General features: G+C 44.8%; 61 protein-coding genes and 1 pseudogene (1 of these 62 running past the window's edge). 24 read left to right on the forward strand and 38 right to left on the reverse strand.

The genetic code is table 11. The annotated features are described in order from the left end of the window. From JC606_RS23310 to JC606_RS02945, 21 genes and pseudogenes are all read right to left on the reverse strand, one after another. A pseudogene (locus tag JC606_RS23310) lies at positions 1-241 on the reverse strand (hypothetical protein); the annotation flags it as partial. Between the two features lie 13 nt (positions 242-254). Continuing rightward, positions 255-791 (reverse strand): baseplate complex protein, encoded by a 537-nt coding sequence (locus JC606_RS02850; RefSeq protein WP_198777887.1) that lies wholly within the window; start codon positions 789-791, stop codon positions 255-257. Between the two features lie 11 nt (positions 792-802). After that, entirely contained in the window at positions 803-3,445 is a 2,643-nt protein-coding gene (locus JC606_RS23315; protein WP_233090056.1) for a phage tail-collar fiber domain-containing protein, read from the reverse strand. Between the two features lie 13 nt (positions 3,446-3,458). Next, positions 3,459-4,061, reverse strand: coding sequence for a phage tail protein (locus JC606_RS02860; RefSeq protein ID WP_198777889.1), 603 nt, complete (start codon positions 4,059-4,061; stop codon positions 3,459-3,461). Further along, the gene (locus tag JC606_RS02865; protein ID WP_198777891.1) at positions 4,048-5,235 is read right to left on the reverse strand and encodes a baseplate J/gp47 family protein; all 1,188 of its coding nucleotides are present in this window, start codon (positions 5,233-5,235) and stop codon (positions 4,048-4,050) included. Before JC606_RS02865 ends, JC606_RS02860 begins: the two co-directional genes overlap by 14 nt. Then, a complete protein-coding gene (locus tag JC606_RS02870; RefSeq protein ID WP_060641563.1) occupies positions 5,228-5,575 on the reverse strand; it encodes a DUF2590 family protein in 348 nt (115 codons plus the stop codon). The genes JC606_RS02865 and JC606_RS02870 overlap by 8 nt, the downstream gene beginning before the upstream one ends. Next, positions 5,575-7,557 carry a phage tail tape measure protein gene (locus tag JC606_RS02875; RefSeq protein WP_198777892.1) on the reverse strand — a complete coding sequence of 661 codons (1,983 nt, stop codon included), beginning with the start codon at positions 7,555-7,557 and terminating at the stop codon, positions 5,575-5,577. Before JC606_RS02875 ends, JC606_RS02870 begins: the two co-directional genes overlap by 1 nt. Positions 7,558-7,582: 25 nt before the next feature. Then, entirely contained in the window at positions 7,583-7,726 is a 144-nt protein-coding gene (locus tag JC606_RS02880; protein ID WP_016791730.1) for a DUF6890 family protein, read from the reverse strand. Positions 7,727-7,767: 41 nt separating this feature from the next. Further along, positions 7,768-8,031: a putative phage tail assembly chaperone gene (locus tag JC606_RS02885; protein WP_016791731.1), complete on the reverse strand. Its 264-nt coding sequence runs from the start codon at positions 8,029-8,031 to the stop codon at positions 7,768-7,770. Then, the gene (locus JC606_RS02890; RefSeq protein ID WP_016791732.1) at positions 8,028-8,306 is read right to left on the reverse strand and encodes a hypothetical protein; all 279 of its coding nucleotides are present in this window, start codon (positions 8,304-8,306) and stop codon (positions 8,028-8,030) included. Before JC606_RS02890 ends, JC606_RS02885 begins: the two co-directional genes overlap by 4 nt. Then, positions 8,307-8,828 carry a hypothetical protein gene (locus JC606_RS02895; protein WP_060641565.1) on the reverse strand — a complete coding sequence of 174 codons (522 nt, stop codon included), beginning with the start codon at positions 8,826-8,828 and terminating at the stop codon, positions 8,307-8,309. 5 nt (positions 8,829-8,833) lie between these two features. Beyond that, positions 8,834-9,256, reverse strand: coding sequence for a DUF5675 family protein (locus JC606_RS02900; protein ID WP_198777894.1), 423 nt, complete (start codon positions 9,254-9,256; stop codon positions 8,834-8,836). After that, a complete protein-coding gene (locus tag JC606_RS02905) occupies positions 9,253-9,471 on the reverse strand; it encodes a TraR/DksA C4-type zinc finger protein (RefSeq protein ID WP_016791735.1) in 219 nt (72 codons plus the stop codon). Before JC606_RS02905 ends, JC606_RS02900 begins: the two co-directional genes overlap by 4 nt. A 12-nt stretch (positions 9,472-9,483) precedes the next feature. Then, complete coding sequence (locus JC606_RS02910; RefSeq protein ID WP_198777896.1) at positions 9,484-9,939, reverse strand: phage protein; 456 nt, start codon at positions 9,937-9,939, stop codon at positions 9,484-9,486. Positions 9,940-9,942: 3 nt separating this feature from the next. Beyond that, positions 9,943-11,064 carry a DUF2586 domain-containing protein gene (locus JC606_RS02915; protein ID WP_198777898.1) on the reverse strand — a complete coding sequence of 374 codons (1,122 nt, stop codon included), beginning with the start codon at positions 11,062-11,064 and terminating at the stop codon, positions 9,943-9,945. Positions 11,065-11,079: 15 nt separating this feature from the next. After that, complete coding sequence (locus tag JC606_RS02920) at positions 11,080-11,736, reverse strand: virion morphogenesis protein (RefSeq protein WP_102351177.1); 657 nt, start codon at positions 11,734-11,736, stop codon at positions 11,080-11,082. Beyond that, positions 11,720-12,214 carry a phage tail protein gene (locus tag JC606_RS02925; RefSeq protein ID WP_032551937.1) on the reverse strand — a complete coding sequence of 165 codons (495 nt, stop codon included), beginning with the start codon at positions 12,212-12,214 and terminating at the stop codon, positions 11,720-11,722. Before JC606_RS02925 ends, JC606_RS02920 begins: the two co-directional genes overlap by 17 nt. Further along, complete coding sequence (locus JC606_RS02930; RefSeq protein ID WP_198777900.1) at positions 12,211-12,630, reverse strand: head completion/stabilization protein; 420 nt, start codon at positions 12,628-12,630, stop codon at positions 12,211-12,213. Before JC606_RS02930 ends, JC606_RS02925 begins: the two co-directional genes overlap by 4 nt. Before the next feature lie 123 nt (positions 12,631-12,753). Then, on the reverse strand, positions 12,754-13,470 hold the full coding sequence (gpM, locus tag JC606_RS02935; RefSeq protein WP_198777902.1) for a phage terminase small subunit: 717 nt from the start codon (positions 13,468-13,470) through the stop codon (positions 12,754-12,756). A gap of 10 nt (positions 13,471-13,480) precedes the next feature. Beyond that, entirely contained in the window at positions 13,481-14,491 is a 1,011-nt protein-coding gene (locus tag JC606_RS02940; protein ID WP_198777904.1) for a phage major capsid protein, P2 family, read from the reverse strand. Further along, a complete protein-coding gene (locus tag JC606_RS02945) occupies positions 14,492-15,355 on the reverse strand; it encodes a GPO family capsid scaffolding protein (RefSeq protein ID WP_198777906.1) in 864 nt (287 codons plus the stop codon). It lies immediately after the preceding gene. A gap of 166 nt (positions 15,356-15,521) precedes the next feature. On the opposite strand from JC606_RS02945, the gene JC606_RS02950 reads away from it, so the two are divergent. The 3 genes from JC606_RS02950 (at position 15,522) to JC606_RS23580 (ending at position 18,843) form a co-directional block, all read left to right on the forward strand. Continuing rightward, on the forward strand, positions 15,522-17,300 hold the full coding sequence (locus JC606_RS02950; protein ID WP_198777908.1) for a terminase large subunit domain-containing protein: 1,779 nt from the start codon (positions 15,522-15,524) through the stop codon (positions 17,298-17,300). Next, complete coding sequence (locus JC606_RS02955; protein ID WP_198777910.1) at positions 17,297-18,325, forward strand: phage portal protein; 1,029 nt, start codon at positions 17,297-17,299, stop codon at positions 18,323-18,325. The genes JC606_RS02950 and JC606_RS02955 overlap by 4 nt, the downstream gene beginning before the upstream one ends. 65 nt (positions 18,326-18,390) lie before the next feature. Then, on the forward strand, positions 18,391-18,843 hold the full coding sequence (locus tag JC606_RS23580) for an ogr/Delta-like zinc finger family protein (protein ID WP_198777912.1): 453 nt from the start codon (positions 18,391-18,393) through the stop codon (positions 18,841-18,843). Here the strand turns inward: JC606_RS23580 and JC606_RS02965 are convergent, their stop codons facing one another. The 12 genes from JC606_RS02965 to JC606_RS03020 all read right to left on the reverse strand — a co-directional run bounded on the left by JC606_RS02965 (position 18,844) and on the right by JC606_RS03020 (position 25,031). Beyond that, entirely contained in the window at positions 18,844-19,020 is a 177-nt protein-coding gene (locus JC606_RS02965) for a hypothetical protein (RefSeq protein ID WP_198777914.1), read from the reverse strand. 239 nt (positions 19,021-19,259) lie between these two features. Next, a complete protein-coding gene (locus JC606_RS02970; protein ID WP_198777916.1) occupies positions 19,260-19,694 on the reverse strand; it encodes a hypothetical protein in 435 nt (144 codons plus the stop codon). Positions 19,695-19,958: 264 nt separating this feature from the next. Beyond that, positions 19,959-20,393, reverse strand: a complete 435-nt coding sequence (locus JC606_RS02975; protein ID WP_198777918.1) for a hypothetical protein — start codon at positions 20,391-20,393, stop codon at positions 19,959-19,961. Between the two features lie 17 nt (positions 20,394-20,410). After that, the gene (locus JC606_RS02980; RefSeq protein WP_233090058.1) at positions 20,411-22,537 is read right to left on the reverse strand and encodes a rolling circle replication-associated protein; all 2,127 of its coding nucleotides are present in this window, start codon (positions 22,535-22,537) and stop codon (positions 20,411-20,413) included. Positions 22,538-22,540: 3 nt separating this feature from the next. Next, entirely contained in the window at positions 22,541-22,726 is a 186-nt protein-coding gene (locus tag JC606_RS02985) for a hypothetical protein (protein ID WP_198777920.1), read from the reverse strand. Next, complete coding sequence (locus tag JC606_RS02990; protein WP_198777922.1) at positions 22,723-22,950, reverse strand: hypothetical protein; 228 nt, start codon at positions 22,948-22,950, stop codon at positions 22,723-22,725. The genes JC606_RS02985 and JC606_RS02990 overlap by 4 nt, the downstream gene beginning before the upstream one ends. Next, a complete protein-coding gene (locus JC606_RS02995; RefSeq protein WP_198777924.1) occupies positions 22,947-23,396 on the reverse strand; it encodes a DUF3850 domain-containing protein in 450 nt (149 codons plus the stop codon). Before JC606_RS02995 ends, JC606_RS02990 begins: the two co-directional genes overlap by 4 nt. Then, positions 23,393-23,686 carry a hypothetical protein gene (locus JC606_RS03000; protein ID WP_198777926.1) on the reverse strand — a complete coding sequence of 98 codons (294 nt, stop codon included), beginning with the start codon at positions 23,684-23,686 and terminating at the stop codon, positions 23,393-23,395. The genes JC606_RS02995 and JC606_RS03000 overlap by 4 nt, the downstream gene beginning before the upstream one ends. A 67-nt stretch (positions 23,687-23,753) precedes the next feature. Then, complete coding sequence (locus tag JC606_RS03005) at positions 23,754-24,104, reverse strand: hypothetical protein (RefSeq protein WP_198777928.1); 351 nt, start codon at positions 24,102-24,104, stop codon at positions 23,754-23,756. A 34-nt stretch (positions 24,105-24,138) separates the two neighbouring features. Then, complete coding sequence (locus tag JC606_RS03010) at positions 24,139-24,678, reverse strand: phage regulatory CII family protein (RefSeq protein WP_198777930.1); 540 nt, start codon at positions 24,676-24,678, stop codon at positions 24,139-24,141. A 9-nt stretch (positions 24,679-24,687) separates the two neighbouring features. Continuing rightward, positions 24,688-24,834, reverse strand: coding sequence for a hypothetical protein (locus JC606_RS03015; RefSeq protein ID WP_198777932.1), 147 nt, complete (start codon positions 24,832-24,834; stop codon positions 24,688-24,690). Beyond that, positions 24,831-25,031 (reverse strand): hypothetical protein, encoded by a 201-nt coding sequence (locus JC606_RS03020; protein WP_017635465.1) that lies wholly within the window; start codon positions 25,029-25,031, stop codon positions 24,831-24,833. Before JC606_RS03020 ends, JC606_RS03015 begins: the two co-directional genes overlap by 4 nt. A 202-nt stretch (positions 25,032-25,233) precedes the next feature. Here JC606_RS03020 and JC606_RS03025 point away from each other — a divergent pair, with 202 nt between their 5' ends. From JC606_RS03025 to JC606_RS03040, 4 genes are all read left to right on the forward strand, one after another. Continuing rightward, a complete protein-coding gene (locus JC606_RS03025) occupies positions 25,234-25,872 on the forward strand; it encodes a phage repressor protein CI (protein WP_198777934.1) in 639 nt (212 codons plus the stop codon). Between the two features lie 163 nt (positions 25,873-26,035). Further along, a complete protein-coding gene (locus JC606_RS03030; RefSeq protein WP_198777936.1) occupies positions 26,036-26,194 on the forward strand; it encodes a hypothetical protein in 159 nt (52 codons plus the stop codon). Between the two features lie 21 nt (positions 26,195-26,215). Then, complete coding sequence (locus JC606_RS03035) at positions 26,216-27,109, forward strand: DUF2971 domain-containing protein (protein ID WP_198777938.1); 894 nt, start codon at positions 26,216-26,218, stop codon at positions 27,107-27,109. A 21-nt stretch (positions 27,110-27,130) separates the two neighbouring features. Next, the gene (locus JC606_RS03040) at positions 27,131-28,177 is read left to right on the forward strand and encodes a phage integrase (protein WP_198777940.1); all 1,047 of its coding nucleotides are present in this window, start codon (positions 27,131-27,133) and stop codon (positions 28,175-28,177) included. Positions 28,178-28,491: 314 nt separating this feature from the next. On the opposite strand, the gene JC606_RS03045 is transcribed toward JC606_RS03040, so the two are convergent. Then, a complete protein-coding gene (locus JC606_RS03045) occupies positions 28,492-29,487 on the reverse strand; it encodes a L,D-transpeptidase family protein (protein ID WP_137406220.1) in 996 nt (331 codons plus the stop codon). Between the two features lie 348 nt (positions 29,488-29,835). Here JC606_RS03045 and deoD point away from each other — a divergent pair, with 348 nt between their 5' ends. The 4 genes from deoD to JC606_RS03065 all read left to right on the forward strand — a co-directional run bounded on the left by deoD (position 29,836) and on the right by JC606_RS03065 (position 35,332). Continuing rightward, on the forward strand, positions 29,836-30,546 hold the full coding sequence (deoD, locus tag JC606_RS03050) for a purine-nucleoside phosphorylase (protein ID WP_004737732.1): 711 nt from the start codon (positions 29,836-29,838) through the stop codon (positions 30,544-30,546). Between the two features lie 81 nt (positions 30,547-30,627). Then, positions 30,628-32,097, forward strand: a complete 1,470-nt coding sequence (locus tag JC606_RS03055) for an IS1 family transposase (RefSeq protein ID WP_137406219.1) — start codon at positions 30,628-30,630, stop codon at positions 32,095-32,097. Between the two features lie 185 nt (positions 32,098-32,282). Further along, on the forward strand, positions 32,283-33,752 hold the full coding sequence (locus tag JC606_RS03060; protein ID WP_198777942.1) for a hypothetical protein: 1,470 nt from the start codon (positions 32,283-32,285) through the stop codon (positions 33,750-33,752). Further along, positions 33,752-35,332, forward strand: a complete 1,581-nt coding sequence (locus JC606_RS03065) for a GGDEF domain-containing protein (RefSeq protein ID WP_198777944.1) — start codon at positions 33,752-33,754, stop codon at positions 35,330-35,332. Before JC606_RS03060 ends, JC606_RS03065 begins: the two co-directional genes overlap by 1 nt. 96 nt (positions 35,333-35,428) lie before the next feature. Here the strand turns inward: JC606_RS03065 and JC606_RS03070 are convergent, their stop codons facing one another. Continuing rightward, positions 35,429-36,331: a DMT family transporter gene (locus JC606_RS03070; RefSeq protein ID WP_198777946.1), complete on the reverse strand. Its 903-nt coding sequence runs from the start codon at positions 36,329-36,331 to the stop codon at positions 35,429-35,431. Between the two features lie 248 nt (positions 36,332-36,579). Between JC606_RS03070 and JC606_RS03075 the strand changes: the two genes are divergently transcribed. From JC606_RS03075 to JC606_RS03105, 7 genes are all read left to right on the forward strand, one after another. Continuing rightward, on the forward strand, positions 36,580-36,975 hold the full coding sequence (locus tag JC606_RS03075; protein ID WP_137406215.1) for a DUF3302 domain-containing protein: 396 nt from the start codon (positions 36,580-36,582) through the stop codon (positions 36,973-36,975). Further along, positions 36,975-38,105 carry an HlyD family secretion protein gene (locus JC606_RS03080; protein ID WP_137406214.1) on the forward strand — a complete coding sequence of 377 codons (1,131 nt, stop codon included), beginning with the start codon at positions 36,975-36,977 and terminating at the stop codon, positions 38,103-38,105. Before JC606_RS03075 ends, JC606_RS03080 begins: the two co-directional genes overlap by 1 nt. Positions 38,106-38,406: 301 nt before the next feature. After that, a complete protein-coding gene (locus tag JC606_RS03085; RefSeq protein ID WP_004737739.1) occupies positions 38,407-38,955 on the forward strand; it encodes an ECF-type riboflavin transporter substrate-binding protein in 549 nt (182 codons plus the stop codon). A 6-nt stretch (positions 38,956-38,961) separates the two neighbouring features. Further along, complete coding sequence (locus tag JC606_RS03090; RefSeq protein WP_137406213.1) at positions 38,962-40,656, forward strand: ABC transporter ATP-binding protein; 1,695 nt, start codon at positions 38,962-38,964, stop codon at positions 40,654-40,656. After that, positions 40,653-41,492 carry an energy-coupling factor transporter transmembrane component T family protein gene (locus tag JC606_RS03095; RefSeq protein WP_102423602.1) on the forward strand — a complete coding sequence of 280 codons (840 nt, stop codon included), beginning with the start codon at positions 40,653-40,655 and terminating at the stop codon, positions 41,490-41,492. The genes JC606_RS03090 and JC606_RS03095 overlap by 4 nt, the downstream gene beginning before the upstream one ends. 213 nt (positions 41,493-41,705) lie before the next feature. Next, on the forward strand, positions 41,706-42,176 hold the full coding sequence (locus JC606_RS03100; protein ID WP_137406212.1) for a TetR/AcrR family transcriptional regulator: 471 nt from the start codon (positions 41,706-41,708) through the stop codon (positions 42,174-42,176). A 261-nt stretch (positions 42,177-42,437) separates the two neighbouring features. After that, positions 42,438-42,908 (forward strand): TetR/AcrR family transcriptional regulator, encoded by a 471-nt coding sequence (locus JC606_RS03105; RefSeq protein ID WP_137406211.1) that lies wholly within the window; start codon positions 42,438-42,440, stop codon positions 42,906-42,908. An 81-nt stretch (positions 42,909-42,989) separates the two neighbouring features. Here JC606_RS03105 and glgB read toward each other — a convergent pair whose 3' ends face one another. The 3 genes from glgB to JC606_RS03120 all read right to left on the reverse strand — a co-directional run bounded on the left by glgB (position 42,990) and on the right by JC606_RS03120 (position 50,160). Continuing rightward, positions 42,990-45,173: a 1,4-alpha-glucan branching protein GlgB gene (gene glgB / locus JC606_RS03110; RefSeq protein ID WP_137406210.1), complete on the reverse strand. Its 2,184-nt coding sequence runs from the start codon at positions 45,171-45,173 to the stop codon at positions 42,990-42,992. A gap of 176 nt (positions 45,174-45,349) precedes the next feature. Further along, positions 45,350-47,530 (reverse strand): 4-alpha-glucanotransferase, encoded by a 2,181-nt coding sequence (malQ, locus tag JC606_RS03115; RefSeq protein WP_198777948.1) that lies wholly within the window; start codon positions 47,528-47,530, stop codon positions 45,350-45,352. 176 nt (positions 47,531-47,706) lie between these two features. Then, a complete protein-coding gene (locus JC606_RS03120) occupies positions 47,707-50,160 on the reverse strand; it encodes a glycogen/starch/alpha-glucan phosphorylase (protein ID WP_198777950.1) in 2,454 nt (817 codons plus the stop codon). Between the two features lie 567 nt (positions 50,161-50,727). Between JC606_RS03120 and malT the strand changes: the two genes are divergently transcribed. From malT to rsgA, 6 genes are all read left to right on the forward strand, one after another. Beyond that, positions 50,728-53,436, forward strand: a complete 2,709-nt coding sequence (gene malT, locus JC606_RS03125) for an HTH-type transcriptional regulator MalT (protein ID WP_198777952.1) — start codon at positions 50,728-50,730, stop codon at positions 53,434-53,436. Positions 53,437-53,998: 562 nt separating this feature from the next. After that, positions 53,999-54,919 (forward strand): DUF368 domain-containing protein, encoded by a 921-nt coding sequence (locus tag JC606_RS03130; RefSeq protein ID WP_137406206.1) that lies wholly within the window; start codon positions 53,999-54,001, stop codon positions 54,917-54,919. 196 nt (positions 54,920-55,115) lie between these two features. Next, the gene (locus tag JC606_RS03135; protein ID WP_008215856.1) at positions 55,116-55,556 is read left to right on the forward strand and encodes a hypothetical protein; all 441 of its coding nucleotides are present in this window, start codon (positions 55,116-55,118) and stop codon (positions 55,554-55,556) included. After that, positions 55,553-56,149, forward strand: a complete 597-nt coding sequence (locus JC606_RS03140) for an SCO family protein (RefSeq protein WP_137406205.1) — start codon at positions 55,553-55,555, stop codon at positions 56,147-56,149. Before JC606_RS03135 ends, JC606_RS03140 begins: the two co-directional genes overlap by 4 nt. 121 nt (positions 56,150-56,270) lie before the next feature. Then, a complete protein-coding gene (locus tag JC606_RS03145; protein ID WP_063525377.1) occupies positions 56,271-56,729 on the forward strand; it encodes a copper chaperone PCu(A)C in 459 nt (152 codons plus the stop codon). Positions 56,730-57,219: 490 nt separating this feature from the next. Continuing rightward, on the forward strand, positions 57,220-57,671 hold the 5' end (the start) of the coding sequence (gene rsgA, locus JC606_RS03150; protein WP_137406204.1) for a ribosome small subunit-dependent GTPase A. Its footprint extends 613 nt past the window's final position; only the first 452 of its 1,065 coding nucleotides appear in the window; it begins with the start codon at positions 57,220-57,222; its stop codon lies beyond the right edge, outside the window.

A 57,671-nucleotide genomic window follows, 5' to 3' on the forward strand; every position in this document is an offset into this window, starting at 1 on the left:
ACACGGTTGACCACCCTTTTTCAGAAGGTTGTACGCGCTCGATGTAACCAAGAAAGACGCGCGTTATGTCATCCCCCCATCCTAAATCAATTGCAATGAGCGTGTTGGGCTCTGGGTTACCTGCAACCGACAGCTCACATCGACCCGGTGTATTGTGACTGAAAACGATGCGGTGACTTTTGACTTTGGTTTTATGCTTGCCCACATACGCACGGCAAAGAAACTTATTGTTAATGGTCATAGTTAACCCTCGTTTACGCCAGTGCGTTATCCACGCTTTTCAGCACTTTCATCACACCTGTCAGTTCCACTTGTGTATCGGGTGGCATGTCTTCGGTTTGTCCGGTTTCAACGGACGTTTTTACGCCCTGCACTTTTTGCTGTGCGGCAGGTTTGTCAGGTTGGCGTTGTTCGACTCGTTCTGGTACCGAAAGATGCTCTACCAGTTCAAATGAAACGCTCCATTGCCTGTGAGAATCTTGCTCATCTGCACGAACAGCGCCTTGAAATTTTACCTGGCGAATTTTCAAGGCTTCTGCCGTTTTGTTACTGATGCGGTAGATTTGGCGAGCATCGTTGTCTTGTGCTTCTGCCATGCTGAACAGATTGGTTAATAGCTGGCTTTTGGTAAAAGGGACCACCCCTTTCACCGTGAGTATTTTGCCCTTGCTGCCCGTCTCCGCTTGGTCGGTCGCCGAAGTTTGGCCGGACATGTCTTGTCCAGCCAATTGCTGACGAACGCTAATGCGTAAGTTCTTTAGTGGGAGTTGAGTTCCGTTTAGGGTTAGCATCATTCATCCAATTATGATTGTGGCAACAATGGGTTTGCGTTGTCGATTACACCTATTAACTGGTACCCCGTTTTATCACTTTTCGCTGACCAAAACTCAAACCGACAGTCTGCCTCAACATTATTTGAGTCAGATTTGACTACACGAAGGAAACCACCTGTCTTGATTTCATCATGGCTATTTACGTTAGCATCAAACGCAAAAGATATTGCATATCCACGCCCTTCAAGACCGTCAGTAATTGGAGCTACGAGATGCATGTTCCCTTTATGTTCTTCAACCGTAGTGAACAATGATGGGTCTACATTATTCTTATCTCTAAACTCAACGGGTAATTTTGCGCCATCAGGATAGCTTAGGTAGCTCTCAAGTAGGCCTTCATTATCGTAAGTACGAAGCTTCGTACTACCTGTCACTTGCACCGCTTGATAGTGACTCACCGAACCTGTTATATCAAAATCACAGTTACCAATTTCAAGTAAATTCACATTGCCAAATGTAGCAATTACTCTACCGTTGGTATTGTCTTCAATTTTAAACCTGCACTTATTGTTAAATGAGATTTTATCGATATTTTTAAGGTAGTTGACCGCATAGTCTATTCGCCCCTCAAAATAGCAATTTGATACAGTCAGATCAGATGACTGAGCCTCAACTTCAACCCTCGTCTTAATCGCATTAAGCGGCATATCTCCAACATTCGCTCGGAACGAGCAATTATCAACAACGACAGCCTTAATCGAGCCACTAATGGCCATACATTTATTTATTACGTTGTAAAAACGCAAAGATGTGAACTTTTTATTTACGCCATTGAAAACAATACCTTCGTCCTGGCAGTCAACAAAAGTCATGTCATCATAAACGGTATTATTACAACCAAGGTCATAAATGGCATTATCGCTTAACTGAGTGAAATCAATAGAGTTAGCCGTCAGATTGTCACAACCATCAAAAACAAACGGAGTTCGACATTCTGTGACTGCACCACCTGACAGTTTCAAGCGTTTAGAGGCAACGCCTTGGGTTTTGTGAACGCTGATACAGCGTCCTAAATGCTCACCGCCTGTTCCTGCACGATCAACCAAAGTACCATCATAATTTTTATGGTACATATTGAAGAACTCAGTGAACTTGATACGAATATCAACACCACCACCAACAATCATAAACGCTGACAAATTGTCTACGACATAATCTGGTGATGGGTAACATGCATTTTTTATCTCATCGTAAACCCTGACACGCAAACGAAGAGGGTTGGAAATATAAAACAGACGGTGTGAAAATTTCCCTTCATAATCCACTTCATTAAGTTTTATTTCTAAAGAAGTAGGATTAACAAATGAGATCCTTGATGATTTGTCTAAGCTTTCATCAATCCGTAAATTAGCCTTTCTAAAGTCAAGCTCTGATGATGAAAAGTCTTCAACTGTGACATTACCTGGCGCCAAACGATAATCGCCGCCCTCTGACTTAATCCGCAATACGCCCTGTTTAAATAACGGCAGCACTTTAGCCAAAACAGGCATAATGTCACTATCATCTACGGCACCGAACTGCTCGATTGAAACTGTTCGGTTATGGTTAAGTCTATAATGATGTCCGGATTCATTCCAAAATTCATACTCATCACCTTGAGACTTTTTCGTTGTATCCGTATCAATATATAAATACTCAGATGCGCCTGTACCAAAGTTTGTATGGTAATTCGTTCTGAGGCGTTTAGCCTTAATTCTACTATTGAAAGCATCTGCAAACGTATCTACAGAGATAACTGTATTTTGCTGAGTCCAATTTCGACTCGCGCTCTCACCCTCTGGCCGCAAATCACTAACCGAACCATCAGCCAACACTTGAGCTATCTTACAAACAAAGTGCTTCACGCCATTGGCATCGATGTAGTCGTCTTTCTCTTCTGCAGTAATAACGAAATCTAACAGGGTGACTTGCTCACCTATTGGCGTTCCTTCGCGGTGTGCGTCTACGTAGATGAATGATGGCTTGTTAGGTACCTGAACATTGCGATCAAATTCGAGCGTGACACGGTTGCCCGACACATAGCCGGCACCCGCCTTGATGTTGAACGCGCTCGCTTGAGGCGTTACCAAGAAACCGTCTTCGATAAACCAATCTTTGCCGTTCTGGTCGATGATGGCTTGGGCGGCATCATCGTCCATTTTCTTCATGCGTGGCGTTGCGTTGTACTGCCATGATGAAGCGTCCACGGTGATGTTGGTGATTTCAGCAATGTCTTTGTACTCAAGTACGACAGAGCGCACCAAGGTATTACCTGCAACACCTGGTTCGTCGGCTGACTTTGGTGTTAATGCATGATGGTCGATTGTGACCAATACGCCATATTCAGAGCAGTACGCACCTGTCCAGTTAAATTCGAATGGGCCAACGTCACTGGTCAATGTCGTGCTGTAAATTACCGAGTCTGCAGAGAGGCGACCACGCTGTTCGACACCTTCTTGGTGAACAACATGATCAGTGGGTACCACATCATCTGGCTGTGGGAACTCTGGGCGATTCGGCACATTGGCAAAAATCATCTTGTCGATGATCAGCGGCTTTTCTTCGGCATTGAGTTGCGCCAACAGTGCTTTACCTGCGGCGGTTAAAATTGACTTATCGGTGGTATTTGCCATTTTTATTGATTCCTTAGCCCTTCACTGTGGCTTGGTAATATTCACAATCGACATTGAGCACACTCGGTAACATACCAACGTTTAGTCGTGTCTTAACGTGTGACGCTGAATATTGCGCTTCGACATTCTTGCTTCGCGCGGCCAACGGCATTTCGACATAACTGGTGTATTGATAACGGCGACAGGTACGCCCGTATTGACGTACGACTGTGTCTAATAACTTCGGGACGTTGGTTAAATCACCGTCTCGAATTTTCAGGCTGATCACATCCCAATCGACATTCACTAACCTTTCATCTTGAGCAATGTGCGGATAACCAAGCTTATCGAACATGTCTTCCCAACCAGACACCGAACCTGCATCACGAGAAAACCCGTAAGCATGAGCCACACGGATTCGAAACAGTTCTTCGGGCTCTTGGCCGAGCTTTACTACACCACGTTGCCAAGCCAGGATATTGACCAAAGCCATTGGCGCGGTGAGTGGGTCATGTTGTTGCAGCGGCATCTCAAACGCAGCTTTCACATGCTCCCAATACTTGCGCATGGCTCGGGCGAACTTAGCGAGTTCGCCTCTACCCATCCAGTAACGAAGGTTTATCTCAGGTATTTTCAATGGATACCTCCAACGTCTGGATGCGTGGCACGGTTAGGTTGTTAATGATGTCGGCGTTATCAAATTCGAGTGATTCAATCTGTGCAAACTGACCGTGTAGCTCTTGGCCCAACTTGGAGAAACTAAAGCGCAATACCGGATTGGTTACTGTTGGCGAATAATCGGTGTTCTCGCGGAATGCCGCACCAATGAACTTCTCAACTGCTGCTTTCAACTGGGTGCGCTCATCCATCGTGAGTGAGCGAATCGGCCACACGCGGCAAACAATATTGGCTTGTGTTTCTGGCATCGCCATCACCTGCAGATCATCACCATGGCCGTGTTGCCCTTGCTCACGAATATAGGCATTCAAATCAACAAGCATTTCTGGTGATGGTTCACCCGTATCAAGCAAAATGTAGGAATTGGCAGTACCTGGCCCACGTGGTGCGTTATGCTCGAAATACACGTTGTCATCGTTAATACCTGCACGACTCGTTAACAGTGAGCGGTAAGCCGCATCAATGTGCCATTTAGCAACCGCGCTCCACTGATTGCGGATACGCAAGCGAAGTTCATCGTTGCTTTCTTTATCTGCACCTGCAGCGGTTAGCCACTCGGCTGGGTTCGTTGCTGCTGCAATGCCTGGTATCGCAGTCGGCAAAATATGGTAATACCCTTCGCCAAGGTTGTAGGCTGCACCTTCACTCTCTGCTTCCACTTCCGCCATGATCATCGTTTCGTTTTCTGGCAGCGTAGTATCAGCTAGCACACGAACGCGGTAGATATTGCCGTTAATGGGCTCGGTCTGAATCCACGTATCTTTTGGAATGACTAGCGCTGGCCCTTTTGCGGCTGCACGTTGGAAGGCGATCAAACCTTTGGCTTTAGTTGCTTCTTTACGAGTGAGTTTGCACTGCCATGCAAGTAGGTCTAGCCATTGGTCTACAGCGGTTGCAACAAACATGTTCGGTAGAACGTAACCCACCAATAATGTATTGATGAGCCACAAGGTCACTTGTACCACTGCCGATTCAATCAAGCGCCAGAACGGGGAGAAAAGCGAGTCGTTAGAGATAATGCACTCTTCCTTTTCCATTTCCTCTTTCAGCACTTTTTTCCAACTGGCTGCATCGGTAGGAATACCGGATTGCTTTACCAGCTCGGCGTAATCTGGCTTAGGAATATCAGACATTGGTTGTCTCCGAAGTTGTTATATCAAGAGTTACGTCGCCAAAGTCTGCAGTCGTGGCGAAAACATAAATCGTGCCTTCTGTCGGTTCTTCTAATCTCACAGTTCCCGGCACTAGGCGAACATCTTCTTCAACCAACAATTCCAACTTGGTGCGAATATCCGCTTTCTTTGATGGGCTGCGCTCTGCAATGAGATCGACCGCTAAATTGCTTTCAATGATGGCGTGTTTAATGTCTTGAGCGATCACTGCTCGGTCTTGAATCAATACAGGGTTTCGGCCTGCATCGAGTACCACGTCACCGTTTTCAATTAGGATGTCTTGATAGAGGTAATCCGCCATTAGCCTGCCGCCATCATCATTTCGTTATCAAAATCAGCCACGCTGTTCATGTAAGTCGGGTGAATACCACCAACGTGATACACGTTTGAGCTTGTTTGGTAGTTGGCAATATTCTTGGCCGCGCCACCTGGTTGAACTTGTGCGTAAGGTGTTGCGCTTTGGACTGACTTAGATTTCACCGGAGCCGTTTCATCATCACTGCCGAAACCTGGTAGCGAATCAACGAGCCCTTTCAAGTTTTCCCAGATACCCGCTAACTGATCGGTGAACCAGCTAAATACGCTTCCAAAGATGTTGCGCATCGAGTCGGCCATTTGCCCAATGAAAGCAAATCCACTGGTATCGGTGAAGCCACTCACCACCCATTGCCAACCGGCAGATAGAAATTGGAATAACTTACTGAACACACTTATAACGAGAGATACGCCTGACACGATTGCGGTAAGAACATAGGAAACAAATTGGATTCCTCCGGTGATCAAGTTAGAGAACACTCCAATTCCGACCTCTGCTAAAACTTTTATCACTTCAAAAAGCGCAACGCCTACCCACTTAAATAATGGAAATAGAGGTTCAATTGCTTGATACAAAAAGCCAAAGGAACCTCGCAGCATTGCAACTCCATTTTCCAACGCCTGAAACATCGCGGTGTCTCCGAACGCAGCCTTTACTTTGTCCCAATAAACGATCAACCCCACAACAGCACCAATAGCTAAACCAATTCCCGTAACTATCAGCGTGATTGGGCTCATTAAGATACTTAACGCTCCCGCAACTACAGTAAGTAGGCCACCTGCTGCAACCAACCCCAACATGGCAACAGCGGTATATCCCACATATTTCGTGATGTTGGGAAAAATCTCAGTCCATCGAATAATTTCCATCGCGCCATCGGCTAGGTTTGAAACCACTGGTAATAGAGCAGGCAGCAACGCTGCACCAAAAGCCGTCCGAACTGCAAACACGCCTTGTTCGAGTCGTTCCCACTGGTCGGTCATGGTGTGCGCCATGTCTCTCGCTTCTTTCAGCCCCGATACGTCTTGCAGTTGCTTGATTGACTTATTTAGTCCATCAGTTTCATTCATCATATTCATAATGAAATTAACTGCTTGCTGGCCTCCAAATGCTTCTTTTAGCTCAGCCTGTTCTGAAAGTTCGAGGGTATCCCCATACAGAGTTTTCAATTGCCCCATGATGTCTATTACAGACTTCATGCTTCCATCTTGGTTTTGAAAGGCAACTTTATTACCAAACTTGCCTTGAGCTTTAGCTACACCTTGAAGGAAAGAAGAGTACTGTGTACCAGCCCTAGAACCCGATTGAGTTATAGCTTGCAACGTACCCAACACTGCGAACTGCTCTTCCATCGCAATATTGTTTTTCGTACCAATGCTCTGAAAGTTCTGAAAGGCTGCGGCCATTTCCTTACCTTCCGTATTGAACATTTTCACAACAGTTGCTGTTTGGCCTGCAAGTTTTTGTGCCCATGCGACATTACCCATTTGCACAACATCATCGTTAAAGATTTTGTGCATCTGCCCCATGTAACCTGTAATGGTCTCAGTATCTGCTTTTGTGGCAGCTGCCATGACGCCAGAAATATGGGTAAGCTCTGAAAGTTCATTGCCTTTCAGAGACGAAATCGCTGATTGAATTTTGTAACTTGAATCCACAAACTCAGTGGCTGACTTGCCATATTCGACGGAAAACTTCATCGCTGTTTGAGCTAGGGTTTGCAGCTGATCATCAGCAACACCAAGTGATTTAACTTCACCTAGCTTTCGGTCCATTTCAATGGCAGGCATCAAGGCTTGTTGTAATGCGAAACCAGCCCCCACCATGCCTGCCGCACCTGCCACCATGGTATGAGTGCCTTGGCGATAGGTGTTGGTGACATCGGTCATTTGTCGTTGAATATTGCCCAGAGGTTTTGAAATCTGGTCAATTAATCCAACTTGAAATCTGAGTGCTTCTGGTAACATCAACAATTCTCTATTTGCTTAGTGGTTAACCGCCAAAGGCTTTGGCTACACCGCTAGCGGTGACGGCTTGCATGTTTTCCCAATGGTTCTTCTCTAACCAAATCGCGTAGGCAAGGTTCTGCTCAGTATCCGGTTCATTAGGTAGCCACTTTCGCCGCCACGCATACATTTTTTGCCTGTCGCTACTATCAATGGCAGCGACAAGCCCATCTATTTTTTTACCGAGATGGAAAGCTTAGGCGCGTACTCTTTAAGAACGACACCGTAAATTTGCGTTGCTGCACCTGGGTTCTGCTTAGTAATTTCACGCAGTGCGTCTTTTGAACCTTCACTAACGCTGCTCATCAAGAAGTTATGTGCTGCGCTGCTCGCATCACCTTGCAAGATGGTATTTTGTGCTTCGTCGTACTCAGCTGGCGTTGGGTTGAATTCAAGGTCTGTCGTACCAACGGTTAAAACAATAGGTTTTGTCATGCTACTTCTCGCTCTTTATCTAACTTGTTTTCCAAACGGTCGAACCGTCCATTAATTGAATCTTTCAAATCGTCTACGGCTTCCCGTAGCTCATGCTTGGTGGCGTATTTCTCTGCAACATCCGCACGTTGGTTGGCAATTGCCAGCTCGTTTTTGTGAGTCCGCTGTTCGAGATCTCGGGTTGTGGCTGCGGATTTCTCAGCGCGGGTGTACACAAAACCGATCAGCGTTAACAGGAAGCCTCCCAATCCCAGCAACACGCGCCAATCTTCCATCTAGCCCCCTTGCAAATTCAGTTTTTTACTTTTATCCGCACTGCCTTTGCTGCTACCCAACCAAAAAGCTACCCCTGTACCAAACGCACCTAGTACGGTACCGGAAATCATGATCAGCACTTGGGCATACTCTTTCGATGGTTCACCGAAGAACAAAGCGGCAAACATTCCAGCGACCATGGCACAAAGCAACAAAGCTAAAAGGCTTGGCATCCAGTGATCTTTATGCTGCTCACGTGCATGCTGTGTATCTGCTAAATTGGCTCGTTTGGCTTCCAAAGCTAAACGACCTTCTTCAATGGAGAGACGTTTAAGCTCTTGCTCGTGCTCTTTCTCCAATTGACGCAGTTTGAACAATGCTTCAGTGTCATTGACCAACGCCTGTTCAATAGCTTCTGGCGTATTTTCAACATCAAGGGCATTAGCAACTAATCCACCTACCGCGCCCCCTGCTGGGCCACCAATTAAGGTGCCAACCAATGGTGCAGCCGAACCAATAAGTGATTTAACTTTTTCCCACATATCAATCAGTCCTTTAGAATTGTTAGGCTTGCTGGCTCTCCGCCAAGCTCTACCATCAGGTTGTTAAATGCAGCGGTTGAGTTCATCACTGCCCATTCACCACCCACAAAACCAAAATCCACACCAGGAGCCAAACAACCTTGAAGCTGCTTAGGCGAATTCGCTTTGTGAATCAAAATATGAGTTCGTAGGCTTGGCCCTTGTCGAGTCACACCAAGGTCTTTGCTTTCCAATGCATAGCACTCACCAAACTTTGGCGATTTATGAGGAAAAAGCGTGTAGCTACCTTCTGGAATACAGGACTTAGATGGCGCGTTGTTCTGCCAAGGTCGCTCAACAACACAACAAACCTGACTACCATCGGCACGGTGTAATGTTGAATAGGTACCGTGGGGAAAGTAACGGCGCTTTAAAACCAAATGCTTCATCGCTTAAATCTCTCTATGTTGCTTTGGCACTGGGTGCAGTATTGGCACCCTGGTACTTTCTGGCGGCGTTCTTCGGGTATTGGGTCGCCACATTCGCCGCATTCCTGTGCGCTTTCTCGTTGTTCAATTCGCTTAGCCCTTGCCAGTTGGTTGGCAAGCGCCACTTCTGTGAATTGGGTTTCAAGGCCACTGGCATGGTCGATAACATCAGACATCACGCCCCCTTCTTACTGCACCAAGTCTTCGGTTTCATCTGAGCGCAAGTACGGAACACCGTTAATATTCACAAAGTCTGGGCTTGTTACTTCAAACGGCAGTTTGTGAACCAGTGCGCTACCACCATTGGAATCAACATCGAGCAAATCAGAGATTTTGATTCGACAACCAAAGGCTTCTACTTTCAGCTCATCTTTATCAATCTTGCCGTAGAACAGCGCGTCAAAGGCAGGCAGGCCACGCCAAGAACCGGCTTGTTTTGCGGCCTTGCTCATTTGGTTAAACTGCTGCGTGGTGAGCTCCATTTCACCACTTGCTTCTACATCACCATCGACATAACCATCTGGCACACCAGAGGTTTTGTTCACGGCGGAATTGTCGGTAATAGATAGGGTGACTTTTTGCGCTTTTAGCTTGTAGTCGCCCATTGAAAAATGCATGTTCTTGCCAGAAATACGCATGCTCATTGGTTACGCCTCCGAATCTGCAGGGTTAGAGAGATCAAGCCCAATGTTGACCACAATGTGTTTCGGGCAGTTGTGAGGACGAACCATTAAGCCAATGTTGACTTTGGTTTTGCTCATCCACTGAATTGACACATCTTCATCGCGTGGTGGCATGATTTCACCAGGGAACGGAATGCCGCCAATCTCAGTGGTCTTCGACATGTCGCGCATGTCTTTACTGAAGTAAGTGCGGTTGAGCTCGATACTTGGTGGAGTTGAATTAAGAATGCGGTCAGCAATACGACGAATCGCTTTAATTCGAACGCGGCGATTTAGCTTGTGAACGGGGCGAACATATTCAAGGTATTGATAGTCTCCGCCTTTCGCTTCCAGCGTTGTGGCATCTGTCCAGTAAACACCTTCCATATCGGCGTACCACTGGGGCAGTGAATAACGTGCGTCGGCTAGTGCTGAAATAGTGCTCATTTCAAGTGGTTTACCTGCGCAATCCACTGGCATTTCACCAAGACCTAATAGGCTTCCCGTTGCGACTCGCATTGGGCTATCGGCTATTGTGACAGCGCGATCACATAAGCGACCACCAAGCACACCGACATTATTGCCGTTAAGCATTGGCACTGGCGTTACCATATTTGCTGCCACATCTTTCACTAGGGCTAGCATGGCGGTTTCATAGTCCGACCACGTTTGGGTATCTGCATCAATACCAGCACACGCAGCAAGGAAGAACACCCAACGACCAAGTTTGCTCGTTAGCTCTGTTGCTTTGTCTTGCATTGCTGTGAACTCGGCTTTGTCGGCCACAACATCAACAATACAAATACCTTCGAAAGAGTCGGTAAGGTTGGCAGTATCTACAGCGTCTTCCCAAGAGTCACCGTCAGCCAAACCGAAGATGGCACCCGTCCAGTTTTGTTTACCATTAAGCTGTGCGGCTTTTACGTTTGCGCCTAGCGCATCATCAGCGACCACCTCATCAAGGTTGGTCATGTTGTTCACACGGGTAACTTTGCCTTGCAGTTCGGCTTTATCCGTTCGCCCGATGTAGAGCAGGTGGCGTTCAATCTCTGGAATCCCGCCTTGCCCTAAATTGAGGTTATTTACCCCTACCTTTCCGGTTGCCATTGGTTATTTCCTCGCTTATGTTCGCGTCTTGGCCTGCTCAAAGATCTTTATGAGTTGGCGGGTTACTTCGCGTTCGTTACTGCCTAATATCTGGCGCTCTGCTAATGGGATATCCCAAGCTGTGACATTGGGCTGATTGCTCAGCTCTCGGATAATTTGCCCTGCTTGCCCATGGTTAACGGTTTCCATCAATAGGCGAAGGCTTGGCTTTTTCCGTCCTTTGCCGCTTTTTCTCGGTACCGTGTAACCCAGCTCCCTTAGCTTTCGCGCTTGCCCTTTAGAGCAAGGCGCGGAGTAGTCTGGTGTTCCCCATCGCTTTTGCATTTGGCGCTTGGTCATTTTTTGCTTTTGACCAACGTGATGCCTGGCTGCAATTCTTGCGGTGAGCTTGTTGCTCCAAGTTAGGTCGAGCATGTTGGCGTTTCGTACATAAGGGGTTAATCCCTTCGCCATACGGCGCATCACTTTGCCGCGCTTCTTCCCTTTTTTGGGCTCTAATGCTTGCCCGTGAATATCTTTCTGTTGCTGAATGCGTTTACGTGTATTGGTCTTTTCCCAACGGCCAAGGGTTTTCAGTATCCAAACTCGCTTTTTGGGTGGTAGTGCTAACATGGCAAGCTTTTCTTGCATGTTGAGCACATCCCTTTTATTCGCACTAATCGTCGGTTTCATTCACCAACTCCGCTTCTTCTGCGGTGTAAATCTCTACGGCTTGAACTCGGTATTTAATTCCGCGCCAAGTAATCATTCCGGCTTCTGAATCTGGTACCAGCTCGATAGGCTCCATCAGCTCAAGCTCTATGCTCACATCAGCGACTTCATTGCTGATCACATCCACCGATAAAGTTGGGTCTTCTAGCTCCTGTTCGTTTCGGTCTTCTTCATGGTCGCTTAACCAACAGGCAACCAGAGCTAACAAACAACGTGGGTCTAATAACTGGTGAGGAAACTCCTCCACCGACACCACCGCGTTGTATTTCCAATAACAGGCGATATAGCCATCGTTTCCACGGTCTTCACCGCTTGGCACTATCGAGCCGTTCTCTTGCCAAGCATCAATTTTGTTATCAAGCACATTGCTGTTTAGGTGGCTAACGATGTAATCCGTTAAGTGCTCCAGCTTAGTTTTGTTGTAAGCTGTTTCGCTCATATCGAAGCAATCCCATTGGCACTACGGCCAAGTAACAAACGCACATCTTGATTGCTTTGGGTGACAAAGCGTGCCTCTTGTTCTGGTTCATCTGTCGCTACGCTTTCACCTTCTTTGCGGCGGTCTTGCGTGGCGAACTCTGGCAATAAGTCAGCGTGGGCCAAACCATAAACCGCGCGTTTATATACCGCCGTTTTAGCGGCACTCAGCACAGGCGGATTGCCATCAACTAGCAGGCTTTCAAGCCGCTGCTGAATATTCAAAGCTGCAATGATCACGGCTGAAGCCATAGAATCGTTATCAAACGTATGGGGAATACGGCGCAGCTTGCGGAATTCATCGGTTGATAAATCCGGCCAACCTTCACCAGGTATGGCGGTATTGGCTGCACTGTTAACTTTTCCACCAAAGCTCATCACGATTCCCTTGTTTTTCAACGTAAGTAAATAAATGCGCCTCTAGCCACTGGGTCGACGGTATCGAGTTAGCCTATTGGCTTCTCTTACCTCACCAGCCGAGGCGCGGTGGCGTAGGAGTCTTTACAGATTCTTGCCATCTTTAATGGCACGAATACGTTGTTCAATTTTCTTGATTTGGGTACCCACACCTACTTTGCTGTGCTTATCGTGGGCGTGTTGAAGCAGAGCCAAAGCCTTTTCCAACGTTTCCAAGCTGCCGATTGCTGTCGCTTGCGGTTGGCCTTCTTCGTTTCGAATCAGGTATAAGCCTGCGAACTTGAACCATTTGGCGTGAACCTTTTCGTGTAAACGCCAATCTTTTTCGATCTTCTCAAACACATTGGAGAAGTAAGGTTCAATTGAATTTCCACGTTCCGATTCGTTTTCAGCCCAAGCCAGTACTTCATCAGCACAGAATGTCGGCCAGTCACGGCGGAAATTCTCTGGCGTTGGCAAATCACGTTCGATTGCCGTCATACACCACTCAATCGCGGTATCCAGCTCTTTAATATCGAATAGCCAGATCACCAAGTTGGTAAAAATTGGGTTTTCGAACTGCTCACCGCTTTCTAAGTAACTTTGAACATACGGCTTGTATTTCGGGACTAAGACATTGCGCTTATGCTCGACACGATCAGCAATCGCATTGAAAGAGCGCAAATGCTTGCGGTCTTCTTCGAAGTCAATCAGCTTGATGTGCAGGCTATTAGTGTCTGCAACAGAGACGGTTTCTGGCGCAGACTGGTTAGCTTGCTTTTCAAGAATCTGTTTGCGCTGTCTTGCTAATGAACTAACCATTGTTCACCCCTTACGCGGCTGCCGCAGTGTCAACAACTGTGACCGCTTCGATTGCAGCAAACTTTTTAAGGTTGCCCACTGCATAACCTTCCATGCGGATGTGGTTTTGCTTAAAGCGAAGCTCATCTTCATCGTTCTTCTGCTTGCGCCACTGCGTCCCTTCTTGTGTAAGGATTTGCAGATTCTTTGTATTGGTTACCCAAATTTGATTAGCAGGGAAGAACGGAGGCGTGTAAGCCTTTTTACCCGCAATCGTCTTAGCTAGGCTTTGCGCCGCTTTGTGCTCAGTTGGGCTATCTGCTGCTTCAAGCAAACGGTGTTGTTCAGCCGCCACCAAATCAGAGCCAACCAACACAACAAGATCAGGGTCTTGGCGATGCTCTGGAGCAATGGTTGTATTGATTAAGTCCTGCACCAACGAATCAAGGTTTTTGTATGAACCTTGGGTCGCACCTGTTGGATCAAGGTCGGCTGACGCTAGCACTTGAGCTGCTGCTTTCTCTTTTACCAGTTTTAACCAGCCCTTGTTCACATCTTGCCCTAGCGGATTGGCAACTGGGTCGGTTTTGGCTGCGATAGATGTACCATTGAAACCAATACGCAGCATGTCTAAGGCAAAGCGACGAGAGATAGCGTTTTTCATCATGGTTAGCCATTCGTTCTTTGAGCCTGAGTTGGCCCACTGAGTCATGGTTTCCCACATAATGTGTGCGCCTGAATCGGTTTTTGTCAGTTCGTAGGTATTACCACTTTGGCCCACTTCAACACTAAAGCGCCCAGTATCGGAGCGACCTGTAGACAGGCCATCATCACCCACATCGACCACTTGGCCTTTAATTTGTTGAACAGGCAGTAGTGAAACCATTCCAAGAAACGCATCAGACTGCATAATTGCTTGGCGCAGCTTAGTTTCCATTGGTGGTGTTAGGTTAAACGTCTGTGTGCCCTGTGGAGCGTTTGCCGCTGATAGCGTTGCTGTGCAGAACTCTAGTAAATAGGTGGTTGATATTGCATTCAGCATTTAAATCATCTCCGTGGTTGAGAATTTGTCATCAGCACCTTCGCCCTTTGGCTCTTGGCCAGGTGCTTCCTGTGAAAGTTTGTTGAACTGGGTTTCGAGACCCTCCACTTTCTCAAGAAGCGGTTTGAGTTTTTTATCCAGAGTGGCAGAGAACTGTTCGATCACTTGGCTTTGTTCTTGTTCTTCTACTGGTTCTTCTGGGATTTCTGCATTGAGATTGAATTCTTCGGCCAGTTCTTTTTTGAACTCACCTTTGAATACAGAAAACTGCTCTTTTAGTGCTGCTTTAAGTTGCTCTTCAGTCACTTCGGTATCCTCGTCTATTGATGGAGTTTCTGGCACTTCATCGCCAGAAGAGAAAAATTCATTGAATGCCGCAAAAAAGCGGTCTTTCTTGGTGAAACAGGCTGAAAAGTCGATTTCTTCAAGTGCACTGCATTTAAGTTCGGTTGTTTCACCTTGCTTACGAGAGAATTGAAGTAGCGAAGTACCTGTGGAGGCTGGGGAGTCAGTCGCAGCTAGGCCCATTAAGTAACAACGCCCTTCGCCCTTGTAATCGGGGTTTGGTTCAATGGATGTGAATAGCTTTTGCTTTTTACGGTTTGCTTCAAGCATGTAATCGTTAGGCTCAAGCTTTGCGAACAAACGCATTTTGCCGTCTTTCTCTTCCGCTTTAAGCTCTACTACCTTGCCCCAGTTTTCACCGAAACCATAAAAACGACGGTGCTCTGGCCAAATCAATGCTGGGTATTCCTCAAGCGAATAGTTCTCCGCCATTTGAGTTAGCCATTCACGGGTAATTTTGCGCCCGTCTACGGTTGGCCCTTCTGTCGCTATGATTTTCCAGTCACTAATTTTTGGCATTTGCGCTCTCAAGTTAGTTATTTACATCTCTGTTTGAGCAAACAATACGCCTTTGAATAACTGCTTTCAGCCACTTCAATTCCTAGAAATTCGGATTTTATCCAAATCCGAAGTCATCCGAATTTTGCTTAGTCATTTGAGAGTTTTCGGGGCGTATGATGCAGCTATGGCATATTCAGACGAAATAAAAGAGGCCGCGAAAAAGCTTTATTTACGCGGATTACCTCCAAAAGAAATAGCGGCGCAACTTAACCTAAATAGCGACCGCATCATTTATACCTGGGCGGAGAAATTCGGCTGGGCTTTGGTGCTGAACGAACTATCTGTAGAAGAAATGATTAACCGTCGTTTGGCTGTGTTAATTGATAAGGACGAGAAAACCGATCAGCAGCTTAAAGAGATGGATAAACTCATAGACCATCACGTTAAGTTGCTAAAAGCGAATGCCGATGCAAAAGCCAAAGCTGAACGCATGCTTTCGCAAGGCAGCTCGAAGGCTAATGGTTCTGAACCAGCTAGCCAAGGCCGTAGCGGTAGCAACAATCGCAAAAAGAGCCGCAAGAAAAACAGCATTGAGCACCTGGCCGAAGAAGACTTTAAACGCTGGCATGAATCGCTGTTCGAATATCAGCATGTCATGCGTAACAATATTAAACAGCGTATTCGCAACATCCTTAAATCACGCCAAATCGGCGCGACTTACTATTTCAGTGGTGAAGCGTTAGAAGATGCAATTCTAACGGGCGATAACCAACTATTCCTTTCTGCTTCTCGCGCTCAAGCGGAAGTTTTCCGCAGCTATATCATTGCCATTGGTAAAGAGTTTTTAGACATCGAATTAACCGGCAACCCGATCATTCTTTCTAACGGCGCAAAACTACGTTTCCTTTCAACTAATAGCAAAACAGCCCAGAGCTACAACGGCCATGTTTATGTTGATGAATATTTCTGGATACCCAAATTTGATGAGCTAAACAAACTCGCTTCAGCAATGGCTACGCATAAGAAGTGGCGTAAAACTTACTTTTCTACGCCATCATCGAAGATGCACCAGGCTTACCCATTTTGGACAGGCGATCAGTGGCGCAAAGGCAAAGAATCTCGCACCAAGATTGAATTTCCAACCTTTGAAGAATATCGCGACGGTGGCCGACTCTGCGACGATAAGCAGTGGCGTTATGTTGTCACCATTGAAGATGCCGCTAATGGTGGTTGTGACCTATTCGACATTGACGAACTGCGCGAAGAGTACAGCCAAGACGACTTCAACAACCTGTTTATGTGTGTTTTTGTCGATGGTTCGCTTTCTGTCTTCAAGTTCTCTGATCTTGAAAAAGGCATGGTAGACGCGGCCCACTGGCAAGACTTCAAACCAAACAATAAACAACCCTTTGCCCGTAGAGAGGTTTGGTTAGGTTATGACCCATCCCGAACCCGAGACAATGCCTGCTTGGTGGTTGTGGCACCACCTGCCGTAGCGGGTGAAAAATTCCGCGTATTGGAAAAGCACTATTGGAAAGGGCTCAACTTCCAGTATCACGTTTCGGAAATCGACAAAGTATTTCAGCGTTACAAAGTCACTTACATTGGCGTTGATACCACGGGTATTGGTGGCGGTGTTTGGGACTTAATTTCTAAGAAATACCCGCGCGAAGCTCACGCAATCCACTACAGCAACGAAAACAAAAACCGCCTTGTGATGAAGATGATCGACATTGTAGAAGCCAAACGACTTCAATTTGATGCCGAGCACAAAGATATTGCTATGGCATTCATGGCAATTAAGCGAGTACCGACCGCCAGCGGCAACGCGATGACATTCAGAGCAGAGCGCAGCCAAACCACAGGCCACGCCGATGCATTCTGGGCAATTTCTCACGCCATTATTAATGAGCCGTTAGATCACTCAACACCAACTAAATCAACTTGGGCAACCGCAGCATGACCGAGCAAAAAGAACCTTTAGTCAAACAAGAAGAACAAGCATCCGAGTCGGTCTACCACATCGACTCCGCCCCTGAAGCTATCGACTCTAATAGTTGGATGACTTCCTACTCAGATTTGTTTTACAACGATTCCGATAACTATTGGGAACCGCCAATTTCGCGCAATGGATTAGCCGACATTGCTAGAGTCAACGCCTATCATGGCTCTTTATTGATTGCCCGGGCCAACTATGTCGCAGGACGATTTCAACAAGGTGGTTCGACTCGGCGCAGACACATTCAAGCCTTTTGCCGCGATTACTTCACCTTTGGTGATGCCGCTTTCTTAAAAATCCGTGATGGCTTTAAACGTGTGGTGCGCTTGCATCCTTTACCGGGCATGTACTTACGCAAACGCAAAAACGGCAACTTCGTTATTCTTGAGCGAGACAACCAACAACGAGAATACCGCAGAGAGGATTTGATCTTCTTACCTCAGTACGACCCGCAACAACAAGTTTATGGATTACCCGATTACTTAGGCAGCATTCAGAGCAGCTTATTAAATAAAGATGCCACGCTATTTCGCCGCCGATACTACAAAAACGGGGCTCATATGGGCTTTATCTTCTACGCTTCTGATCCGAACCTAAGTGAAGAAGACGAAAAGAAGATGAAGGAAACCATTGCCAGCTCTAAGGGCGTGGGTAATTTCCGCAGTATGTTTGTAAACATTCCAAACGGAAAAGAGAAAGGTATTCAGTTAATTCCGGTTGGTGACATTGCCACTAAGGATGAATTTGAGCGGATTAAAAACATTACCGCCCAAGATATTTTAGTGGGTCATCGCTTCCCGGTAGGTAAAGCAGGAATCATTCCTCAAGGCACTACCAGTTTGGGTGACCCGATTAAGATTGGCAGCGAATACGCCAAAGATGAAATTATTCCTGTTTGTGAACTGATTATGGATGAAGTGAACAGCGACCCAGAGCTCCCTAAACGGCTACATTTGAAGTTTGATACCGATACGGTAACAACAGCATAACACTGTACAAAAACACAGAAATTGGCGTAATATTATGCTGTCAGTCAGTTAAGTTAGGTCAATGTATGCGAGTTTATTGCAAATGTGGTGAACGCGCGATTGTAAGTAGAAGCATCGCTAAAGATGCCAATTGCGCAGATTTATCTTGTTCCTGTTCTAACCCAGAATGTGGGCATACCTTTGTGAGTTCTATCGGCTATCGCCACTCACTCAAACAGTCAAAGCTTCATTTCGGAATTGGTGCGACTAGTAAGCCGTCTTTATTTGGTAGTCGCATTACTTGCGGTTGTGGCGAACGGGCAGTGATAAATAAAACCAACCGCTTATCGAACGACTGTGCAGATTTGTATTGTGAGTGTAAGAACCCAACGTGTGAACATAAGTTTGTTATGTCTTTGTATTTCTGTCACACGCTAAGTCCATCATCGAAAGACACCGATGAATTGGCGAACTGCTTAATCAAGATGTTAAAGCCTGGACATCGAGACCATTTAAAGGAGCAGTTAGCTTTATTTTAATCAACTCTCATAATCAGGCCCTGTAACATGGACAGCTTTTAGCTGTCCTTTTTTATGGGCAAGAATCAATGAAATTAAGAACATGCCAATGTCTTGGTTTTCTTCGTGGTTCCCGCTTGTATCCTCAGCCAAAGCGCATAAAACAAACGCCTCCGCATTGTTATGTAGTTCAGACATTTAGCCTCCCAACTGACGATTTACTGTATATTAATACAGTAGTTTTACGTGTACAAATTTAATTATTTTTTACGTGGGTATACGAGCATTTTACTAGGCTGCTGTATTAAAGCTTTCCCAATCTCGCTGGCAAATGCTAACACTGGGCACATTCATCTTGGTGAGTTTGAATAACGCACGCTTAATCGGTAGGTTTAGTATCGATACACTAAAAAGTGCTGGGCTTAACTCTTAGTCATTTAATCGAATCGATTCAGTAATTTGACATCGCAATTGACGGCCACACTACCACTATCGAAAATACGAACTCTATTTTTATCGTACTTCATGAGAGTCGCACTAACTGCTTCGCCATTCAGTATATTAAAAATTATTTTGTAACGGCCATAGACATACATTGATAGCATCCCTGTTTCGCCTGAGCTGCCTTTTGATGGTATTCTGTGTGATGTCCGGCGAAACTTTGTTAAACAAGCAAACATGTCGCCTAAACGCCCTTCAGGCTCAACACCAAACATCTCTGCACGTTTATCGATTTTGTATGTCGACTGTTCACTTAAATTAACAATATCTTTAAAATGTGCCATTCTATTATGTGAATCCGTAAACATCCAAAACGAACACATCACTATTGGAACACTTATTCCAATCAGCAAGATATCGTTCTTTTTCATGTTATTTGAACTCCTTTTTATCCGTTCCAAGAATTTCTTTCTGGTTTAGTTATCCACTTTCTTACTAATCGATAAAGACAATAAGCGCCGAGAGTATTGAATCATGTGAGTGTTACTTATTGCAGAACCGCTAAGAGCTCTTCACACCGTTTTTCTAAATGCTAACACTGGGCACATTCATCTTGGTGAGTTTGAATAACGCACGCTTAATCGGTAGGTTTGGTATCGATATACTAAAAAGTGCTGGGCTTAACTCTTAGTCATTTAATCGAATCGATTCAGTAATTTGATATCGCAATTAAGGGTGACACTACCACTATCGTAAACAAATTTCCCATTTTTATCGTACTCCATCAGACTTGCACTTAACACTTCGCCGTTCACTATATAAGAAGTTATTTTGTAACGGCCGTCGACATACATTGATAGCATCCCTGTTTCGCCGGAGCTGCCTTTTGATGGTATTCTGTGTGATGTCCGGCGGAACTTTGTTAAACAAGCAAACATGTCGCCTAAACGCCCTTCAGGCTCAACACCAAACATCTCTGCACGTTTATCGATTTTGTATGTCGACTCTTCACTTAAATTGACGATGTTTTTAAAATGTGCCTTGCTATTATGTATATACATAAACATCCAAACCCAAATAATCAAGAATGTAACAACTATTCCAATTAGCAAGATATCGTTCTTTTTCATGTTATCCCAGCTCCTTTTTATCCGTTCCAATAATTACTAGGGATATCATTCTTACTATATAACAATGACTTACAAATGTAATCTACGTATTCTAATTGAATGTTCATCCAATAACTTTTTTCGTCGTCATCAGCATCTAAAACGGGGGGACTATCTTCAAATACTGCCTTCCAATAGGCTCGCCGTTCCTGATGATGGACAAAGCTACTTTCGTAATATGTATCAGCCTCTTGTTTGAGATCAGCTAAATCTAAATCTCTACACTCCATAGACCAACCACGAGCACCAGCAGCCCAGAACAAGAATTCGTCTACTTTAGTTTTTGAGTCATCACCTTCGAACGTCACAGAGAAACGGTTCCCACTGGAGGCATGCACTCCACGTTCACGGATTTCTTGATTTACCTTTTCTGCCTGTTTTTCCAAACGAATAATTCGGCTCTGCATTTTGTCTGTCAGTGACTTCGGTTTGCCTTGTTTCATGGCTATCGCCTTGGCTTTAATCGTTTGGTCTTTTGCAACCTTCAGCTTTGATATTCTGCGCTTTAACGGTTTTTTCCACTGGTCTAACTTATAGCCAAGCTCTTTAATCACTGCCGTCATGTTGTCCGCTTCAAACGATGCCAAGCACTGCCACTTTGGCGCTCGTGTGCATTTAGATATGCTGTAACGATTTCCCTTTATCAGCCCTTGTGTTGAATCCCCTCCTTTGGCGGCATACCCCACAGCCTTTATGATGTAAGAGCCGGCAGCCTTTGGCTTTTTGATTCTCTCGAGCGTTGCAAATCCGTGCCCCCAAATTTTTTCTAGACGTTTTGCCCAGGCACTAAAGAATCTAGGTTCAACATTCCACTTTAAAAGAACATGTACGTGGGGGTTGGGTTCACCATCCTCATTTGCAGGACACTCAGCGACCCAAATGTAATGAAAGTCGAGCGTTTTATTAGTTGGGCCAACGTCACTAGGCTTGCCAATATGTGCCGGCACTTTTTCAGCTTTTAAATCACAATATTTCTGGCCGCTATCGGCATCAATTTGAACAGTATGATCCGCAACCCAACCTCTTTGATACATCTTCTTCATCGCATCAAGAATCCGAGACACCTCTTTGCCCATGGTGGTTTCAATAGTTTTCTCTAGAGTAAACTCAGCTTTCGGCTTGTCTTCCAAGCGGCAGTAATCACCTGCTATCTCACCACCTCCATTCATCAACTTAGTCCGAGGTCTATTGGCAAATGGGACAGTTGAATAAGGACCACCGATATCCATGACCGGCAACGCCACTCGTTTCTCAGCCGGGCTACTCGCATAAGTCACCATGTTTCTTCGATAGCGGATAGGATGCCGTGCACCAAGATGCCCGAGATCAGATTCATCGGCCATACCGCCAAAAATCGCTAATCGTTGAGCTTTGGTAAACGTCAGCGTGAGGAACGTAGTGAACCCATCATTGCAAATTGCTGAATACGCGGCACTTTCGAAAATCTGGGTAACGGCTCGCTTGGTTAATTTGTCTGTGTATCTATCACCACTGTTTGCTACAGGGGCTTTGCTCGCCGGTGTTTGTGTTATGTGCTGAATTCGATACTGGTTAAAGCATTCACGTTGCTGCAGTTGTACCGATGTGGGGAGTATTTTTGGTTCACAGCGGTTTTCCCTCCCCTTTTCACGCAGCACAGCAGGCTGATTTCGCTCTGTAGAGCCATAGAGCGAGTCGTGGTTGAAATACGACTCTGGGCTTTGCAACACTTCTGACGGATTCACCACCTTGTCCAGAAGCCTCAGAGTGCGACGATTTCGCTCAATTCGATGCCTGTATTTTTCTGTCTGACTTTTGCGCCCTTTGACTAGCCTAGCTTCTTCGGCGATTCTCGCCGCCGCTTCGCGGTCGTGTTCCGTGCGATAATTGAGCGCTTTAAAGAGATCGGTCGATTTCTTAAGCTCCACTTCTCGCTTCGATTTCTGGTTAAAAACGCGATCGTAAATCGGGATTTTCTTCACTAAACCGGAATCTAAAAGCGCTTGCTCTTGGTTGGTGTAAATTTTGGATACTAAAAAACCAGCGTTATAGCTGGCATCGTTTCTGCGAATTTTGTCGAGGGGCATCACAGCCCCTACGCTATAGAGGAGTTCATTCAATTCCATGCATCAACACTCATCCAAAAAATCTGCGGGGTTACGAGTAACCTTCAATTGAACTTGAATTGACTCATCACCAGATAGCAAAGTACCTAGCAGAACTTCATTATCGGGGTGCTCACCTTGCAGCATTTCAACTAATAATGTTTCGATATAATCAGGCGCTTCAGCCGCAACTTTTAGTGCTTCACTCATAGCGCTGCCAGATCCTGTATATCCATAATCATGTGACCTCCCGTATGGTTACCTTTAATAATCACGCCATTCATAACGTGATGACACTTGAACAAATCGCAAGCCGTATTAATCGCAGGCTCTATGGAATCGAACTCTCCAAGTAACACACTTTTCACTTCACTAGTTTCATCATGGCGCACCACCCCGCCACCATTGTTAAGTGCCACTGCTACATAGTTCATGCGTTGTTGCCCTTAATCGTATTTAGGTATTGGTTCGCCATATCAATAAATACACGTGCATCATTAGCCGTCATTTCTGCATCTGCAGTTGTATGTCCTGACTGTTTGATAATGTCGTGGCTTGCATCAATGCAATCACACGTTTCCTGAAGGCGATCACGTAAAAAACAAATCAGGTTCAATGCCGATTTACTGGTGCCACTTCTTAAAGAAAGGACACACCAACCCTCTGCAATACCAAACTGACCACCGTGTAAAACGTGGCTAACTTCGGCATTCGCTTCTTGCCCGGTGTACTCACCGTTTGCATCAATCTCACGTAGGTTTAAGCAATCACCAGTTTGGTAATCACGAGCATTGATTCGAACTTCGTGTGTTTTGCGGTGGGCGAGAACATCAGCGAAATGAACTGATTGAATTTTTAATTCATGGGTAGTGATGCTCATGCTGCTTCCTCCGCTTCCTGTTCGTCGCGGAGCTGTGCTACTCGCTCGATGATCTTGTCTTCCACTGCCAACAAATCTTCTAATGCATTTTCGTTATCCAAAAGCACCACGTTGTGAGCATGGTGTGTAGTGGTATCCGAAAAAATGACAATATTCATGAGCTTCATTTTTGATGAATACTCAATTCGAATACTGATTACGTCTGCACTTTCTATAGCTAATGCATACAAGCTGTTGATTGTTGATAGAGTTGCGCGCTCAATAGCGACTTGGGCTACGGTTTTATTCATCTTCTATGCTCCTACGCTAAGACGAAAAAAAGCCCCCTGTTACAGGGGCAAATGGCTGGCTAGGCTGTTAAATAACTTTGCTGATATCGGAATGTTTTAGGCGGCGGACATCACCCACTTTGCGGTCGAACTTCATCACCATCTCTTTAAGCAGCTGCATTCCAGAACGGACTTTTTGCAACTCAAGGTCATCGAATGAATCAAACTCACGGCTGTAATCTTTTGGTGGCATACCACCTGCAATCAGAATTAAGCCACGGCTACGATCATTCATTTCGTTATACATATCGCGTAGCTTTCTACGCTTTGCACTTTTATCGAAAAGCGATTTACACGCTGCAATACTATCTGCTGCGCTTGGCGCTCTTTCTTTAAATGAAGAGGGCTGTATTTCTTGTTGTCTAGCTAACTGACTCATGGTGTTCATATCCTCTTAATCGGGTTCAAGCTGTTTAGGCTAAACCCGGAATAGGTGCACCATTAGCCAGAAAATCTGTGCCAAATTGCATTAGTGGCTGCAGGCCTGTGGTGCGGTGTTCAAGGTCATTGATAAGCAAAACCAGATTGCCCAAAGCGGCTTGCGCCTTAGCTAGGGTTTTGCGTTTAGTAGATCGCGGTAAACGCTCTGCGGTGCACATGGCTAACGCATCGCTAGAAAGCTCACCAGAGTGGGCATTTAGCTGAAGAACTCTTTCAAGCAAGTTGAGTCCGTCTTCATTTTTTGGAAGTGGAATGGTTACAACACCATCATTAGCAAATAACGTGTTTACGATTGAGTAGTCACCAGAGACGCGGCTGATTAACGCCAACTCAACTGGCTTAAGTACATGCGGTTGATTTGGGTTCAGCTTGTTGCGAAGCATTGTGCCGTTAAGCTCAAGCTTTCGGGCAATCGCTTCAACATCGTGATTGACAACAAAATCACAACAAGCTGCATCAAAAGCTTGTTGTTTGCGTTCGCGTAATACACACATTGAGTTATTTGCGTCCATAACTAATACTCAATTGAAGAAAAACGGTACGAAAACGAAAGCCCAGCCAATTACTTCTAGCCATACTGGGCATTTGTTCGGGTATTTATCTTCCCAAGACTCACTCATTACATCTTGCAGGGTGAATTTAGTTTTAGGTGGGATAGCGAACTTCATACTTGTTGCGCCGCTAGCTTTTCCATGTACTTCACCATGTTGACCATGATGAGTCCTTTGGAGGCTTCTTTCGGCACTACTGGAATGTTGCCGAGTTCTTTTTGGCGGTCGAACGTAGATGAAGACATGCCAGTACGACGTAAAAATTCTTTTTTTGTGCAGATAGGCGCATCAATTGCTATTTGTAGCGTTGCCATAAGTGATATCCTACTTGTTTGAGATTATTTGACGCTGCATGGTGCAATATGAAAGCGTCATTTCATTTGAAGTGATTGTTGATCCCTTTTGACAAAAAGTAAAGGTCTCTTTTGAAATTAAGCCTATAGGAACACAAAATGGCTTTTATTTAAGATACAAATCTAACAATCACGTACCTTTTTAAGATTAAGGAGTGCGTAAATGAGCAGAGTTCCGGCAAAGGTACCGCCTTTCGAATACAAAACTGGTCGCTTATTTACTGATAGGCTAAAAGAAGTTACGGGATGTAAGTCTTATGACTTGCTAGCGGATTACTACGGAGTCCCAAAGTCGACCATCTTTACATGGCATCACCACGATCGAATTGCGCACGAGCTAATAGTTAGGGAGCATCTTCATAGTGGTGCATCAGTAAAATACCTTGCCTTGGGTGAGGGAGAAGCATTTCCAAACGGAAGACCTGAGACGAGCCTCAACGGCATAGCTGATCAGCAAACACCAACAACTAGGCTCCTGACGAAATTCAATATTGGCAATGGTGAGCTAACAGAAGTTGGAAGTATTGAAATGGGTCTTTCTACTCTTAACGATTTTGGGTTAGCCCAAGCGGATTTGCTCATCATCGACAAAGGTGAAGCTCACCACTATATCAATAAAGCCGAAAAACAACCCGTATCTGGTGACTACCTCATTGAGATCGACGGCGTAATCTCAATTAATTACCTACAACGTTTGCCTGGTAAGAAATTAGCGATAGCGTTTGACACTTCAACGATTGAGGTATCGGAGGATGACATCAAGGTGCTGGGCCGTGTCGCTATGGAAATGAGGAAGAAATAAAATGTCCATTGGCTAGAGGTAAATATGAAAAGACTTATATCCAATTGCATTTTGTTCTCATCGGTATCTTTAGCAAATGAAAATTTTTAAGTTGTGTTGGTATCTGGCGGGTTCACTATGAGCAAATAGCCTGCAATAAGTGTAATTTACTGACGGCTCTTACATGAAGTTTGATAGCGCAACTTTCACCATTGCTGGTAAAGACTACGATACATTTTTTAATGATGTTGAAAGCACACTGACCCCAGCGAACGCATTAGAAAACCCAAAAGTATTGGTTCAAGCTGTCTTGATTTTCAGCATGAAAAATTTGAATCATTAATTGAAAAATTCGAGATCCCCTATGACGCGTAATATCAATATACAAATAGATAAACTAAAGAGAGACTGCCTGTTCCGTTATAGGGATTTTAACAATAACACTATCAATGAACTCCTCACTGGTAATATCTGGCATTCTAAACCCGAATTTCTCAATGACCCATTTGAGTTTCACTTCGAGTTTGATTGGGATGAATTTTCCATCAAAAACTTAGCTGCAATCAATAATGAATGGAAGCTTATACCGCAGATATATCTTGAAAACTTGTATCTTGGTGACCGTTCATATCTCGAACACTTTTTTAAATCACTCAAAAAACAAGTTAACTTAATAATCGAAAATCAAAGAGCTACTTTCAATGAGCAAAGTTACGTCTGTTGTTTTTCGTCCAATATAGATAGTCCACTTATGTGGTCTCATTATGCAAATGGTATGCAAGGTATTTGTATTGCGTACAAAGAACAAGCCATTTCCGCTTCCGAAGATTTTGGCATGACAGTCCCAGTAGATTATGTCAATTCACCCAAAAAGATCACTTACCGAAACTTAGAAGCAACGTCTTCACTCAGTGAAGCGCAACCTATTCACGACTTCGCTAATGCAATTCAACCGATCAGCCACTATATTACGTTCAACATTCAATTCACCAACTATGAATTTCTAATTCAAAAGCATAAGCGATGGGAGTATGAGGGCGAATACCGACACATAGCTATTGGCTCTAAAGATAATGGTTCCGTTGGTTGTGTTAAGAACGTCGAAAATGCGATTGAAGCTGTAATTTTCGGATTCCGTATATCCCCCACTAACTTAACCGTTTTAGAACTTATCTGTCGTAAAAATGGCATAAGAATGTACAAGGCCACACCCAATAAAAGTGATTACTCAGTTGCTATTGAAGAACATATTTATTAATCCAACCGAAATCTTAGTTATATGAGCGTTCGTAAAACAGAGGACGGGCACAAAAAACCATGGCTCTGTGAGTGTTACCCACAGGGCCGAAGCGGAGCCAGAAAACGCAAACGCTTTGCCACCAAAGGCGAAGCGTTAGCTTATGAAAAGTTTCTGATGAAAGAAATTGATGACAAACCTTGGCTAGGTGACAAGAAGGACTTGCGCACACTCCAAGATTTAGTCGAACTTTGGTACAAGCTTCACGGTCAACACCTTAAATCTTCCCAAAAAGTTTACCCTCGCCTTCTCACTATTGTGGAAGAACTCGGCAACCCGTTTGCAATCAAGTTTACCGCAAAAGACTTTGTTCACTGGCGCTCTAGCCGTAAAGCAAAAAACCGATTCGGTAGTGAGACAAACGCTGGTAGATTGATTTCCGCACCAACTAATAATCTTGACCTAAGATGTTTAAGAGCCGTGTTTAATGAGTTGACTGCTCTTGGTGAGTGGACGCAGCCAAACCCACTTGCCACTGTAAAATCGATTCAAGTTGCTGAATCTGAAATGGGCTTTTTCTCAAATGACGATATTAGTGTGCTATTCGCTAGAATAAACAAAAGTAAACGAGCCAAGGAATACGAACTAATCTGCAAAATTTGCTTATCTACTGGTGCCCGTATTTCCGAAGCTAATAACCTACGTTTGCCGCAGATTACAAAGTACAAAATCACGTTTCTTGATACCAAGAGTAAAAGAAACCGTACTGTACCGATCACCGAAAAGCTCTATAACGAATTGATAGAGTTTAAACGAACAGGCGAAAAGGATAAGTTGTTTAAATGCTGTCTTTACGGTATCGGGTATATCGTTAACAAAACATTTCCAAACTTACCGAAAGGACAAAACACCCACGTGTTTCGTCATACCTTTGCCAGTCGGTTTATGGAAGAAGGCGGCAACATTTTAGTACTGCAAAAAATCCTTGGTCATAGTGACATCAAACTGACTATGCGTTACGCCCATTTTTCACCAGATCACCTGATTCAAGCTGCCGAGTTAAACCCTATTTCAAGATTAGGTCTGTAGCCACTTTTACCTAATAATGGCGACAAAGTGGCGACATTTTTTATTGATACTGAAGGTTAATGGGTAGTATTGATTAAATGACTCAAAACTAAACCATTGAAATAGAATACAAAACCTTTATTTCACTGATTTGTAGAAACCACTATCAATTACACTAAGTAGTTTGATATTTAAACGCGATTAAGCTGTAGATTAAATAAGTTGCAAAAGCAGTAAATTGATAGCACCACCTCTTCACAGATGTGGTGCTCTTGTTTTTTTGGGGGAATTAGCGAATCTAGTAGAGCAAACTGCCTCAGATAAGAAGAAGTGCGTTAAAATTCAATCACCGGAGGAGCAATTTCAACAGGTACACCATTTTGCGCAAAGATAACCGCTTTGGCTTTTGAGTTAGGCAAATCTGCATCTTCAAGCCACCACTTCAGTTCAACAGGAATTTGAAGTGATTTCTTAGAACCGTCACTGCGAGTTAATGGCTCATGCGCTTCAACAAACACACTTCGATCTGGTTCTAACGAGATCTTGATCGGCTCATTAATGATCGTCACTTGCTCACCGCGGCTCACCTGCTCAAAAAGCCACTCGATATCTTTAGGTTCCATTCGAATACAGCCAGAGCTCACACGCAGACCAATCCCAAAGTCCTTATTGGTGCCGTGTATCAGGTAATCCCCAGCTCCATACGCAAGTCGCAGCGCGTACTCACCTAGAGGATTTTCTGGTCCAGCAGGAACCACCCTAGGTAATTCGATCCCTTTCTCTAGATACTCTTGACGGATTGACTTCGGTGGTGTCCAGGTCGGGTTGGGTCTTTTTTGGCTTATCTTGGTAATCATTTCTGGCGTATCACGTCCTACTCGACCAATGCCGACAGGGAATACGTGCACCTGGTTCTTCTCGGGCTCAAAGTAATACAGCCTTAACTCGGCAAGGTTAATCACAATTCCCTTTCTTGGGGTGTCCGGCAGAATCAAACGACTAGGGATACTCAGTACATAGCCTTCAGCAGGAAGAAAAGGATCAACACCTTTGTTTGCCGCCATTAAAGAAAGAAAACCGATATCGTATTGCTTTGCAATGATGGCTAACGTTTCACCAGTAGCAACTTCATGCTGTTGTATCCGGCCAACAATACGGCTCTCTTTCGGAGGAAGCTCAAAAGTTGCCGCAGAGGCCCACGACGACGCAACCCCAGCAGCAATCAAAGTCCCTTTCACAGTAAACCTAGTCGTTCGCTGTGCGAGCAAAGCGATCTTACGTATATATATTTTCATAGAGTACATAAGCGTCGAGTTAGGGCAATACAACATACAATTCCTTGGTTTGCCATCTTTATCAAAGTTTAGATTATCGCTGATCAAACGTCTCTACAATGTATTGTTGCCTCAAACACCAGATGCAATTGCGCTTTCGTCTAAGTGTTTCCTTTATCTGACCTTTAATTTATCGATACAAAATCGATTGCCTTTACGCTTTCAACATATTTAGTTATCAATATTAATAAAACGATAATAGCAGACCCATTTTGTGACTAACGTCTCATGGAGGCTCGTTTTAACTCGCTAATATTGCCTCAACAAAACGAATTCAATTCAACAGAATCGGTAATTGATTAAATTCTGTTCCTAAAATTACCGTTTAAACTTTGGAGAACGACCATGGCTACACCTCATATTAACGCTCAAGCTGGTGATTTCGCAGAAACAGTACTGATGCCGGGTGACCCGCTTCGCGCAAAATACATTGCTGAAACATTCCTTGATGACGTTAAGCAAGTTTGTGACGTTCGCAACATGTTTGGTTACACAGGCACTTACAAAGGTAAGAAAGTTTCTGTGATGGGCCACGGTATGGGTATCCCATCAGCTTGCATCTACACACACGAGCTGATCGCTGAGTACGGTGTAAAGAACGTAATTCGCGTAGGTAGCTGTGGTGCAGTACGTGACGACGTTAAACTTATGGACGTTGTTATCGGTATGGGCGCTTCAACAGACTCTAAAGTTAACCGCATTCGTTTTAACGACCACGACTTTGCAGCAATCGCTGATTTCGGTCTTCTAGAAGAAGCTGTAAACCAAGCGCGCGCTCAAGAAGTGCCAGTGAAAGTTGGTAACGTATTCTCTGCTGACCTATTCTACACACCTGAAGCAGACATCTTCGAGAAAATGGAAAAACTAGGCATCCTAGGTGTAGACATGGAAGCGGCAGGTATCTACGGCGTTGCTGCAGACCTAGGCGCGAAAGCACTAACAATCCTAACAGTTTCTGACCACATCATCCGTGGTGAAAAACTAAGCTCAGAAGAGCGTCAAAAATCGTTCAACGACATGATGAAAGTAGCTCTAGAGACAGCTATCAACATCTAATCATTGATTAACGATACTTTGAAAAGCAATACCCCGCAGCCAAGTTCGCTTGGCTGCTCAAATAATCCCGAGGGGGAGATCGTGTCTAACGACAAGCTGCCAAAAGATGCAGATGGTTTGCAACTCAACTTTTGTAAAACATTGGCGTGTGACAACTTTGGCTTGAGCGATGCAAAACGTTATGTTTTGCAACACGCTAACCCTAAGCGTCCAGCGATGGTTTGTCGTGAATGTGGAGCTTTCCCCCCCTTACTTAACAATCGTGAAGTGTTAAGCGAACTTCATCGCCTGAGACAACTTCACAGCGATGGGCTCCCTGCCTGTCGTAATGATGATTGCGATAACTTCGGCTTATCGGTTCATACTCACAAACATCTTTACCATGCCTTCGGCTACAGTGGCGACAGGCAGCGTTATCGATGCAAAGACTGCCAATCAACCTTCGTTGACAAGTGGTCTGGTTCCAACAAAAAACTCCAGTTCCAAGAGAACCTCATGGGCTTATTGTTCATGGGATATTCTGTACGTGAAATCTGCAGAAAATTAGAGATCAACCCTAAAACTTTCTATGATCATGTTGACCATATCGCTAGCCGTTGTCGTCGCAAACTCGCGATGATTGATGCTCGATGGGTTAACCATGCCAAAGATTATCAGTTCGCCTCTCACTATCAGCGTTTACAACCTCACAGCAACAACGGTGTGGTTTGGATCGCGACAGGTGAAGCACACTCTGGGTACATCCTTTGCCAACATGTGAATTACTCACAAAATGAAGAGCCCTCAGGAAATGTTGACCACAATCCGTATGATGATGTGGCACGCTTTGTATCCAAAGAGCACTCTTCAGAGGCAAACCTTGAGCTACCGCAACGTTCTGACAAGCTAAAAGAGCGTATTGAGCAACAATACCAAGTTATTTTGGCGCGAGGCAACGTTGAGGATCCAATGGGGAATCTCACTGCATTTAGCTACCCGTCAAAAGGGGCGCTAATTCGACCGCCTTATACGTCCTATGCTCACTTCCTGCATGTATTAGACATGTGCGATGAAAATAAGCACGTAGCGATCTATATGCCACAAGATCCATTACTTAGATCTGCCGCTCTAAGCGTTTGTTTGCCGCGCATACAGAGTCAAAATATTGACCTTATGTACGTCGAGGAAGATTCCGGATGGCAAGACGATCACAGTTTTGAAAAGATCGACATCGTTCATATGAGTTGGTGGCGCGACCGTTGGGCTATTGCTAATCAAGGTGATAAACAGAAAGGTATCTGCTACCTAACAGGTAACAATCCAGAGCCAAAACAGTGGTTTAATACTGCTTCAATTCAACAAACTAAGTTTTATCAAGAGCGTTTTCAGGTGCTATTTGATAGCTTTATTAATGAGCCTAGACGTAAGCTTCGTCCTGGTGGCATTCTTCCATTACTCGACATATTTAGAGCTTGGCACAATCTGTGCTACCAAGATAAGCAAGGGCTTACGGCAGCGCAACGCTTAGGTGTAGCGGAACAGCCATTGACCCTAAAGCAACTACTTTCATAGAAACGTACCTCTAGATGATTATTAGGGAACTCATTGATTTTTAGATAACAACATGAGGTAACACCCATAATTGGAAAAGATACGTGTTCCTTTAGTGCTCTAAGAAAGATAATTAGTGCTTATCCTAAATCACACCCTTATAATGATAGTGTTATCAATATGTTCGATAATTACGGATCTATGCCTTGGACAAAAATCAGTACCTTCTTGAAACAGAACTAGAACAACTCAAAACTCGTGTCGACTCTGAACCGCTGGTGATCCTTGAGATTGCCCAGCAGTGCCTCGTCAGATCCGAACAAGTTCTGTTTGAAGAAGGAGCGATCCAATCGCTTATGTTAATGGCGAGATGTTGCTGGAGCCTGATGGATTACCAAAAAGGTTTAAAGTACGTCAAAGAAGCCTATAAGCGCCAGACCCGATTAGACACCGACCTTTTTCTTCCTGAAATCCTTCACTTACATGCGCTCCAATATTGGGGACAAGCCAAATACTATTCTGCACAACAGTTCTGGATCAATGCGCTAGAGCAATCTGCATTGGTCGATGAAGTCGAAATACAGATCGAATGCCTGATTGGTCTGGGCAACATCTGGCGAATAACTCACGAATATAAGCTGGCTCGTTCAACACACCAACTCGCGGTTAAAGTGGCAAACAACAGCCGTATTGGTTGGCTTGAAGGCAAAGCAAGAATCCTTCTCGCGTGGGATTACTACCTGCTCAACAGCTATGTTGAAATGCTGTCGGTATTAGATGGTGCGGAAGAAGCGTTAAAAGGACACAAAGACAACACTTGGCATGCCGAGGTGTGGGACTTCAGAGGCCTTGCACTACTTGGGCTTGAGCGTTTAGACGACGCTGAGCGTGCCACAGCCAAAGCGCATAAACTTGCGGTTGAACACAATCTGGTATGGATGAAAGCCCACTCCTATATCAGCCGTGCGCGCTTAGAGTTACTCAGAAAAAGACCAGAGCAAGCTGCAGAGTTACTTAGGCTTGCGGAAGAGTCAGCAAACGAGTTTGATAATGGTGAGCTGCTCAGCCAAATCTGTTATCAGCAATCGCTGGTCGCAGAAGAAAACCAAGATTTTAAAGCCGCTTTGATCGCCTTTAAGAAGTACCGTCAATATTCTATCGGTATGCTTCGAGAACAAACCACTCGCGTGGGTTTAGATAAAGCGCGCAGTTCAAAACGCCAGCTCGAACAGAGAGCGAGAAAGCTCATCAACCGTATTCGTGGCCAACACGAGTATGACCCTGAAAAGCATCTCTCTTATGTCGTGTCTGAAACCTTTTGGTGGGAACAGCTGGTTCTGTTCAAAACAGAGCTTAAGCGTTCAAACCACAGCATTATTATCTTTCAACATGTCGATCCCGATTACTTAGATGTCTGTACCGAAATCGCTCACACCTTATGTAATCAAGATGACTTCATTTCAAGGCTCAGTTCTGAGCGTGTTGCGCTCATGCTCTCTGAAAAAGGCGAAGCCGCAGAGCGAACCTTCCAAACTCTAAGCACCATGCTTGATATTTATCCATGGCATAGAAAAGGATTAAAAGGTTCAAAACCAACCGTCAGCCTCAATGACATTTTGACGTTCCCATTCACTCTGGAACAACTAGAAGAAGACGATGCCGAGGTAAGAGTTTGATGGAAACGCTACTAAGTAAAATCACCGATGCCGGTCTAGACCCCTCTTCCGTTTCAGGTGAAGAAGCAATCATATTCTGGAATCATATTCGCCAGCATGTTTCGACAACCAAAACCGAGCAAGCGCACTGCTATATCATTAGTTCGGAATATCGCGCTGAACTCCAGCAACCCCAAACCAGTATCGAAGAACTTAGACTGGCACTCAATCTATTAAATTTGCCAACAGATATAGAAGATATTCTGACCGTAAAAACTAGCCTAAGTGATCGCTTGGTAGAAGTTGGGGATTACACTTCGGCACTGAATGAGTTCGTTAGCTCATCATCCATCGCCGTTGAACATGGCTATATCGATGAATACGTCATGGCAATTCTAGGTATGGGAAACCTGTGTGACGCTTATGGCGACCACAACCGAGCTCTCCGCTATTACCAGAAAATAAACAGCATTGACCATGCGATAAGTAGTCGCTCACTTCGTCTTAAGTTCAAGCTTCATATGGTGGCGAGCCTAGTGCTACTGAATAGGATTACTGCAGCGAGTGACCTGCTCAATGAGTGTGAAGAGCTCAGTATTCTGGTCAGCAACAAATTACTGACTGCTCAAATATTGCTATACCAAGCAAAAGTGTTGCGTGCAAAGAAGAAGTATCACGAAGCACTGCGTTGCCTGTCTAAGATTCAATACTCTGCTAACAACACGCAAGCAAGTTGGTTAGCAACCATGACACGTCTCGAGCTCGCTCATTGTTTAAGTGCAATTGGTAAACAAGAATACGCCAGCATGATCTTGTCGAGTACAGACAAGCGCATGAAGGTTTACTCATCCCCAGTACTCGCTAAACGGTTCTATGATTCGCTAAGCGACGTGTGCATGAACCAAGGACGTTTTCAGGAAGCACTAAGCTACGAGAAAAAAGGCTACCGAATTGAGACGGATCTAATGAAACAGATCCCAATCAGTGAACTAGGAGCCAGCCAGCTTCGTCGCCTATCGAGATTCGAGCTGCAATTAAAACTCATCCTCTCTGAACAAGAAAACCGAGAGCTAAAAGAGACAACCGAACAGCACAAAAACGCTGTGGCACAGCTCCAACAGGATGTTTTCACCGACCCATTAACTGGTTTGAACAACCGCCGATGGTTAGATGTGAAGCTAAAAGACATGCTGTTACACGATACCTCTTTCGCACTCATGGTTGTCGATATTGATCACTTTAAGTCGATCAATGATGAACTGAGCCACCTAGTGGGCGATAAAGCAATTGTAAGTGTTTCTCAAGAGTTAAGGTCATACTTCAAGTTCCGAGGCGCTTCCTGTGTCAGATTCGGTGGGGAAGAGTTCTTAGTAATTCTCGAAAATACCGACATGGCAAAAGCAGAAATGCACTCAGAGAATTACCGTGAACGAATTTTCCAATTTGGTTGGCATGAAATACTCGGTGAGCGTGGCTTAACAGTCAGTATTGGTATCACGATGCATCGTGAGGGAGAGAATACACAGCGTACCTTCTATCGAGCAGACAAAGCCTTATATCGTGCAAAAGCAAACGGTCGAAACCAAGTCTGCACCGAGTAATGAAATAGTTAAAGTAGTGCCGAACCACTTCAGCTCGGCACTACCCAATAGCAAAACAATAACTTGCTTCGAGCTTTATCTATTCATGAAAAGACGTTATTGATAGAAGAACAAAGATATTCCACCTACTGCGGCAAGCGTGCCTATAAGACTCTGTTTTGAGACCTTCTCCCCTTTCAACGCATAGATCACCAGAATAAAGACCGGACTGGTCGCAATCAATGTTTGAGCTATCGCGGGATTGGCATTTTTTAAAGCGATTTGTTGCAACCAAAGCGCGAGAAACGTCCCAACAAAAATGGCGCTGAGTAACCATAGTTTGTCGAGTTTCGTCATCTCCCACAAATCCCTTTTGATTGATGAGTAAGGTTTATTCTCAACAAAAGGAATAATAATCATCACCGCAAACACGCCGATTGTCAGGCGAATCAACGCCCCCAACAAAGGTGGGATATCACCAGCAACCAAAGCATAGTGAGAAATGACCACACCTGAAGCTTGGCACACACTTGCTACTAGCCCGTACCCAATGCCGCTCCATTGCGCTTGGTTAGTTGAATCATCACTCACCGAATTAGATGGCTGAAATACTACGAAGGTCACCGCTAAAGTGGTGATGACGACACCGAGCCAACTTTGAAGTGTCAACGCAGCACCTAAGAACATCAAAGCCAGCACGCCAGAAAGAGGCGGAGCTAAAGACTCAAGCAGCAGTGTCTTATTAGCACCAATTCTTTTCAAAGCAGCAAAGTAAGCGCTGTCACCAATTGCGATTCCAATAATCCCTGAAATTACCAATATCCAAAAGTGATTAGAACTCAGTTCAAACTCTGGCATTGGGATAAGCGGCATCACAAGCAGCATCATTACGGAAGCAACCAAACCCTTGATGATATTGAGCTGCATTGCTGAGAAACGATGCCCAAATTGCCCATAAATCCAAGTTGCACACGCCCACACGATAGCGGCACCGATCGCCGCTATTTCACCTATATACATTTGTATCCATCCTTGTGGTTTTGTGCATCACGCATACTTCAACGATCACTATTGAACCAGTATGACAAACAAGATAACAGAAATAACTCAATAAATTAGAGAGTGATTTTATAAGTTCCAATAATGACATCGCTCACATTAGAAGCAAAAACACATTATTTATAACTCGGTAAATCATTTTGATAACAATTACTTGGATGGTAGCCTACTATATTTAAAACTAATATCTAACATCACAAGGATCTGTTATGTTTTTAGACTACTTTGCGCTCGGTCTACTGATTTTCGTAGCATTAGTCATCTTCTACGGCATCATCGTCATTCACGATATTCCCTATGAAATTGCTAAAGGACGCAATCATCCTCATCAAGATGCTATTCATGTCTCTGGCTGGGTTAGCCTTTTCACTCTACACACTATTTGGCCGTTTCTTTGGATCTGGGCGACGTTATGGCGCAAAGATCGTGGGTGGGGCTTTGCCAAACTCGAAGAAGAACAGCACGATATTCACCACCGCGTTGATACCTTAATCGACCAAGTGAGCACTCTTCAGGAAGAAATATCACAGCTCAAGAAAGCAAAGCCAGAGCAAAGCAAGCAAAACAACGACCAAAATGAAGCTCAAGATCAGGAGGTTAAGTAATGGATTTACTGCTGATAATGACCTATGCGGCACTGTGTATCACCATTTTTAAGGTGTTCAACATTCCGCTCAATAAATGGACTGTCCCTACTGCTGTTCTTGGCGGTGTGATCATCATCGGTACTTTGATTTTACTGATGAACTATAACCACCCTTTCACTCAGATTGGTAACCAAGTTTACTCAACAACTCCTATCGTTTCAGGGGTTAGAGGTAAAGTGATTGAAGTACCTGTAAAGGCGAATAAACCTCTTAAAAAGGGTGATATCCTCTTTAAAATCGATCCTATTCCATTCGAGGCTGAGGTCGCAAGATTAGAAGCAAAAGTAAAAGAAGCGAGCCAAGGTGCGTTAGGAATGGAATCTGATGTTGCTGAAGCAGAAGCTGCGAGAATCAAAGCCATTGCTGAAAGAGATAAAGCACAGCGTGAGTTCTCTCGTTACAAGCGCGGTTACGACAGTGGCGCCTTTACGGAACAACAATTGGACACTCGTAGACAAGCTTACAAAGCATCAGAAGCAGCGGTTAAAGTGGCGGATGCAACCTTAGAAAGAGCAAAATTTGCTTTAGATTCTGAGATCGGTGGTGAGAACACGGCGGTGTTAAGTCTATTATCTGAATTGCGTAAAGCTCAGTTTAACTTAGAGCAAACTGTCGTTCGAGCACCTACAGATGGTTACGTAACACAATTAGCGCTGCGTCCGGGAGTTATGGCGGTACCACTTCCACTCGCTCCTGTGATGACCTTTGTCCACACAGAAGACCAGTTCTACACTGCAGCCTTTAGACAAAACTCCTTGCAGCGCTTACAGCCAGGCTACGAAGCAGAGTTCCTGTTCAGAGCATTACCAGGCAGAGTATTCAAAGGACGAATCGAAGAAGTGATTCCAGCCATCGGTGAGAGCCAATTTCAAGCGAGAGGTGAACTACTAGGTACTGAGGCATTGCGTACCAGTGGCCGTGTGCTTGTTAAATTAAGCATTACTGATGACCTGTCTGACTTCCATTTACCTATGGGTACAGCAGTAGAAGTTGCGGTTTATTCAGATAGCTTCACTCACGTCTCTATCATGCGTAAAGTACTTATCCGCATGAAGAGTTGGCAAAACTACCTATACCTAGACCATTAAGCCAGGTATAGGTTGGTCAAGAACTGACTTAACACACTGTTAATGTGAATGAAAAGCCAGACCTGCTCTGGCTTTTTTGTTGCTTGATTAACCACAACCCACGGCTTTTTACATCATATAGGCGTATGTGGATGGAATTTTAGACATCTAGACACTTACCTTCCCTTATGGAAGGGTTCTACTGTATAATGCGCGCCTTCTTTTTCATATTTGCCTAAAAAACGATCTCGATGAGATACCTATTAGAAATGGCGAATATACGTTCTTTGTTATTTTTATCTTTCAGTATTTGAGGTTACCTATGAACTTTTCAGCTAAAACAGTGGTTGTCATTGCCATTGGCGCAGCACTGTATGGCATTGGTGGTTTACCTATGTTTGGTGTCCCAGTGTTCGCTAATACGACATTAAAACCAGCGATGGCGGTGTTAGCACTGTTTTCTGTTTTGTTCGGCCCAATTGTAGGCTTCTTAGTCGGCTTCATTGGCCACTGGGTAACGGATCTATTCGCTGGTTGGGGCGTTTGGTTAACTTGGGTACTAGGCTCAGGTATCGTGGGCATGATCATCGGTTTGTTCCCGATGCTCACCAAGAACCGCCTTCAACAAGGCGAATTGCCAATGAAAGATTTTGCGCTGTTTGTGGTACTTGCCCTTGCCGGTAATGTGGTCGGTTACGGCTGCTCTGCATTCCTAGATACCATCCTTTATGCAGAACCGTTTACTAAAGTCTTCACTCAACTGTCTATTATTGCAGCGGGTAACACCGTTCTGATCGCTGTTGTTGGCTTGCTGATCCTGAAATCAGTCGCTAAACGCAACAAACAAAGCCGTAACCTGACTGAGGCATAAGCGATAATGACTATAGCATTTTCGAACTTCTCTTTTAGATATGAGTCGCTGGATAAACCGACGCTAAAAAATATCAATCTAAGGATAGAGAAAGGGGAGAAAATCGTCATTATTGGACCAAGTGGTAGTGGTAAATCTACCCTAGGTCAATGTCTCAACGGCCTAATCCCTCACGCGATTAAAGGTGAGGTTACCGGTTCTTTAGAGATCAACGGCAAGAACATTTCTGATTTTTCAATGCACGACTATACCGAGCAAGTCGGCACAGTATTACAAGATACTGATAGCCAATTTGTCGGTTTGAGTATTGGTGAAGACATCGCATTCGCGCTGGAAAATCAGTTAGTGTCGAACATTGATATGTACCCTCTGGTTAAGTCGACAGCAAAAATGGTCGACTTAGCAGATATGCTTGATCGCTCGCCACATGATCTATCTGGCGGCCAAAAACAACGCGTGTCATTAGCGGGCATCTTAGTTGATGACGTTGACATCCTATTGTTTGATGAACCTTTGGCTAGCCTTGACCCGAAAACGGGCAAAGCGACTATCGAAATCATCGACCAGCTTCATAAAGAAACCAACAAGACTATTGTAATCATCGAGCATCGCCTTGAGGATGTTCTACACCGCGATATCGACCGAGTGATCTTGATGGAGCGCGGTGAAATTGTTGCAGACATGACACCCGATGAAATCTTAGCTTCTGAACTGCTTGAAACACACGGTATTCGTGAACCACTTTATTTATCTGCTCTGAAGGCAGCGAAAGCACCTTTGACCAGTGAAGATAAGCTATCAAACCTCAAAGCTCTCGATTACAAAAGATTCCGCCCTGCGGTTCAGACTTGGTTTGCAGAGCGCCCGACTCCAGTTACCGAGAAACAGTACCAACCTTTACTTGAGGTCCACGGTCTGACTTACTCCTATGATGGCGAAAAGAACGCTCTCGAAGACGTTAGCTTTAAGATTGGCAAAGGTGAGTTCGTTTCAATCTTAGGTAAAAATGGCTCAGGTAAATCGACCATCACCAAGATTATCATGGGTGTGATTGACGCAGATTCAGGCTCTTCATACCTTAACGATGAAGACCTATCAGAGCTTTCTATCTTCGAAAGAAGCCAGAAAGTCGGCGTTGTTATGCAGAACCCAAATCATATGATCTCTCATCATATGATCTTTGATGAAGTTGCATTCGGTCTGCGTAATCGTGGGGTTGCAGAGCAGGAAATCAAAGAGAAAGTTGAGAACGTTCTTGAGCTGTGTGGCTTGAGTAAGTTCCGCCACTGGCCAATTGAAGCACTGAGCTACGGCCAGAAAAAACGCGTAACGATTGCTTCTATCCTAGTATTAGAACCTGAGCTTCTGATCTTGGATGAACCAACAGCGGGTCAAGATTACCGTAACTACACCTCAATGCTGGCGTTTATCCAAAAGCTTAACCGCGAGTTAGGTATCACCGTCGTGATCATTTCACACGACATGCACCTGGTTCTAGAGTACACCACACGCTCAATCGTCATTGCTGACAGCAAGCTGATTGCTAACGCAGACATGACTGAGGTGTTCAGCCAACCATCGCTTCTAGAGCGTGCGAACCTCTGTACCACCAGTATTTATGAACTCGCGACCATGATGAAAATCGACGACACCAATGCATTTATGCAGTACTTCATCGACTACGAGAGAAGCTCGCTATGAATGCATCAAAAGTAAAATTCGGCATCAACTACATTGATACCAAATCACCGCTGCATGCGTTAAACGGCATCACTAAGTTTGCTCTTTTCTTAGCTTGGGTGACTGTTGTATTAACGACATTCGACCTACGGTTAATCACGTTACTTATCCTAACGGGGCTTTACCTACTCAAGCTAACCAGAGTGCCTGTTAGGGTTTATAAGCCTCTGTTGCTAGGTACGGCTAGTGTCCTAAGCCTAAATGCTTTGTTCATGTATCTGCTAGCCCCACAGCAAGGTACTGAGCTCATTGGCAGCGAAACTTTATTGCTAACATTACCGGGTAACTACTCGTTGAGCCAAGAGACATTGTTTTACTTGGTGACCGTAACACTTAAGTACATGAGTATGTTTCCGATAGCGCTGATCTTTGTATTCACAACGCACCCGACTGAGTTTGCGGCTAGCCTCAACCGCATTGGTGTTCCTTACAAGATTGCCTACGCAGTGAGCTTAACGCTACGTTATTTGCCAGAAGTTAAGAAGGATTTCGTCAACATCATGCATGCCCAACAAGCTCGTGGTGTTGAACTATCTAAGAAAGCGCCACTTCTTACACGCATTAAAAATGTTGCTAAAGTGTTAGGGCCATTGATTTTCTCAAGCCTAGATAGAGCAGATGAAATATCGAATGCTATGACGCTGCGTGGCTTTGGCAGACACAAGTCGCGCACTTGGTATAGCTACGCGCCATTACAACGCATCGATTTTATTTGTTTATTTATCATCGGTTTAATCGTGATATTGGCTATCGCAAAACGCATTCTTGAACCAGCTTTGTTTTGGTATCCATTTTAGTATCAGTTTAAACAATCAGTTAAAATGACACACCGCTCGATAGGGCGGTGTTTTATTTTCCCCATTCACTTTTGAACAAAACTTAACCGGACAAACCGTAATCATCGGATTTTGACGATAAAGTAACCGTTTCCTCACATCTTCGGTTTGAATTCTAATTTAGAAACTCTTAATATTCCTTTTACAGAATGTTGCGCGAAATAGAGATTTGTAATGGCTCGAATTACCCAAGTACAGAAACTAGAAAACCAAAAGCACTACGATGAGATCGTACTAAGCCTTTTTCTAGCTGAAGGACATGAAGCACTAACTTATGCAAGGATTGCTCAGGAAATTGGCATTAGTTTAACAACGCTTCAGGGTTACTACCCATCAACTCGTGCTATCCGCTCCGTGTTACACCAACACATGCTATCGATTGTTATAGAGAGTCTAGATTTCTCATCTGAGGAAGCGTTTGTTCAATCATGGCAAAACGCTCTCGATGATGAACAGTTCCGATACGTGATCAAGTTGATGTTCTTTCATGCATCTCAAGTTAAAAGCCCTGAAGAGTTCAATATCAGCTCAGATGGCGCATTTAAGAGTAAAATGCTCGAGAGCTTTGGAACTGACTCCATTAGGATTATTGAAACCGTAGTAGGACGCTCTATGCTCTACCTTACGAACTTCCGACAGCACTGAGCAAATACATCGTCAATAAAAAAGGGGCTTTAAAGCTCCTTTTTCATACCTAAAACACAAGCAACTGAAGAAGGCTGCACAATCAGTGCGTCCATTTTTATATCCTTTTATGGGCAACTTATAAACCTCGTGATTAAAGCTAATTTAACGCTATCACGTATAAATCTACCGTTATTTATTTGCTCACCGCGCCTTATATACCTGAATTTCCCTTACATACCAAGACTTTCCCAATATGAAATAGACAACTATAATTTATAAATGTCTCGAATTACTAAAATACAGAAGCTAGAAAATCAAAAACATTACGATGAAATTGTACTCAACCTTTTTCTTGCTGAAGGTCATGAAGCACTAACTTATGCAAGGATTGCTCAAGAAGTTGAGGTTAGTATAACGACGCTTCAGGGCTATTACCCAACGACTCGTGCTATCCGCTCCGTATTGCACCAACCCATGCTATCTATCGTTATAGAGAGCCTAGAATTCTCATCGGAAGAAGCCTTTCTTCAGTCTTGGCAAAACGCTCTCGGTAATGAACAATTCCTATACGTGATCAAGTTGATGTTCTTTCATGCATCTCAGGTTAAAAGCCCAGAAGAGTTTAATATCAGCTCAGACGGTGCATTTAAAAATAAAATGCTCGAGAGCTTTGGAACTGACTCTATTAGGATTATTGAAACCGTAGTAGGACGCTCTATGCTCTACCTTACGAACTTCAAGCAGCACTAAACAAGATACTGTCAAATAGAAAAAGGGAACCATAAGGTTCCCTTTTTTGTATTATCTACGCGCGCATTGTGCCGGACTACATTACGGGTTCAGCTTGTAAAAAATAGTCGACAATGGCGGTAGGCGAAGCTCAATCGAGGTATTCAGCCCTTCACTCTGAACGGCTTCGATTTCGACAACCTCTTTCACGTCATAACCACTGCCGTTGTATTTAGTATCATCAGTATTGAGTAATAGGCTGTACTTGCCTTGTGCCGGAACACCTAGGCGGAAATGCTCATGTGGTACTGGCGTAAAGTTCGAAACCACTAGTACGCGTTCACCTGATTCACTGATACGTTCATGAGCCAAGACACTCGCCTCTGCAGAGTCTTGAAGACGCCATTCAAAGCCTCGTGGGTCGAAGTCAAGATCGTGCATCGAAGCTTCATTACGGTAAAGATGGTTGAGGTCTTTGGTTAGCTTTTGGACACCTTGATGACGTTCGTAGTCTAATACGAACCACTGCAGTTGATCATCATGGTTCCACTCTGCAGTCTGACCAAACTCGGCCCCCATAAAGTTAAGCTTCTTACCCGGTTGTGCGTACATGTAACCCATGTATGCGCGTAGGTTAGCCGTTTGCTGCCACTCATCACCAGGCATCTTGTTATGGATAGAACCTTTACCATAAACCACCTCATCGTGAGACAGTGACAATACATAGTTCTCACTGTGTGCGTAAACCAGCGGGAAAGTAATCGTATCGTGGTGGTATTTACGGTTAATTGGGTCTTCCTGAATGTAAGACAAACTGTCATGCATCCAACCCATATTCCACTTAAAGCCGAAACCTAAACCGCCCATGAATGTTGGTGCAGATACACCTGGGAATGCTGTTGACTCTTCCGCGATGGTCATTGCGTTCGGGAAATGTTTGTAGACCTCTTCGTTCATCCATTTCAATGTCGCGATGGCGTCATAGTTTTCGTTGCCACCATCAACATTTGGAATCCATTGATCATGACTACGTGAATAATCGAGGTACAGCATTGAAGCTACGGCATCCACACGAATACCATCAATATGGAATTGCTCGAACCAGTACAGCGCGTTTGCCACTAAGAAACGACGTACGTGTTCGCGACCTAAGTCGTAGATGTAAGAGTTCCAATCTTGATGCCAACCACGACGTGGATCTGGGTCGTGAAACAGCGGTGTACCATCGAAGTTAGCCAAGCCGTGATCATCACTTGGGAAGTGTGCTGGAACCCAGTCAAGTACAACGCCTAGACCAGCTTGGTGACATTGGTCGACAAAGTATTTGAAATCATCCGGAGAACCAAAGCGGCTCGTTGGTGCGAAAAGCCCAACAGGCTGGTAGCCCCATGAACCATAGAACGGGTGTTCTGAAACTGGCATCAACTCGACGTGAGTGTAACCAAGCTCGGTGAGGTACGGAATTAGCTCTGCCGCTAACTCACGGTAGTTTAGAAAATCACCTTCAGCATTACGCTTCCAAGAACCAGCATGTAATTCATAGAACGACAGCGCTTCTTTACGCTTCTCTGTCACTGGGCGATTTTGCCATTTGGCATCTTGCCACTCATAACGAGCGTGATCGTAAGTCACAGAAGAGAACGAAGGGTACTGCTCAGAGTAGAAACCCCATGGGTCAGCCTTGTGAGGTAAGCCTTCACCATTTGGTCCTTTTAATTCGAACTTATATTGAGCGCCCTCTTCCAAGTCTGGAATGAATAAGCCCCAAATACCGTAGTCCAAACGTTGCATAGGGTGGCGGCGACCGTCCCACGAGTTGAAGTTACCGACTAAGCTAGCCGCTGTTGCATGCGGTGCATAAACCAAGAAGCGAGTACCAGAAATTGTCTGACCATCACGCTCTAGCGTAACAAACTGAGCCCCCATGTGATGGTACATATCTTTAGGTGTGTGAAGGTCTTCATAGCTCGCGTACAGATCATGATACTGGTAAGGATCATCGATGATCTGCTCTACTCCCGCCCAATCAACTGCGAGCTTATAGTGAGTAAAACGCAAGTCTCTTTCTTGCTTAAGAATGAATCCACTTTCATCCTCTCGCTCTAACTCAATACGAGGTTCCTTTCCAACAATCAACTCGACTTTATCTGCCCCAGGGATCCATACACGTAATGCACCTTGCTCTGAAGGTAAGTATGGCCCTAAAAACGCAAATGGGTCAGTGAAACAAGCCTGTGATAGTTGGGTATATATTTGTTTTTGCTTTGAAATCGAACTTAGTTCCAAAACGTTTCTCCCTAACCAAACATCCAAAAAATATAATACAAAAATGCCCGCTATTAGTGCGGGCAATATAACGACAATTTATTCTACCAGATGAGCATTCATTATTGAGTGACCAAGGTTGTAGTTTCGTACGGCGTAAGCAAAAAACCACCTATTTTCAAAGCCACTCAAACTCATCATTTACCTGCTTTTTCTCGAACTTCTGTGAGCTTAGAAGCAATTCGATTCACGCCGTCATGAGCAAAGATTTCGTCTAGGTTCATCGATAGTTTACGACGCCAGTTCGGGTACTCATCTACCGTGCCAGGAATGTTTACTGGCTGGTCCATTTCTAACCAATCTTCCAATTGAACACTTAGCAATGTTGAGCCACCAGCAGCAACGTGTAACTGCAATGCTTCAGCAAGGTAAGAATCCATTGGTACTTGGCTCGCGTCACGGCCTACACCTTCAGGTAAGAAACCATGCCATGCCACAGAGTCTAGGATACCTTGCTTACATTCAAGACGGTCATCAAACAAGCCGTTCAGCTGCTCCTGATCTGGGTACAGACCAATCTCTTGACCCATTTTCAGGTCATCGCAGTGCCAGAAGCCACGTAGTGTTGGCATATCGTGAGTACATAGTGCCGCCATCGACTGTTCAGCATAATGAGCAGGTGAGATGAAACCACCATCTTCTTCTGATGTTTCGAAGAAAAATACCTTGTACGAGTGAACACCCGCATCAGCCAAGATATCGACAATCTCATCCGGCACAGTACCTAAATCTTCACCGATAACGCTACATTGGTAACGATGAGATTCAAGAGCAAGAATCGACAGCATGTCTTGAACTGGATAGTAGATGTAAGCACCTTTCGTTGCATCTTCACCTTTTGGAATCCACCATAGACGAAGCAGACCTAATACGTGGTCAATACGCAACGCACCACAGTGCTTCATGTTTGCTCGAAGCAACTTGATGTAAGCGTCGTAGCTTGTTTCTAGAAGCACTTCTGGGTTCAGTGGTGGTAAGCCCCAGTTTTGGCCTAGAGGACCAAGGATATCTGGTGGAGCACCGATGCTCGCATCCATTACTAGGTTGCCTTCGTCAGCCCATGTCTCGCTGCCTGAATCTGCAACACCAACCGCTAGGTCTCGGTACAGACCAACCGCCATACCTTTCTCTTCAGCAAGCGATTGAGCATCGTTGATTTGGCAATCTGCTAACCATTGCAGGTACATGTAAAGATGCACTTGCTCTAGGTTCTCTTTGATGTATTTCTGTGTTGCTGGGCTGTCGAATGTGCGGTATTTCTCAGGGAATACCGGCCATCCCCACATACCAGAATCTTCAGCATGCAGTTCACCGTGCAGTGCATCAAACGCCGCTTGGTGCATCAGGCTATCGCCGCCCTCTTCCACAAATGCTAGGAAGGCTTGTGCACGATCGCTGTTCTTGTCTAGGTGACGAGTCTTAAACTCTGCGAATAGCAAAGGCAAGATACTCATCTTCAACTCAGACACTTCGGTGTAGTTCACCCAGTGTGCATCACGAGCTTTCTGTAGGCGTTGTTGGAACTCTGCGCTGCCTACAGTTTGTTGTGCTTCTGCACTTAATGCGAATTCAGGTACTGAGCTCACATCAATGTATAAGATGTTCAACCAACGACGTGACGACGGGCTGTACGGGCTCGCACCTTCAGGGTTCGCAGGGAACAATGAGTGAATCGGGTTTAGGCCGACAAAGTCACCGCCGCGAGACGCGATATCAGCAACCAACTGTTTTAGGTCACCGAAATCACCAATACCCCAGTTGTGCTGAGTTCTTAGTGTGTAAAGCTGAACACTTGGCCCCCAAAGCTTTTTGCCTTGCTCAATTGGAGACTGCTTGAAACACGCTTTTGGCGTAATGATCAGTGTCATCTCGTAAGGCTTCTTACGGCGCTTACGGCTCACAATTAGCTTGTGATAACCCCATGCCAAATCACTTGGTAATGCAAACACTAAAGGGCCACCCTCGGCACGCTCATCACGAACGACTTGAGATTGAAGATAGCCTTCGAGTACCTCTCCTTGCTCGGTTTCTAAGCGCCAGCTGAACTCGCTTTCACGAGCACTAACACCTAAATTCAGCGCCACTTCTACTGGCTCACCATCACGCAAGACAAGAACTGGGTCTAGTACATCTTTTTTGTGTTTTCTTTCTGCTGACTTTAATAGTGCATCATCGCTGCTTGTATCGTAGCCCAATGAAGCCAATAGAGACGTAATAGTTTCGTCTGATACCTTTGCTTCATCGCCCCACGCACTAACGTAACTATCGGCAATGTTTGCCATTTCTGCGACTTGTTTTAATACGGTCTGTTCTTTCATCGCTCTCTCCGAAAACGTTCTGACGCTTTCAATTTTTGTAGGGTTGTTTATTTAATTTTTTACTAATCAATTAGCTTGTGACAATCAGATTGTAAGCATTGCTATCGGATAAGCCGTCTGTTTGCTCACAAGCTAATTGAGCCAAGGCAGAGGCTGCCTTGGCTACATGGGAACTATTAACGGTTAACCGCTTCTAGTTTCCAGATGTTGTTCACGTAGTCGCGGATAGAGCGGTCTGATGTGAACTTACCAACCAATGCTGTGTTAAGAATCGCTTTCTTAGCCCAACCCGCTTGGTCTTTGTATTGCGTGCCCATGTCTTCATGCGCTTTCACGTAAGAAGCAAAGTCAGCAAGACATAGATATGGGTCACCACCATCTAGCAGGCTGTCAAACGTTGCACGTAGAAGGCCTGGTTGACCTAGTGTGAACTCTTCACCTGTTAGTAGATCAAGTGACGCCTTCAGTAGTGGGTCTGCATTGTAGTAATCGTATGGGTTGTAACCCTGAGCTTTCAGTGCTTGTACACCATCAACGTCTAGACCGAAGATGTAGATGTTCTCATCACCCACTTCTTCACGGATCTCAACGTTCGCACCATCCATCGTACCGATAGTCAGAGCGCCGTTTAGAGCCATCTTCATGTTACCCGTACCTGATGCTTCTTTACCCGCTAGCGAGATTTGTTGAGAAACGTCAGCTGCCGGAATGATGATTTCCGCCATGCTTACACGGTAGTCAGGGATGAATACCACTTTAAGCTTGTTACCAATGCGAGGATCGTTGTTGATCTTCTCTGCAATCTTGTTAACCGCGAAGATGATTTCTTTCGCTAGGTGGTAACCCGGTGCTGCTTTCGCTGCAAAGAAACATACGCGTGGCTCACACTCAAAACCAGGTTCGTTAAGAATACGGTGGTACAGAGATAGAATGTGTAGCAAGTCTAGGTGCTGACGCTTGTATTCGTGTAGACGCTTGATTTGCACGTCGAAGATAGCGTTAGTGTCTAGCTCGATACCCATGTTCTCTTGAACCCAATCAGCAAGGCGCTGTTTGTTTTCTTTCTTAACCGCCATGAATTCTTTTTGGAATTTCGCGTCTGTCGCGTACTTAGCAATACCTTCTAGCTGCTCAAGTTTTGCTGGCCACTCTGTACCAATCTTGTCAGTGATAAGCTTAGATAGACCTGGGTTACAGAACTTCAACCAACGACGAGGCGTGATACCGTTTGTTACGTTAGTCAATTTGCCAGGGAAGATTTCGTTGAACTCTGGGAACAGGTCTTTCTTAACCAACTGAGAGTGAAGTGCTGCTACACCGTTTACTTTGTAAGAGCCGATTACACATAGGTTTGCCATGCGAACCATGCGGTGGAAACCTTCTTGGATGATAGAAAGCTTCGCTTGCTTCTCACCGTCACCAGGCCACATCTTACGAACTTCTTGCAGGAAGCGGTGGTTGATTTCAAAAATGATTTCCATGTGACGTGGAAGTAGACGCTGGATTAGCGACTCAGACCAAGTCTCTAGAGCTTCTGGAAGTAGAGTGTGGTTCGTGTATGCAAATGTGTGTGCACTTATTTCCCACGCTTCATCCCAAGATAGGCCGCGCTCATCGATAAGAATGCGCATTAGCTCTGGGATCGCGATTGTTGGGTGCGTATCGTTTAACTGGATAGTCTCTTGCTTAGGAAGATCCGCTAGAGAGAAGCCTGCTGCTTCGTGACGACGTAGGATGTCACGTACAGACGCTGCAGAGTGGAAGTACTGCTGCATTAGACGAAGCGTTTTACCCTTCTCGTGGTTATCGTTCGGGTATAGAACCTTAGTAATGTTACCCGCATCGATTAGCGCATGTTGTGCTTCGAAGTAGTCACCGTTGTTGAAGCTTGCTAGTGAGAATGGTGCAATTGCCTGGCATTCCCAAAGACGCAGTGGGTAAACCGTGCTTGACTCGTAACCAACGATTGGTAGATCCCATGGCATTGCTTTTACTTCCATACCTGGAACCCAAGTACGCACTTCTTTACCGTCAATGTATTCAACTTCAACATGACCGTAAAAACCAATGTGTTGCGCAAGTTCTGGACGAGCGATTTCCCATGGGTAGCCTTCAACGCCACGCCATGCATCCGGTGCTTCTTTTTGACGCCCGTCTTCGAAAGACTGCTTAAATAGACCGTACTCATAGTGTAGGCCGTAACCTACTGTTGGGAATTCTTGTGCTGCACAAGAGTCCATGAAACATGCTGCTAGACGACCAAGACCACCATTACCTAGTGATGGATCACGTTCTTCTTCTAGAAGGTCCGTTAAGTTCTGGCCTAACTCTTCCATTGCATGCGTGATCTGTTCGTACAGACCCATGCTGATTAGGTTGTTACCCGTTAGACGACCAATCAAGAATTCTAGCGAAAGGTAGTTCACGCTCTTCGCATTTTTGATTTTCTCGTCATTTTCAGTTTCTAACAGGTCAAATGTTGTAAGTTCGGCTAACGCGCGACCCATTGCTAGGTACCATGCGCGGCTATCTGCGTTTTCTATAGTAGTTGCGTAGGTTGCAGATAGATGTTTCTTAACGCTTTCTTGGAACGACATTTTATCGAAAGTTTTTTGCTGAGTTGGTTTCATTTCAGAAATCTCGCTTTTAATAGTTCTAATTCATCTGTGACATATCGTGCATGGTCACCAGAAACTAAACATCCTCCCGCTAACGCGCCAAACAAGGAGTAGATGGGAGGGCGTAGGGGGCGTACCGACATAGGGTTAGTGATCTGACTCTCATGTTCTGACTTCGAACAAAAACTTGGAGTGACTAAGATCACAAGCTCCCGTTCGATAACTTAACTTCGGTTGATGTGATTTTTATTTGACCTAATCAGAGTCATTGTCAAATCTGAGTTTCAGATCACGAAAATATTTTCCGGGTATCATCTTTTGCATTAAATGCAGTGCAAACAGAAACAAAGTCACATTATCGAACCACCACATTTTGTGAGAAAAGTCACAAATAAAGGGCGTAGAGACTCAAAAACATGCAGGAGTGCAAGGTTTCTGCGGAGGATCATAGTCGGTGTCGTTTTGCTTCACGTAATATGAGTAAAGACTTAAGTAATTAGGCTAGTGTCATTGGACAGCACTCAATGCGTGCTTGATAGATTCCAGACCATAGCCACGGAATAGGTGTAAAACTTCGACATGTGGATCCCTTCGAAACTGACTCGTCCCGGCCGCTTACACAATGCAATTCTGCGTCCTAGGGTTCTCGATCTGCTTCAGAATGCAGATTGCTATAAACTCGTACTGTTCCGCTCCCCAGCTGGATACGGCAAGACCACCATGGCTGCCCAGTGGTTGGTAGAAAAACCTAACGTAGGTTGGTATAGCATCGATGATAGTGACAACGATGCCTTCCGTTTCATCAACTACCTACTTCAATCACTCAATAAAGCGACGCAAAACGCCTGTCCTAATGCGCAAAAACTGGCAGAGAAAAGACAATTTTCATCGCTGCATTCTCTATTAAGCGAAGTCTTCGCCGAGATGTCTGAATTCCATCAGGAATGTTTCCTTGTATTGGATGACTATCACCTGGTTAACAATGACGACATCCACGAAGCCATGCGCTTTTTCCTAAAGCACATGCCCGACAACCTAACGCTTGTTGTGACCAGCCGCGGCACACCGCCACTGGGTACAGCAAACCTTCGCGTTCGTGACTTAATGATCGAATTAGGCAATGACTCTTTGGCATTCGATACCGAAGAGACGACACGCTTCTTTAATCAGCGCGTTGCCGATGGTATTGATGACACAACCGCCGATAGTATTTGTAGTTATGTCGAAGGTTGGCCTTCTGCGTTGCAACTTATCGCCCTTCAAGCACAGCACCAAAAACGCACACTGGCGCAGTCTGCTGAGTCATTCTCTCACTTCAATCATGCTCACTTGTGGGATTACTTGGTTGAAGAAGTCTTCGACCTGCTGGACAAAGAAACCCGCCAGTTCTTGATGCAATGTTCTGTACTTGATCACTTTAATGATGAACTGGTATGCGCGCTTACTCAGCGTGAAGACGCACTCGGTATGATCGAGTCTCTAAACCGATTTGGTCTGTTCATCTACCCTCTTGAAGGTGAGAAGAACTGGTATCGCTTCCACAACCTGTTTGGTGAATTCCTTGCTCATGAACGCCAAGCTCGCATTCCGCAACAAGAAGCTGAATTACACCGCAGTGCAGCAAAAGCCTGGATCAAAAAGAAAACACCTCACCAAGCCCTACGTCACGCACAGCGCGCCGATGATCCTGATTTAATTGTTAAGATCCTCAGTGAACACGGTTGGCAAATGTTCAACCAAGGCGAATTGTCATCACTAGAAATGGCGATCAAGCAGCTTACAACCGATCAGCTCTACAGCGAGCCAAAACTGTCGATGCTACGGGCATGGCTAGCGCAGAGTCAGCACAGATATGATCAGGTGGGCACCCTGTTAGAAGAGGCAGAAACTCAGTATCAAGCACGAAACATCGAGCTAGATACTCAACAACAAGGCCAGTACAACGCCTTACGTGCACAGGTAGCCATTAACAGCAACGAACCAGAGAAAGCACTCGAACTCGCAGAGCTTTCTCTAAGCCAGCTTAATACCACGGTTTATCGCAGCCGCATTGTGGCAACCTCAGTTGTTGGCGAAGTCAATCATGTCATGGGTAACCTGAGCCGCGCTCTACCAATGATGCAGCAAACTGAGAAGTTGGCTCGCCAGTATCAGGTTTACCATCAAGCACTGTGGGCGATTCTTCAACAAAGTGAAATCTTGATTGCTCAAGGCTACGTTCAAGCGGCATTTGAATTGCAAGACAGCGCGTTCAAGTTGATTGAAGAACATCAACTTCAATACGTACCTCTACATGAATTCTTGCTACGCGTACGAGCTCAGATCTTCTGGTGTTGGAACCGTTTAGATGAAGCGGAAGAGTGTTGCTACAAAGGCTTAGATATCCTCGGTCACCACTCTCCAAGTAAACACCTTCATAGTTACTCAATGCTAGCTCGTATTTCATTGAGCCGTGGTGAGATCGACAAAGCGTCGAAGTTTATTGACCAGATCCAACACTTGTTACGCCAATCAACCTACCACGTTGACTGGACGGCGAATGCTTCACTGTCTCTGATCTTGTTCTGGCAAGTGAAAGGCGATAAAGATGTAATCCGTGACTGGCTAAGCGTTGCTGTAAGACCGGAGTCTGCTAGCAACCACTTCTGTCAGCTTCAGTGGCGAAACATCGTGCGTGCTCACATTATTCTTGAGCAATATGAAGAGGCTGAAGAGGCATTAGCATTCTTAAAGAGCGAAGCACAGCGCTCACACTTGATTACCGATACGAATAGAAACTTGATCGTCGAGGCTGTTTTACGCACGCAAATCAACGATGAAGACAGCGCACGTGTATTACTTGAAGAAGCCCTACACATGACCAACCAAACAGGCATGGTCGGTAACTTCTTGGTCGATGGTGGCACTATCGGACATATCTTAGATAAGTTGAGCAACAAGCCAGGCCTAGGTGATTTAGAACGTCACCGAGCACAACAAATCATGAAGGATATCTCGACCACTCAGCGCAGCCGCTCCGTTCACTTTGATGAAGACTTTGTTGAAAACTTGGTTAACCACCCGAACATTCCTGAGCTTGTGCGCACCAGCCCACTCACTCAACGTGAATGGCAGGTACTGGGCTTGATCTATTCTGGGTTCAGTAACGAGCAAATCGCTCAAGAACTGGATGTAGCAGGCACCACGATCAAAACTCACATTCGAAATCTTTATCAGAAGCTCAACATTGCTAACCGTAAAGAAGCGATAAGCACAGCAGAGAATTTGTTGCAGTTAATGGGTTACTAAACGGATTCGAAATTCGAGAAAACACAAGCTGGTCACCGACGGTGGCTGGCTTTTTTTTCACCTGAAATTCAGAGCCTGAAAGTATAGAGGCGGGAGTAGAAAAAGGAGAACACCAAATGACAGGCAAAAAAATAGCCAACCGCAATAATCGCGATTGGCTCTATATATTTGTGAACAAATCATAGGTTCACTAACAACGTCAGTTGGCTAGGTGACCCTCGGCTTAAGAAGGGTCGATTAGTACTATGCAGTTAGCGTGCCAACTTTAATTAGGCATTTTATAAGCCCTGCATCGCATAAAAGCGGCTAATTTTACATGCGAATTGCAAAGTGCATTTGCATAATGCAATCAAGATGCAATATTGATAAGAGACCAGTTTCATCCCTAGCATTAATGATAAATTACTAAGTGACTGTATTTTAAATGTTAGGCAGATATTCACATCAACGTATTGCCTTACAATTAAGAGAGTAAGAAAAGCACCTTCTTAGTAGCATATTCATACTTTTTTGACAGCAAAGTTTGTATACTGCACGAAATCACCCTCAACTCTATGAAGCAATGAACTACTTAAGTACTTTTTTCAAAGGCATGGCCATGGGCGCGGCTGACGTTGTCCCAGGCGTTTCAGGCGGAACCATCGCATTCATCACAGGTATTTACGATACGCTTTTAGAAAGCATTCGCAGAATTAACCCTAGCGTACTTGGTTTATGGAAGCGCGAAGGCTTCAAAGCCGCGTTTAACCACATCAATGGCTTTTTCCTAATTTCATTATTCGCTGGCGTGTTCACCAGCATTGCGACATTCGCAAAACTGATTTCTTGGTTATTGGTCACCCACCCAGTTCCACTGTGGTCTTTCTTCTTTGGTTTAATCTTGGTGTCGGTTTTCCACATTCTTAAGCAAGTAGAAAAGCGCGATATGATTCGATTCGTCTTTCTACTGCTTGGCGTTGCCTTCGCTTATAGCATAACTGTGCTTAAGCCACTGCAAATGGAGCCAACCAGCATCAACGTCTTAATTGCGGGTGCAATTGCTATCTGCGCGATGATTTTACCCGGTATTTCAGGCAGCTTTATTCTGCTCCTGATTGGCATGTATGGCCCAGTGCTTGGCGCCGTTAAATCATTTCAAGTCGATGTACTTGCGCTATTCCTTGCGGGCTGTGTGCTCGGACTGCTGACTTTCTCACATGTACTGTCTTGGCTATTGCGTTCATTCCGCGACTTCACGCTTGTGTTCTTAACTGGTTTGATGATCGGTACGCTGCCTAAGATCTGGCCTTGGAAAGAGACCATCAGCTGGCGCATCAACTCTAAAGGTGAGCAAGTGCCTCTCATTCAAGAGAACTTGTCTCCATTTAACTTCGAAGCCGTCACCTCTCAGCCTTCTCAACTGACCTTGGCTGTGATCATGATGTTGGTTGCCATCGCATTAGTTCTTGGCTTAGAAAAGTTTGCCGAGCGCAATGCTGACTAACCTCTAACAATCGAGCGGCATTTCGCATGTAGGGTGCTTTCCTTAAATAGCGACGTGTCAGTAAATTGAATCAAAGCGAAGCTACTGGCTTCGCTTTTTTATATCTACCATACGCACAAAATTGCTTTTTGATACAAGCACGTATTGAGTGGTGTGATACCATCGCCGTTCTTATAAAATCAAATGAGAACACGACATGCACCCAGCATTAAAGGTTGCTGCGCTCGGTATTGCGCTGGTCGCTGGCTTTTATGGACCACAGGCAGTCGAGCAATTTAAATCGGTAGTAGAGAGCCACTCTCCTGACGTCAACTTAGATGACTACTGCATGCTTTCAACAACATCGTGTGAGCAAGACAGCGTTGCTATGACCCTTGAGCATGAAACAGCTCAACCTCTAGTCCCAACAAAAATCAAAGTGGTGTGGGAAGGCGCGGCCTCGGAAACCTTGATGCTATCGCTGACCGGTTTAGAGATGGAAATGGGCTCAGCACGTTTCCAATTAAAAAATACTGGTAACAACATCTATGAAGGTGATGTCATTTTGCCCGTGTGTACCATGGATCACATGACTTGGCTTGGTGAGCTCACCGATGGTGTTGAAACCGTAAAACCTGCAATAAGGATGACAAGATGAGTAAGAATTGGTCGCTAGCGCTGGTTGTAGCGTTTGTACTTGGCTTTGGAGTAAAAAGCTATCTCGATGGTCAAACAGAGGCTCAAGAGCAACACGTTGAAAAACAACAATTCTCCGAAACAACGCTTTTTGGAAAAGACAACCAACCAATAAAACTCTTTGACGAAACCGATGACAGAATTCGTATCGTTTACTTTGGCTTCACACGCTGTCCTGACGTTTGCCCAACGTCACTAGCGATGCTAGCTGGAGCCCTCAACCAAATCTCTGATGAATCGAAAGCCAAGATTCGCCCGATGTTTGTTTCTCTCGATCCAGAGCGCGATGCCGCGGAAGCGTCATATAAATACGCGCAGTACTTCAACCCAATGATTGAAGGGATGAGTGGTCCATTGGATGTAACCACGAATCTGGCGCATAAATACGGTGTTATTTTCAGAAAGACACAGCTTGAAGATTCAGAGCTAGGATACACACTTGACCACAGCTCATATTTCTACTTTTTAAAGCCCAACGGTACCTTGATTACTAAAGTACCGCACACGTTGACGCCTGCACCAATTGTTGAAGCGATCAACACATTGACGCGTTAGAGTGCTAAGAAACTCTAGAAGCTCTAGAAACAGCGTGTACAAAAATAAAGAACTCAACCAATAGAGTTCGAAACGTAAAGTCAGGTCCCAGACCAACACATAAAACAATAAGGACAACAACATGAAGTTAAAAGCACTTGCTCTAGCAGGCTTATTGCTCACTCCTCTTGCTCACGCAAAAAGCGACATCATGGTACATGACGCGTACGCTCGTGCGACACCGCCAACAGCGGTGAACAGCGCAGTATTTACGACCCTAATGAACCATAGTGACAAAGATCGCGCTATCGTTTCTGCGACAACACCAGCTGCAGGTAAGGTAGAGCTTCATGATGTTATCGTTGAAGGTGACGTGATGAAAATGCGTCAGGTTCAACAGATCACAATCCCTGCTAATGGTGAAGCCGTACTTAAGCCTGGCAGCCTGCACATTATGTTATTCGACCTTAAAAATGGTCTAAAAGAAGGTGAGCAGATCGAAATGACACTGACTTTCGCGAATGGCGAAACACAAACTTTCGAAGCACCTATTAAGAAAGTGATGAGTGGCATGAAAAAGATGAATCACGATCACCACTAATTGTAGAAACTGATGCTCATGAGGCTTATTAAGAGTCGCAACACATATCGGTAAAAAATTAGACAAAACGAGCCACGATGACTTCTCGCCATCGTGGCTTTTTGTTAAAATTTGCTCGCTTTCTGTGCAAAGCGTGACCACATTAATAACCAAGGAGAATAGAAGATGATTGTAATAAAAACACTAAAACTGGCAATAAAAGTCATGCGTTAATTTTGTTTGGTTAAACCAACTTTAATCTCGAACTACCAACATTAAACCACCAGCTGGCTACCGCACACTTTTACCCGGTTTACACCTGATCAAAGCATGCTCACTACGCATGAATCAATCCGGGGTCCTATCTATTTGAATTCGAACCAAACTCTAACGCATTTTTGACGTCACGACGCTTTTTGAGCTTGTAACGATTCTGGTCTCACCAACGATAAGAGATCTCACAAGAAGTAAATGCTCCCATAAGAAAGCTCGCACGTCTGGGTAAATAGACATGAATTCACAAACTACACTTTCTCATCCAATATCACTTCAACAACTTGGATGGCAACCTGTATTTCAACAACAACTGACACTTGAAGATTACGACCATTCAGTAATAGCACGTATCACCGCGCACCATCGCATTGGCTACACATTGGCGTCTGAGCAGGGCGAAATCACTTTACCCATTCATCACAACCAACCCGCAATGACCGTTGGCGATTGGGTAATATTGAACTCTGAACTGCAATTCGATCGCTTACTCGAACGCCAATCGCTCTTTAGCCGAAAAGCTGCGGGCAGTCGTGTTGCTGAACAATATATTTCAGCCAATATCGACACAGTGTTTATCGTGGTTTCATTGAACAACGACTTTAATCTGAGTCGCATTGAACGCTATCTAGCACTTGCCAATGAAGCCCAAGTTGAAGCGGTTATCGTCCTAACTAAGAAAGACTTGTG

This window comes from Vibrio sp. IB15 (genome assembly GCF_016406055.1).
Taxonomy (GTDB): domain Bacteria; phylum Pseudomonadota; class Gammaproteobacteria; order Enterobacterales; family Vibrionaceae; genus Vibrio; species Vibrio chagasii.

Coding starts and splice junctions, on each gene's coding strand:
- JC606_RS02850 (WP_198777887.1), bottom strand. CDS start 791: ATGCTAACCCTAAACGGAACTCAACTCCCACTAAAGAACTTACGCATT.
- JC606_RS23315 (WP_233090056.1), bottom strand. CDS start 3,445: ATGGCAAATACCACCGATAAGTCAATTTTAACCGCCGCAGGTAAAGCA.
- JC606_RS02865 (WP_198777891.1), bottom strand. CDS start 5,235: ATGTCTGATATTCCTAAGCCAGATTACGCCGAGCTGGTAAAGCAATCC.
- JC606_RS02870 (WP_060641563.1), bottom strand. CDS start 5,575: ATGGCGGATTACCTCTATCAAGACATCCTAATTGAAAACGGTGACGTG.
- JC606_RS02875 (WP_198777892.1), bottom strand. CDS start 7,557: ATGTTACCAGAAGCACTCAGATTTCAAGTTGGATTAATTGACCAGATT.
- JC606_RS02880 (WP_016791730.1), bottom strand. CDS start 7,726: ATGTATGCGTGGCGGCGAAAGTGGCTACCTAATGAACCGGATACTGAG.
- JC606_RS02885 (WP_016791731.1), bottom strand. CDS start 8,031: ATGACAAAACCTATTGTTTTAACCGTTGGTACGACAGACCTTGAATTC.
- JC606_RS02890 (WP_016791732.1), bottom strand. CDS start 8,306: ATGGAAGATTGGCGCGTGTTGCTGGGATTGGGAGGCTTCCTGTTAACG.
- JC606_RS02895 (WP_060641565.1), bottom strand. CDS start 8,828: ATGTGGGAAAAAGTTAAATCACTTATTGGTTCGGCTGCACCATTGGTT.
- JC606_RS02900 (WP_198777894.1), bottom strand. CDS start 9,256: ATGAAGCATTTGGTTTTAAAGCGCCGTTACTTTCCCCACGGTACCTAT.
- JC606_RS02905 (WP_016791735.1), bottom strand. CDS start 9,471: ATGTCTGATGTTATCGACCATGCCAGTGGCCTTGAAACCCAATTCACA.
- JC606_RS02910 (WP_198777896.1), bottom strand. CDS start 9,939: ATGAGCATGCGTATTTCTGGCAAGAACATGCATTTTTCAATGGGCGAC.
- JC606_RS02915 (WP_198777898.1), bottom strand. CDS start 11,064: ATGGCAACCGGAAAGGTAGGGGTAAATAACCTCAATTTAGGGCAAGGC.
- JC606_RS02920 (WP_102351177.1), bottom strand. CDS start 11,736: ATGAAACCGACGATTAGTGCGAATAAAAGGGATGTGCTCAACATGCAA.
- JC606_RS02925 (WP_032551937.1), bottom strand. CDS start 12,214: ATGAGCGAAACAGCTTACAACAAAACTAAGCTGGAGCACTTAACGGAT.
- JC606_RS02930 (WP_198777900.1), bottom strand. CDS start 12,630: ATGAGCTTTGGTGGAAAAGTTAACAGTGCAGCCAATACCGCCATACCT.
- gpM (WP_198777902.1), bottom strand. CDS start 13,470: ATGGTTAGTTCATTAGCAAGACAGCGCAAACAGATTCTTGAAAAGCAA.
- JC606_RS02940 (WP_198777904.1), bottom strand. CDS start 14,491: ATGCTGAATGCAATATCAACCACCTATTTACTAGAGTTCTGCACAGCA.
- JC606_RS02945 (WP_198777906.1), bottom strand. CDS start 15,355: ATGCCAAAAATTAGTGACTGGAAAATCATAGCGACAGAAGGGCCAACC.
- JC606_RS02950 (WP_198777908.1), top strand. CDS start 15,522: ATGGCATATTCAGACGAAATAAAAGAGGCCGCGAAAAAGCTTTATTTA.
- JC606_RS02955 (WP_198777910.1), top strand. CDS start 17,297: ATGACCGAGCAAAAAGAACCTTTAGTCAAACAAGAAGAACAAGCATCC.
- JC606_RS23580 (WP_198777912.1), top strand. CDS start 18,391: ATGCGAGTTTATTGCAAATGTGGTGAACGCGCGATTGTAAGTAGAAGC.
- JC606_RS02965 (WP_198777914.1), bottom strand. CDS start 19,020: ATGTCTGAACTACATAACAATGCGGAGGCGTTTGTTTTATGCGCTTTG.
- JC606_RS02970 (WP_198777916.1), bottom strand. CDS start 19,694: ATGAAAAAGAACGATATCTTGCTGATTGGAATAAGTGTTCCAATAGTG.
- JC606_RS02975 (WP_198777918.1), bottom strand. CDS start 20,393: ATGAAAAAGAACGATATCTTGCTAATTGGAATAGTTGTTACATTCTTG.
- JC606_RS02980 (WP_233090058.1), bottom strand. CDS start 22,537: ATGGAATTGAATGAACTCCTCTATAGCGTAGGGGCTGTGATGCCCCTC.
- JC606_RS02985 (WP_198777920.1), bottom strand. CDS start 22,726: ATGAGTGAAGCACTAAAAGTTGCGGCTGAAGCGCCTGATTATATCGAA.
- JC606_RS02990 (WP_198777922.1), bottom strand. CDS start 22,950: ATGAACTATGTAGCAGTGGCACTTAACAATGGTGGCGGGGTGGTGCGC.
- JC606_RS02995 (WP_198777924.1), bottom strand. CDS start 23,396: ATGAGCATCACTACCCATGAATTAAAAATTCAATCAGTTCATTTCGCT.
- JC606_RS03000 (WP_198777926.1), bottom strand. CDS start 23,686: ATGAATAAAACCGTAGCCCAAGTCGCTATTGAGCGCGCAACTCTATCA.
- JC606_RS03005 (WP_198777928.1), bottom strand. CDS start 24,104: ATGAGTCAGTTAGCTAGACAACAAGAAATACAGCCCTCTTCATTTAAA.
- JC606_RS03010 (WP_198777930.1), bottom strand. CDS start 24,678: ATGGACGCAAATAACTCAATGTGTGTATTACGCGAACGCAAACAACAA.
- JC606_RS03015 (WP_198777932.1), bottom strand. CDS start 24,834: ATGAAGTTCGCTATCCCACCTAAAACTAAATTCACCCTGCAAGATGTA.
- JC606_RS03020 (WP_017635465.1), bottom strand. CDS start 25,031: ATGGCAACGCTACAAATAGCAATTGATGCGCCTATCTGCACAAAAAAA.
- JC606_RS03025 (WP_198777934.1), top strand. CDS start 25,234: ATGAGCAGAGTTCCGGCAAAGGTACCGCCTTTCGAATACAAAACTGGT.
- JC606_RS03030 (WP_198777936.1), top strand. CDS start 26,036: ATGAAGTTTGATAGCGCAACTTTCACCATTGCTGGTAAAGACTACGAT.
- JC606_RS03035 (WP_198777938.1), top strand. CDS start 26,216: ATGACGCGTAATATCAATATACAAATAGATAAACTAAAGAGAGACTGC.
- JC606_RS03040 (WP_198777940.1), top strand. CDS start 27,131: ATGAGCGTTCGTAAAACAGAGGACGGGCACAAAAAACCATGGCTCTGT.
- JC606_RS03045 (WP_137406220.1), bottom strand. CDS start 29,487: ATGTTGTATTGCCCTAACTCGACGCTTATGTACTCTATGAAAATATAT.
- deoD (WP_004737732.1), top strand. CDS start 29,836: ATGGCTACACCTCATATTAACGCTCAAGCTGGTGATTTCGCAGAAACA.
- JC606_RS03065 (WP_198777944.1), top strand. CDS start 33,752: ATGGAAACGCTACTAAGTAAAATCACCGATGCCGGTCTAGACCCCTCT.
- JC606_RS03070 (WP_198777946.1), bottom strand. CDS start 36,331: ATGTATATAGGTGAAATAGCGGCGATCGGTGCCGCTATCGTGTGGGCG.
- JC606_RS03075 (WP_137406215.1), top strand. CDS start 36,580: ATGTTTTTAGACTACTTTGCGCTCGGTCTACTGATTTTCGTAGCATTA.
- JC606_RS03080 (WP_137406214.1), top strand. CDS start 36,975: ATGGATTTACTGCTGATAATGACCTATGCGGCACTGTGTATCACCATT.
- JC606_RS03085 (WP_004737739.1), top strand. CDS start 38,407: ATGAACTTTTCAGCTAAAACAGTGGTTGTCATTGCCATTGGCGCAGCA.
- JC606_RS03090 (WP_137406213.1), top strand. CDS start 38,962: ATGACTATAGCATTTTCGAACTTCTCTTTTAGATATGAGTCGCTGGAT.
- JC606_RS03095 (WP_102423602.1), top strand. CDS start 40,653: ATGAATGCATCAAAAGTAAAATTCGGCATCAACTACATTGATACCAAA.
- JC606_RS03100 (WP_137406212.1), top strand. CDS start 41,706: ATGGCTCGAATTACCCAAGTACAGAAACTAGAAAACCAAAAGCACTAC.
- JC606_RS03105 (WP_137406211.1), top strand. CDS start 42,438: ATGTCTCGAATTACTAAAATACAGAAGCTAGAAAATCAAAAACATTAC.
- malQ (WP_198777948.1), bottom strand. CDS start 47,530: ATGAAAGAACAGACCGTATTAAAACAAGTCGCAGAAATGGCAAACATT.
- JC606_RS03120 (WP_198777950.1), bottom strand. CDS start 50,160: ATGAAACCAACTCAGCAAAAAACTTTCGATAAAATGTCGTTCCAAGAA.
- malT (WP_198777952.1), top strand. CDS start 50,728: ATGTGGATCCCTTCGAAACTGACTCGTCCCGGCCGCTTACACAATGCA.
- JC606_RS03130 (WP_137406206.1), top strand. CDS start 53,999: ATGAACTACTTAAGTACTTTTTTCAAAGGCATGGCCATGGGCGCGGCT.
- JC606_RS03135 (WP_008215856.1), top strand. CDS start 55,116: ATGCACCCAGCATTAAAGGTTGCTGCGCTCGGTATTGCGCTGGTCGCT.
- JC606_RS03140 (WP_137406205.1), top strand. CDS start 55,553: ATGAGTAAGAATTGGTCGCTAGCGCTGGTTGTAGCGTTTGTACTTGGC.
- JC606_RS03145 (WP_063525377.1), top strand. CDS start 56,271: ATGAAGTTAAAAGCACTTGCTCTAGCAGGCTTATTGCTCACTCCTCTT.